Raw genomic sequence first — 57671 nt, 5'->3', positions numbered from 1 at the left:
CGTGCCCAAAAATAAGCCAACGTCACATAACCCGAGTACATCAGATAATCCACCGCAGCAGCACCCACCTCTTCACGGTCTTGCATCGCCTTTGCACCAATTTTCATGGTGAGTTCACCCCACTCTTTATTAAGCGCGATCAGTGGCTCAACGAATGGCTTCATAGCGTCATTGTCGGCATTTTCTTTACAAAACATGTGAATCAATTTGGTAAAGCCTTTAAGCGAATCACCTTGAGTCATCAATACTTTACGGCCTAGCAAATCAAGTGCTTGAATCTGTGTCGTGCCTTCATACAGCATTGAAATGCGCGCATCACGCACGTTTTGCTCCATACCCCATTCTGAAATAAAGCCATGCCCACCATATACCTGCACACCATGGTTAGCGGATTCAAATCCTACTTCAGTGAGGAAAGCTTTTGCGATTGGCGTTAAAAAAGCAAGCAATGCATCAGCTTCTGCTTTTTCTTTCGTATCGGCCAGTTTTGTTTTATCAACAAGCTGAGCACAGAAATAGATCAGCCCACGCCCGCCTTCGGCAAAAGCTTTTTGTGTCAGCAGCATATTACGTACCGCTGGGTGCACAATGATAGGATCTGCAGCACCTTCTGGATTCTTCTTACCCGTCAAAGAACGCATCTGCAAACGGTCTTTGGCATAAGGCAGTGAATTTTGAAAACCCCACTCAGCATGAGCTAAGCCCTGTAATGCAGTACCCAAGCGCGCAGTATTCATAAAGGTAAACATGCAGTTAAGGCCTTTATTCGCAGGTCCTATGAGATAACCAGTTGCTTCATCAAAATTCATGACACAAGTTGAATTACCATGAATACCCATCTTATGCTCTAGCGAACCACAAGCAACACCATTACGTGCGCCAACAGCATCACCGTCAGACATAAACTTAGGAACGATAAATAATGAGATACCTTTGGTGCCTGCAGGAGCATCAGGTAAACGAGCTAATACGATATGAATAATATTATCTGCCATGTCATGCTCACCGGCAGAGATAAAAATTTTGGTTCCCGATACTTTATAGCTACCATCCGCCTGCGGCTCTGCTTTAGTACGCAGCAAACCTAAATCTGTACCGCAGTGTGGTTCGGTTAAGCACATAGTACCTGTCCACTCACCGCTCACTAGCTTAGTAAGATAGGTTTCTTTCTGCTCATCAGTACCATGTTCCTGTAAGGTATTCATAGCACCGTGGCTTAAGCCAGGATACATACCCCATGACCAGTTCGCCGTTCCAACCATTTCGCTGATAACGGTACCGATCGATTCAGGCAACCCTTGCCCACCATGCGCTGGATCATGAGCCAGAGATGGCCAGCCACCCTCAACATATTGCTGGTAGGCTTCTCTAAAACCGGTAGGTGTTGTGACTTCACCATCATTAAACTGGCAGCCTTCTTGGTCACCTACTTGATTCAGCGGTGATAGAACACGCTCAGAAAATTTAGCGCCTTCTTCTATAATGGCACTAATCATATCCGGTGTAGCATCTTCACAACCGGGTAAACTCGCATAGTGCTTTTCAGATTCAAGCACCTCATTCATCACGAACTGTATTTCACGTATTGGTGCTTTATATTCTGGCATGTTCAATCCCTCTGTTCTTTTTTATGCGCCCGTATAACAAAGTGTAATAGGCAAGCATGAATGTCATGATTTAAGTAAGAATGGACGAAAACCCAGTACCCACCAATAACAAAAGGTGCCAACATCACTAACAAATAGTGTCAATACGCTCATATCCTGCATAAATACGCATATTGTGCACTGCAAAAATCTGACAAATTAATTCAGCACAAATCCTTTTAATATGACTGCCACCTTCCTAATTAGTTTAAAATAGCCTCATGAAGACACTATTAATTATTGGTTATGTTTGGCCGGAACCTCGCTCATCAGCAGCGGGGTATCACATGCTTTCATTTATTGAGATGTTTTTATCACATCAGTGGAAAATCATTTTTGCTAGCCCTGCGGCGTTAAGCGAGCATAGAGCAAACCTTATTTCATTAGGCGTAGAGGAAGTTGCCATCGAGCTTAACTCATCAAGTTTTGATGACTGGGTTAGTCAGCTACAGCCAGACATGGTGCTATTTGACCGTTTTATGATGGAAGAACAGTTCGGCTGGCGAGTCGAGCAATGCTGCCCAGATGCATTACGTATACTCGACACCGAAGACCTACATAGCCTACGCGAGACACGTCACCAGTGGATAAAGCAGCAACTACGTTCTGATAACCTAGATATTTCGCAGTTATCATCACCACGAGAGCTTTACCAAAGAATGGCTAAACAGGATCAGTGTAAGCGAGAAATTGCGGCTATTTACCGTTCTGACCTAACCATGATGGTGTCAGATTTTGAAATTAATTTACTCACACAGAGTTTTGGCGTACCCGACAACTTGCTTACCCACTGCCCCTTTATGCTACCAGCAGCTCAGACAAATACCCCCCTCTTTAGTGAGCGTCAGCACTTTATCAGTATTGGTAATTTTCGCCATGCACCTAATTGGGATGCCGTACTCTGGTTAAAGCAACAACTATGGCCGCTTATAAGGCAACGTTTACCTGATGCAGAACTACATATATACGGCGCTTATCCACCACCCAAAGCGACGGCACTGCATAATGAAAAAGAAGGCTTTTTGGTTAAAGGCTGGACTGAAGATGCACATCTAGTCATGCGTCAAGCCAAGGTGCTGTTAGCACCCTTGCGTTTTGGTGCAGGTATCAAAGGTAAACTGGTTGATGCCATGAGAAACGGTACGCCTTCTGTAACCACTACAATGGGCACAGAAGGGATGATTGATAGCAAGGAAACGTGGAGTGGCGAGCAAACAAATACTCCCGAAAAATTTGCACAAGCGGCCATCAACTTATACTCCAACGATGAGCATTGGCAGTTAGCACAAACGCGTGGTTACCAAATACTCACTGATCACTTTTGTCAGGCTAAGATCCAAAAAAATCTAATGTTGCGTGTAGAAGCGCTACTTGAAGCGGAGCAATTAGCCCAGCATAGGCTAGCTAACTTCACTGGCCAGATGCTGTTACACCATCAACATAAGAGTACTAAGTATATGGCGCAGTGGATTGAGGCTAAAAACCAGCTAGTGCCTGCCAGTGTGGAACCAACAGAGCCCGCTAGCTAGTCGTTTTTTTAATAAAGCATATAACTACAAAAAGCTAAGCAGTTATAAACTGACTAATTAACTGCTTCTGCTCTTGTGCAATAGTAAGCAACCCTTGGCTGCTCTCTGTTACATCTTGAGCACCTGAAGCAATCTCTGTAGCCGCTTCGTTGATGGTCACCAATGTACGGCTCACCTCTTCAACTGCATCATTTTGCTGGCCCGTGGCTTCGGTAATTTGCGTGCTCATTTCACGAATGTTGGCTATTGAACTATTCATGTCTTGCAGAGCAGTTTGCGAAGTACCCGCATGCAACACGCATTGCTGAGACTGTTCAACACTTTGATGCATCACCTGCACAACTTGCTGAGTACTCCGCTGCATGTTCACCACCATATTTTGGATCTCTTGGGTGGAATTTTGCGTCCGGCTGGCGAGACTTCGCACCTCATCAGCAACGACAGCAAAGCCACGCCCCTGATCTCCTGCTCTTGCGGCTTCGATAGCAGCATTAAGTGCTAATAGATTAGTCTGCTCAGCAATCTCTCCAATAGTGTCCAAAATACTGCCAATTTGTTGGCTGTATTTGTCAAGCTGATCACTCTGCTTCACTGCTTCTTTAATGTCGTAAGATTGCTGTTCAATACTGGCCAACGTCTGCTGTACACAGCGCTCTGCATCAGTACTCAAATGTTCACATTGCTGTACAGCCTCTAGGGTTGCACGAGCATGGTTGGCAACTTCTGTTACCGTAGACTCAAGCTGAGTCGCCGCTGACGATGTGCTTTCCAACTGTAAGCTTTGCCCCGCCATCGCCGTAGTTGTTTGATCGCTGATAACAGCGTTCTGCTCTGCAACACCGGTCAGTTTTTGTGAGGCGCTACCAATACGAGATAATAAACCGCACAAGCGCTCGACCACTTCATTTAATGCGCTACCCAACTGGCCAAATTCATCTCGATTATTATGATCAAAAGCAATTCGCATATCACCTTCAGCAACTGCTGACAGCTTTTTAAGCATTTCCTGTAATGGCCGAGAAATTGAGCGTACAACCAAACCACTAATCAAAATCGCGATAAGGGTTGCCCCCACTAGCAGAGCAATAATAGTACGCTGACTGAGTGAACTCGCTTCATCTGCTTCTATACGCTGAGTATCTGCACGCTCTAAGGTAAGGCGGCTAAACGTTTCAGCGGATTCACGCGCTTGCTTGAGGAGCATGTTAACTTCCTGTAGCTGCGTGGCTTGCTGAGTATTCACATGATCTAACTCTCGATACAGCTGCACCACACCTTTATCGCTATAAAGCTGTTCAACGACATCCTTAATCAGAATTTTAATCCGGCCAGCCTTAGGATCAGCCTTTGCCAAAGCTGCCAAACTTTTATTAAGTGCGCCTTCAGTTTGCTTAAGTGCAGTATCTAACGCTTTAAAGTCATTATTCTGTTTGAAGTTAATAATCTGAGATTTATGAGTATTAGCACTGCGCATAAATACACGCGCCTCAGAACCGCCGCTATTATTTTTGGACAGGTATTGTTGCCCCCAGGTATTTAAGGTATCCATTTGACGCTGAAAACGACTTTCTTTTTGGCGGGTACGTGTCAGTAGCGCTAAGCTCTCCTCATGCAGCTCCATCACTTTTAAAGCAGCCTTTGAAAAAGCTATTTCGGTTTTCTCCGTTTCATCAAACATTTCGAGCAACTCTGTATCATCAGCTAACAATGGTGCCAACACTGCATGTGCTTCAGTAAATAATACCATTTGATGCTCAAATGATTTTTCATAGCTTAGACGCAATGCTGGATCAGCATCATCATTTGTTAACGCTCTAAGCAAAGCAATGTTGGCTTCTTGTAAAGCAATTAGTTGATGGTAACTGCCGCTAGAAATAGGCAACGACACATCCGTTATTTTATGCATCCGAGCATTAATATCGGACGTTCCCCAGAGGCCTCCACCACCCACAATCATGATAAAGATAACGAGCAGAGCAAAACCAAAAGCAATCCGGTGCGTGACTTTCAAAAACATGGGAGATACCTGCAAGGGAAGAGCCGTGATCAGCTATTGATAGACATCCGGTCTTCAAATATTTTTATTATTACGTCTTTAAAAAGTAGTGTGCTTTTTTAAGCTTTTCAATAAATGACTCTATAAAATTTTTAGCTGGCCCTCACACACAGATTAATTGGCCTCATTCTAAACGAGAAGAGGGAGGCTAATAGCCTCCCTCTCGGTAAAATAAAAATACAATATTGAGCTACTTCAAAGCCTCACGTACTCCCTTTTCGTAATCCGAATGCACCTGTTCAAACAGAGCTAGCTGACGCTCTACTATCTCTTTCGGTACGCCCTGCATAGCTGCAGCTATATTACTAAAGAGGCGCTTTTTCTGCCCTTCATCAAACAAGTTAAACAGTGCACGAGGCTGGCTAAAATCATCATTGCCTTCGCGGTGGTCATAGCGATCCACCTCTCCACTAAGCTGAAGCAAAGGCTCTTTTACATCAGGCCTTGCAACGGCACCATCAAATGAATTTGGCTCGTAATACGCATCAACATTCCCCGTTTTTTGCCCCATAAAATTCATAGCACCATCTTTGTGATAATGATGTACTGGGCATTTCGGTGTATTTACGGGTAACCCTTCGTAATGTGTACCTATTCGGTAACGATGTGCATCTGCATAACTGAATAAGCGAGCCTGCAGCATCTTGTCAGGTGAAAAGCCGATCCCCGGAACTGCATTAGAAGGTGAGAATGCTGCCTGTTCGATCTCAGCAAAGTAGTTCTCTGGATTACGGTTGAGTTCCATAACACCTGCTTCAATTAATGGGTACTCTGCATGCGGCCACACCTTCGTTAGATCAAAAGGGTTGTAGCTGGTTTTATCCGCATCGGCTTCAGGCATAACTTGTACATACACAGTCCATTTAGGAAAGTCACCTTTATCAATAGAACCGTAAAGATCTTCTTGTGTAGATTCGCGTGTTTTACCTACCACAGCTTCTGCTTCTTCATTAGTCCAATGGCGATGTCCCTGCTGCGTTTTGAAGTGGAACTTCACCCAGAAACGCTCTCCCGCATCATTCCAGAACGAATACGTATGGGAGCCATAGCCATTGATATGGCGCACATCCGTGGGCAAGCCACGGTCACTCATCAAAATAGTTACCTGATGCAGCGATTCAGGGGAAAGTGACCAAAAATCCCACATCGCAGTAGGCGAGCGCATATTAGTTTTAGGGTGACGTTTTTGCGTATGAATAAAATCAGGAAACTTAAGCGGGTCGCGGATAAAGAACACCGGGGTGTTATTACCAACCATATCCCAGTTACCTTCATCGGTATAAAATTTAAGCGCAAAACCACGTACATCACGCTCAGCATCTGCTGCACCAGCTTCACCTGCAACCGTAGAAAAACGCGCTAGCATCCCGGTTTGCTTACCCACTTTTTCAAAGATTTTTGCGCGTGTGTAGCGAGAAATATCATGCGTGACAGTAAAGGTACCGAATGCACCCCAACCTTTTGCATGCACGACTCGCTCAGGTATACGTTCACGGTTTTGGTGAGCTAACTTTTCAATGAGTTGCCAGTCCTGCATTAATACAGGACCACGTGGGCCGGCGGTTTGACTGTTCTGATTATCAGCAACCGGACTACCTGCGGTTGTTGTATGGTAAGGGCACTTACTCATGACACACCTCTACTTGTTGTTGTGGGCTATTTGTTGCTCTAAGAACAATCTATCCCTTTAACAAGCAGTTTCTAAATTGAATGATTTAAGCGAGGTGATTAGGAAAAACTATAACGGCTATTTTTTGTCTTTGACTATCTGCTAAAAGGCACTACTTATGGATTGGCGGAGCCGCCAGCAATGCTTTCCAATATGTAAGGGCTGAGCTGGATTCATCCATTTCAATAAAGCGTGCTGGGTGCAAGACCTGATATAAACCCTCCACACTAGGAGTTTTTTGTAAAAACCACAGACCGAGCTTCCCTACCTCAAAATTATAGGTATCACTCACAACACCCGTACGCGGATATTGTCGAATAAATACTATATTAACGTGAGAAGAGCCTTTTAATACTTGCTGCACACGCAGGACCCCGACACTTAGCCGGAGGCTTTTGCTTTCTATCTGCAGCTCTGATGCTCCAATAAATTCAGCAAAAACTATCGCTACGGATGCGTTGCTTAAATCTTGTTCTGTCATTTGAGCCAATGAAGCATTACTCACTGCTGCTGTTAATAGACAGATTACCGCCCATACAGTAACAAAGGCAGCTTTAAGCACCAGAGGCGGCCCTGTATTGCTTTCTAACCACGACCAAGCCCAAAAGACCTATCACCAATAAGAAAATTGAAGCAGGTTCAGGAACCTCATTACCTGCGGCTGGAAGCCCGTAAAGATACTGAATCCCTGCAAAGTCATCTGCTTGGGGGCCAGAAAAAGCTTCCGTATAATAAGGGTTCATCAGTGAGTGAGGAACGTTAGTATGATCTAAGCCTAAGGCATGGCCTAGCTCATGAGTAAATACTTGGAAAATATCAAAACCTGGCGTGCCAACATTGGTCGTCCACAAGTCACCTGAATCAAAATGGATGTCCCCCGCTGAAGAGCTGCCCGGTTCAGGAAGATAACCATGCGCCAAAATACCACCGGCCCCATCAAAAGAGTGCCCTCCGAGACGTATATCTCCTGAAGCCCCTGACACATTAAACGCATCACCACTATCAGGTACTTGTATAAAGGTTAGGCCAGCGATGTCAGACCACGCATCGAAGGAGCGTGAAATTTCACTTTCAAAACCCAGCGGCATAAAATCAGCTAATGAAGTTACACTACACCCAATAGACTCATAGGTTCCATTGCAGCTAAGCCCTGTATCCATATAGCTCCAACTAATAATAGCACCCGTACCAAACGCAGGATCTCCCCACTTTTCTCCGCTAATAACATAAGCGTTTGAGAACATTGATATTGAACACAGCAATAAAAATAATATTCCCTTAAACATATACGTCCTTTTATTTTCATTCAGTTAAACAGATGGCCTGTAGCTTTGATATTGGCCCATTCACAGATAACACTATCGCCCGATTAAGAGGAAACTTGAGAGCATAAAACGAGGACGTAAATAGCGACTATTGACTTTGGCTTCTTATGTATTTTTCGGCAGATTGAATCTTGGCATCTATATCTCTATACAGGTCTTTGGGTGAGGCGTTTCTAGGATTTACAGCAACAGAAGGATTTATAGCAGGGTTTTGAGTAATGGGCTCTTGAACAGCAGGGCTTGGCCTACCTAACACCTCACCCAAATTAAAATCTTCCAACGAAGTCGCGTTTGGGTCCAATTTGGCAGCCGCTTCCCATCGTTTAACTTTTTCTTGCAGCAACAAGTTGGCTTTTACCAAACGGGCATTCTCCGCTTTAAGATCACTCTTTATATCTTTAACTTGTGAAATAGCCGAAGACAGCTCAATTTTTGCATTGGCAATTTCGATAGACACATTACTGGATGATTGCGCGATAAAAAGCAGGCCGAGTGTAGCTGCCACCATACAAAAACTTAACGCATGCCAGAAACTACGAGGAACACTTGCCATATCCATGTTTATCTCCCAAACAGCCCTAAGCACCAACCTACTTAGTGACAGCGTTTATGAATAAACACTACAAGACACATGCCAATAAATATTCTTTATTTATCAAATAGGCAAATGAAAAACTCATAGTTAGATGGGTTTAAATAGACCCATAAAATCAATTAGAATACTGAAGATTTTTATTATTTTTTTATGATTTCAATAATAGAAACATAAACTTATAAAAACAGGAATCAATCTTACATGCGGGTTATTTAACACCCATACAGAACGTCTATTCATTTACACAAATATTTCATAATGCCTTTCGACATTCTTTGATACCTTACCCCAGAGAGAACTTTTTACTCTTTCTTGGTGCATGTCAAATGCCGCGTTATCAATGAACTCTTCATAAACATCAAACCGGCAAGGGTTCTCTTTGGCTTGAGTTACCTCGAATACCAAACACCCGGGCTCTCTAAGAGTCAGGTTCTTATGATTAACAATCTCACTCTGTACCGCAGGTAAGTCTTTCGACGGGACGAGGATAAAACCTTTTAATACTATTTTTGGCACGAAAGCTCCAATAATCCTTCCAACTAATAATCCGAGGAATCCGCGCTTATAAATGCGCTCTTTTCAATCCATTATTGTGCGTTCTCGTTTTTAGTTAGGCAATGTTCGGACAATTGCTCAAACTGCTCGGATATCGTGGCCACATAAGACGATGAATTATCTGTTACGGATACTCTATCACCCACAACAACATCACAGTTAAACGGTACTAATAACACTTCACCCTTGGGTAAAGAACGGCCTAAACCATGCATCATAACTGGCGTTACAGAGGTGTTGGGCCGATCTTTAATGATGAAATACACACCTTTTTTCAGCGTGCTCATCTCTTCGGGTTTTCCTCGACTGCCCTCTGGGAACAAGATTAGAATATCGTCGTTATCTAACGCTTGGTGACACCCTTCAAATAAACTACCTCTGGCAGACTGTCCGCTTCTATCCATCGCTATAATGCCAATACATGCAAGTGACAACCATGCTAGAAAACCGCCACCTCCTAAAAAGTAATCAGCAGCAGCCACAGGCCGCACTTTATGAATCATAGAAAGCGGGTATAAGCTCATTAAGACTAGTGTGTCTAAGTGGCTATTATGGTTCGCGACAATAATAGCAGGCCCAGACATAGGCAATTTTTCTCGATTTCTTAAGTTGATCCCAAGCACAATCAACACAACTGGCTTAACAATCAGGCCAAAAAACAAAACTTTCATGACTCGATTCATAGTTAATAGCACATGTAATACAAAAAATGGAAAAACAACGGAGCAGTGTAGGTCAGGCTATCAAGTCGATCCAATATGCCGCCATGTCCTGGAATAAGATTACCACTATCTTTTATATCCAGATCACGTTTAACCGATGAAATCACGACATCTCCGATAAAACCACTGGCTCCGATCAAGGCTCCTGCCATTAGGCCTTGTACGTTACTTAAAGGAGTCAATAGTGGTGCCACAAGACCAGCACAGATCGTGATGGTAATGAGCCCACCAAGAAAGCCTTCCCATGTCTTATTCGGACTGACTTTAGGGATGATTTTATGCTTACCCAGCAGCTTGCCCCACACGTACTGGCACACATCATTAAACTGCGTCATAAACAGTATAAACAATACAGGTCCAACAAAGCCTGCCTCCTCATTTTGAACAGGAAGCATCAGTAAGAAAGCAAGGTGACTGATACTAAAAACGGCGAGCATTGTCGCCCAATGAATAATGCCGGCCGAGCGGATAAAACCTTTCGTATCTCCGGTAAGCACCATACGCATGGGTAGAAATAGAAAAACATAAACGGGAATAAAGATTATGAACATCCCGTACCAGCTAGAACTCACCCAGTAGTATTGAACAGGTATGGACAAATACGCCCAAAAAATCACCTTTCGGTCAGCTAAACGTGTCGGCACAATCGAGAGAAATTCTTTTAGCGCCAGAAAACTTAAAAAACCAAAAAAAACCACTGCCGCTGTTTTACTCACTGTCAGCACAACAAACAGTAACCCAATCATGATCCACCATGACTGAATTCGTTGTCGCAGCTCGGTGTAATCTGTTTCTGGATGCTTACTCTTTAAAAACAGCCGTATTACGGTAGCTAGCACAAGTAAACCGACGACTGCCGCCATCGTGTAGAATGAGTTTTGGGGAATATTAAAAAGCATTAAGAAAGTCACTTCCTTTGTAAAATGAGCATAATCGACATCCAGCCAAGTCTGTTTATTATAGATTAAATAATTACAAATAAGCTGTGTAGAACAGTGAAGCGAAGCGTTGCATACGCGGGGTTATTTAATAACCTGCACCAATAAGATACTTAGCAATAACATGCTTTGTACTGCGAAGCATGCAACTTGGCTTTTAAGTAACTTAAATGCCCCCTGACAGCGATCTAATAATGAACGAACATCTTCATTCGTTTTAATTAATCCTAAATGCAGCATTGCACTGTCTAAATCTCGAAGTTCAGACTCAATTTCACAGTTTTTTGGTTCCGCTGTAATCACCTTTGCTAATTGGGCAAAGAGCTCTGCATCCAAACTCACCCGGATGGCGTAATATTTTTGCATAATGCCGACGAGCACAATAATGAAAAAAGCGATCATCTGAAATTTATTGATTAATAAACTGCTCTGTAAGAACAGCATAACGACACTTAATAATGTAAAGCCAAATGAAGTTCTATCAATAACGACTCCACACTTTAATAAGCTAACTTGGAGTAATAAATTCATTTGCTGTTTCATCCGTTCCCCTTGTAATTAAAGCACTACGGGCTTTGCATGCTGGCACGCTTTTAAAAAGCACTGACAATCGTGCAGCAACACCATCTCACTCAACGCCTTCAAGTGGTATGGCTTAATAACCACTTGCGGGCGAGCATTTTCTATCATCAACTTCGCATGTTCAGGGCTTTTCGCCTGCGCACTCAGCAACAGCCACGCCATTAATGCCACGCTACTGCGAGAATAACCTAGTGCACAAAATACTAAGATAGGCTGACGATGAGCATTAACGAGGCCATCAATAGTTTTCGCCGCTTGCCAACACTGCTCAGGAGTCAACGGGGTTAGGTCAAGTACGGGCATATAACGATAATCACAACCATTAGGTACGATGACAGGCAGCTCGGCACACATATCCATCAATCCCGCATATTGCTTTGCCTCTCTAGCATCTGGGATACATCCAAGCCAAACACCATCAACTATCTCAGCAGCCGGTCTCTGCCCTTTTGTCCAAAACTTTTTATTAACCCAAGCGCCCAATAAATAGGGAGCAAAGAGGATAGTGGCAGTAATATTTAGACGCCCTGACGACTGCTTTTGAAATCCCTTCGCACCCATAAAAGCATAGTTAATAGCGACAAGCATTAAAGCGATACAAGGCCAAATCAACAATAGCGCTATACCGAGAAAGTATGCGGCACTGATACTAAGAATAATCCCTAAAATAATACTGGCCGATGCGTAATAACAGGCTAATATCCAACACCGTTGAAGGACTATGCGAGACAGAGGCTTTGCCTGCTGTTTTAAAGTGTTCGAGGGCTCCATTGGCCAGCACCACAAACAAAATAAGCCCGCTAAGACTCCTGCAGGTAGATCAATAAAGTGATGTTGCCATGTGGTTAATACCGACAACCCAATTAATGCAAACCAAGCATGCATAAACCAACGCCAAACGCCTCTTAGACGCGCGCCATAACAAGCCCAAAGCACGACTAATAGCGTGATATGTAAAGATGGTACTTGGTTAAATGGCTTATCAAAGCCCATTAAGACATCGAACATCGAGCCAAACAGGCCACCTAACTCGGGACGCTCAACACTAAAGCTTAAAGGCCAAATAAAAAAACATGTAATACAAACGACTTGAGCTGTGAGCAGGCGCTTACCTAATGTATCAACCTGCTTACGCTCTCTTGGTAGTAAAAAAGCTAAGCCGTAAAGTAAGTCGATGGACCAATAAGGGACGATGGTCCACGGCAACAGCGGAATAAAACGCTCCCAACTAAACACCACGCTACCAACATTAGATAAACTAGCAGCATAGTGATTAGCAAAGTTATAACTCAAAAAGAAGAGAGGCGCTAATAACGAAAGCCACGCCAAACTTCTTAGCCATAAAACAGACTTGCAAAATAAAAGAAGCGATTGAAACATACGACTTAGTCTGCTTTTTGCGCGATTGATACGCTAAAAATACCCATTTCATCAATGCGCTGCTCTAGCTTTTTAAATCCGGCAGCAGCAACTAGCTGGTCCATCTCAGCTTGACTACGGCGACGCATCACCCAAGCTTGGCCTTCACGGTGGCTAGTGAGTGCTCGCGCAATTAGCATTAACTGCGGATGCCAAGGTTGGCACGTATAAATTAAGTACCCTCCCTCTTCCATGCTTTGAGACAGCCCCGTTAATGAAGCTGAAACCATATCATTGCTACTAAACAACTCATATAACCCAGAAACAACGGCTAGATTTGGTTGAGGATTTAGTGCAGCTAAATCGGCTTTATCAAACGCATCACCTTTAATAAACTGCACTATGGAGTCCAAGTTTTTCTCTTTAATGAGGTTGTTACCGTCTCTCACGTTAATATCACTATAGTCACGTAATAACACAGACTTAGGTTTAACGTTGGCCTGTTCGATAGCTGATAAAATATAACGACCATGGCCTGCCGCTATATCAACCAACTTAACATCTCGACTTTGCGCTTGCAGCTTACCCATAGCGATTGATAGCAACTCTTCCAAATTCAGTCGTCGCTGACGAATACCCTTCCAACCGACTGAGTTCAAATAATTTTTATCTAAGAGCTCACCAAATTTATTAGTACCTGTTGGCTTATTACGATAGACATAATCCAGAGTACTCCCAGAATCAAACCCTGTATCAATACCCAATTTTATACCCGCAGAAAAACGACTGCTAAATACCAGTGATGCACGATAAAAAGACCAAAAGCGGGTTTGTAGAGAATTTTTAGGAAGCGGCGCAGCGAGTGATTCAGCTTCAGCACAAAAATAGCCGACCTTATCGGCATTAAGTAATTCTTTGGCGTAGTGCGGCTGTGAAAAGGAGCATTGAACAAAACGCTTAATGCGCATCAATGTATCCCCCCTCGTCAACTCTCCCAATGTATCATGATAGAAGCCCGGCAAAATATGCTGCTCTTTACACTCCGAGCCCAAGCGATCAAAGAATTTCTGCTGAGGGTTTCGACGCACAACCCAGTCGGAGCCTGATATCAATAACTGTGTTGGCACAGTGATAGTAGCGGCATCGGCGACCACTCTTTTCGCGGCATCATGCAGCCCAAGCAACATATCGACCGAAATCGCACGTGCTATTAAAGGGTCATTTTCAAATGATGCGATACGCTCTGGGTCATGAGTTAATAAGTTAGCTTTAACATAGCTATTAACAAAAAAATTGCCTTTTAGCTTCCTTAGTGCCCGTAGACCAGGAATAGCAAAGGGAACATATAACTTGATACTAAAAGCAGGCGACGCTAGTACTAAAGCTCGTATATTCGGCGCATAATCATGTACCCACGTTGATGCCAACACGGCACCGACACTTTGAGCCAATACAATAGTTTGCTCAACATCAACATTATGCTGCACAGCCAAATGATCAAAAAAAGTTTGAACATCGCGCACGCTAGTTCCAAAACTTGGGCTACTGCCCCTTATCCCTGGAGAATTCCCGTGTCCTCGTGCATCCCATGCAAAGAAATCACATTCATCAAGTTCCAACTCGTTCACTAGGTGCGCCATACGCGCACTATGCTCGTGACCTCGGTGAAACATAACAACACTTTTTTTAACACCCGATGCCGCTTTTTTAGCAGGCCAATAGCGATACTTCAATTCAACGCCATCATGCGTGGTAAAGCTCAATATAGATGCAAGTTCGGCCTCATCGACCACCGAACTAACAAGCCTATCTGTTGCTGTTAAATCTGACGTTCCTTGCAAAGATGATTCCACAAACTATCCTTATTTATTAGTGCTAGTAGCACGCTCAGTTAAACCGCATCGAACCCTATTAACGATAGTGACAAGCAGTAACAGTAACGTAATTAACAACGCGGCATTAACCAAAAACGGTGTGATAATATCGAATGCCCAAAGCATCGCGAGCAATCCAAATACAAATGCTCGATCACTTTTGCCCATAGGTCCGTCATAACGCCGAGAGGCGCCAACCATAAGCCCAAGTACACCTGTAAATTCACTCAATGCTGCAAGAAAGACAATCGCTAAAACCAAACCAGTTTCTACACCAAATAACAATGCAAAAGGCAGATAAAGAGCAGTATCAGCAACCACATCAGACAACTCATTGAGATAAGCACCAAGCGCAGACTGCTGCTTAAATTCACGCGCCAACATACCATCGATAGCATTAAAAGCCATACGCAAAAACATCCACACTGGCAGCAACAAAAACCACAGCGGGTGAATAGAGGGTATCGATAGCCCCACGCCCAACATAACCGAAATCACAACAGCGGCCACTGTCACTTGGTTCGCCGTGACTCCACGGGCATAAAGCCACTTAACGCTCGGCCGCAAACAGTTCTGGAAGCTGGATTTTAATTGATAAATAGACAAGGCATGCACCTCAAATCAGCAGATTATTTTAATAAAAGAAGAAAGCAGGTATCAATTATTAAGGTGTATTTTCTAAATGGCGCAGCTAGGTATCAATGCTATTAACTAGTTTTTAGCCATTTTATATTTAAAATACTGCCTAGTTTATAAACCAGGAATACCAATAGGGCCAGGTAGGTCAGGAACAAGTGAACACCCAGCAAGAAACGCTGCAAAAACAACCATTAATATACATTTAAAGCGCATAAATATTCCCTAGTTATTCTGTTTGAAAACACTGTAGTGCAAAAAACAAAAAAAGGCGGAGAGATAACCGCCTTTTTATAGGTATTTTAGCTTTTAAGTATTGTATCTGTATTTATTTATCTTGATAAAGATGCACATCGCGCTGAGGAAATGGGATGCTACAACCCGCGCCTTCTACCGCTGTTTTCAAGCGAGGTAGAATATCAAAATAGAAGTCCCTGTAATCGTCTGTTTTTACAAAAGCGCGCACCATAAAGTCAATGGAGCTATCACCAAGGTTAACCACAGCAACGACGTTCCCCTCGTTCTGTAACACGCGCTCATCTTGTTGAATTACAGCTTCCAAAGCCGCTTTAGCTTTGTAGATATCATCACTGTATGCCACACCAATGCTGGATTCAACAGCACGAATATCACTGGCCGTATGGTTAATCAAATTCCCATTGGCTAAAGGGCCATTAGGAATAACCACAATACGTTTATCGAAGGTTTCTAGTGTCGTTACAAAGATACCGATGTCTTTAACAAACCCTTGCAGCGATTGGGCTTCTAGATAGTCGCCAACTTTGAAGGGGGCGAAAAATCAGTATCATGACGCCGCCTGCAAAGTTAGACAAACTCCCTTGTAACGCCAAACCAACAGCTAATCCTGCCGCCCCTAAAATAGCAACAAAGGAAGTTGTTTCAATACCTACCATTGAGGCAACACTGATAACCAATAACACTTTAAGAACAATGTTAATGCCACTGGCTAAGAAACTACCCAATGTTTGGTCTGGCAGTTTGTTAAACATAGAGGCTTGTAAAAATCGCGTAAAACGAGTGATAACCCAAAGACCGATGAGCAAAACAGCCAAAGCCATCAAAAACTGTGTGCCGTACACCAGCACCAACTCTTTGGCCTGTTCAATATAGGATTCTAATTGTTCCATGATAAGCGCCGCTCATTTGATTTTTTAGGTGCGCTATTATGACCTCTAGAGATGAAGAGTAGGTGAATACTTTCACCTACTTATCTATTATCCCGGCTGCTTATGCATCAAGCAGGAAGGCTATAGAGTACTTGATATTGCAGGTAGGTTAAAATCCTCAGATAGTCCCTCACGTAGCACCAACACATCACAGCTAAGCCTATCGAGGATGCGTTCTGCCGTATTCCCCAGTAGAGCGCCTTTGATGCCATCTCGACCATGTGTACCAATCACTACCAGCGCAGCGTGTTGCTCTTCTGCCACATTGGGAATCCAGTATTCCGGTGGCCCTTCTCCGATATGGTAATTACTGGCCGTAATTTTCATACTATCTAACAACACATGCGCTGCACGGCTGGTTTTTTCAGCTAACATATCCGCTGATTGGCTTTCTGCGTCGGCGCCCAACATTGGCGGCGCATATGAAACAACGACCTGTAAGTCTGCTTTAGCTTCTTGGCTTATCACACCCGCCATCATCAACACACTTTGGTTTAGCTGCAAACAGCTTTTTTTACGCGAGTGTGGATCAACAGCAGCCATGATTTTGCCACCTTCCCACAAGCTATCACGTTTCACCAATAACACCGGGCATGGAGCCTGACGTAATAACTGCCAATCAAGCGGTGCTAATAAGCCTTTATGTGAGATGTCGCAACTTTTTATGAGCAATGAAAAGTGATCACTTTTCCAACGCGCCAGCACATCTTTCAAGAAGCTCTTTTCCTTGTGGTAATGCTGTTTAATTTGCATACCATCCACGCTGAGTAACGCCATAAAGCGCATAATGGCGTGATCCGGCAATGGGGTAATCAACCACAAAACTTCTAACTCGCAACCCATTCGGTCTGCGATTAACACTCCACGTTTAAAAGCTTTTTCAGCAGTATCACTGGCATCTAATGCCACCAGCACCTTTTTAGTAAACATGCGTGTTTTCCTCAGTTTTAGCGGCGTTATGCTTGTGTAGTAAACACGCCAGCGCCGGCAGTAGTATGAGTGCACCTAGCATATTCCAGAGGAACATGAAGGTAAGCAGCACGCCCATATCGGCCTGAAATTTAATGGGTGAAAAGAGCCACAGCACCACGCCAATGGCGAGTGTAAGTCCGGTAAAGGCCACTGACGACCCCGTAGTTTTTAATGTTGCCAAATAGGCTTCGGGTAACGCCTTGCCCTGTAATAGATAGCTATTTAAGCGAGAGTATATATAGATGCCATAATCCACTCCGATGCCCACACCTAAAGCGATGACTGGCAAGGTTGCTACTTTCACACCAATACCTAGATACGCCATTAACGCTTGGCATAGCACAGAAGTGAGTGCCAGTGGTGCAATAATACAGATCACGGTTTTTATCGAACGAAATGTTAGTAAGCATAGAATACTGACTACTCCATAAACCCACGCTAGCATCTCGTATTGCGCAGTGCCGATTACATCATTTGTAGCGGCTTCAAAACCGCTGTTCCCGGCAGCCATTTCAAACTTAAGATCATCACTATTATGCTGTTTTGCAAACCCTTCGATGGCAGTTGAAACTCTCTCAAGGGTGGCTGCTTTATGATCATCCAAGAAAATAATGACGGGCAGTAATGAACAACTACCGTTCATAAACCCTGAAGGAACATAAGCCAATGAAGCGTTAATCACATACTGGTTGCGGCTAACGCTACGCCATTTGAGATTACCTTCGTTTAACCCAGCAGTCACACGCTTAGATACATTTACCAGCGACACACTGTTTTGGATACCCGGCACGTTAGTTAAGAACTGTTGAAAATCATCCACCACCGCCAGTGTTGCATAGCTAGTACACTGATCTGTCTGTGTTGTCGCCATCACCACAAAAATATCGCTTGAGGTGGAATAATGATCCGTTACAAAAGCATTATCGAGGTTATAGCGTGAGTCAGCGCGCAGCTCTGGCGCACCCTTATCCAAATCACCAATTTTGAGGTTTTGGCTACCATAAAGACCAACACCTAAAGCACACAAAGCAAAGACAACAGCGATCACAGCCCCACGAGGTTTAGCAAACACGATAAACAGCTGCCAGTGTGAACTTTCTTTATTTTGACTCGCATGCATCTTAGCTATGGCTTTCTTGCCCACACCCACATACGACATCAAGAGCGGCAATAATAATAAGTTAGTCAGAACAATTACCGCTACACCGACTGATGCAGCCACGGCCAAATCTTGAATAACCTGGATATCAATCACCATAAGGGTGACAAAGCCTAAGCCATCCGATAAAAGTGCTGTTAAGCCTGGAATATAAATAGCACGAAAAGCACGCCGCGCCGCTAACCAAGGATCAGCACCTTCTGACTGCTCTAATCGAATCGTGTTCACCACCTGTACGCCATGACTCACACCAATCGCAAACACTAGAAAAGGCACCAACATTGAGTATGGATCCAACCCATAACCCAATGTTTTTAATAAACCCATCTGCCAAACCACAGCGACTAATGAGCAGCCTATTGGAATGAGTGTGCCGGTAATGCTGCCAGAGTAGAGATAGAGCAACACTAGCGTGATACCAATAGCGATAGCGAAGAAGAGTGCGACCGACTTAGACCCATCAATCAAGTCACCAACGATTTTTGCAAACCCTGTAATGCGGATCTGAATATCTGTGGTTTCATACTTATCGCGGATTAACTCCTCTACCTTGCTCGAAAAAGCTTGATAGTTAAGCTTTTCACCGGTAGATGGATCTTTATCGAACAGCGGCATCTGAATAATGGCGGACTTAAAGTCATTCGCAACAAGAATACCAACCTGTCCTGAACGTAACACATTAGTACGCAGCTGTTCTAAACTAGCAGCACTGCCATCGTATTCAGGAGAGATGACCGGTCCTCCCTCAAAACCTTCTTCGGTAACTTCGGTCCAACGGACATTGGGGGTCCAGATAGATTTAAGTGCCGAGCGGTCCACACCCGGAATAAAGAACGCTTCATCGGTGACTTGCTTCAGAGTGTCTTGAAATTCTCTGGTAAAAATATCACCTTCTTTGGCTTGCACAACAACACGCAGACTATTACCTAGACCTGAAAGATCACTGCGGTATTTTAAGTAGTTTTCAACATAAGGATGGCTCGTAGGAATCATCTTTACAAAGCTAGCATCAGGCCGAATCTGTACCGCCTGAAAGCCGAGCCAGAGCGTGAGTAACACAAAAGCTAGCAACACTGGCATGCGTTTGTGAAAAAGAACTCGCTCAATCAGTTGCTCTGAGAGTTTAATGGGGCCTAACAGAGCAGAAGTAAGCTTTGATGTCGGTTTTGATGTTTGCCCTGATGTGGATGATGAATCACTCATAACTAGCCTCCAACGCCTTGTCAGATACACGCTTTATTCCTTTTTCGCCCACCAGCACCCAACCGTCATCAACACGCACAACAGAACTCCAAGCACGACGATCATGTTGTTCAAAAAATTTGAAGCTGCCTTGTAAATCATCATTAGTAGACGCATGTAATACCAATCCACCAAGCCCTACTAACATCAGTTCATTGCCATAGACAGCGGCACTGGTTAATGAAGAGGAGGTGTGTAACTCAACCTGTTGCCAAGAATCCCCTGTGTTGTCACTTGCAAATAGATGTCCACGTAAACCCAGCGCCAACAGCTGCGATTGCCCTTGTTGCTCAAAACTTGATAAGCCAAAAAATGAACCTTCATAAGGAGAACCAAGCGCTACCCAACTGTCACCAAGATCATTAGAACGAAACAGTAAACCGGCTTCTCCTCCAATAATTAAGACAGGACGTCCAACTTGCTGCACTAGTGAAAGCGCATTTAAGTGAAAACGATCCGGATTAGGTAAACGATGAGATAGTACCGACCAGTGCTCACCTCCATCTTCTGTTTTTAAAAATGAACCGTACGAGCCTAATAAAAACCCTTGCTGGTTATTAATAAAGAAAACATCTAACAGCGGCTGGGTTGGTCCCTCCTCCTCTGCTAGCACCGCATCCTCTAAATAAAACTCCAATTCATCCACGAGTAAGTCTTGCGCTTGCGGGTCGCCGCCAGCATCTACCAAGGCTTGATACGTTTTAAGCTGCAATTGGTTCAACTGCCGGCCATCGAGCTGCTTAACCCAGGTTTCTCCTGCATCTTTTGTATGTATCAATACGCCATCGTGACCAACAGCCCAACCATGTTGCGCATCGGAAAAAAATACAGCCGTTAATAACACACTGACCGGCGATTGCACTTGGCGCCATTGTTTGCCCTGATCCTCAGAAATCAGTACTCGCCCTTGGTCGCCCACTGCAATAAGACGCTCGCCCGCTTTGGTAACATCGAGTAACAAGCCATCACTCGCCCTATAAGAGATGGGGCTGGGAGTATCAATTCGATCAACCATCGCAAAGCTGAATGGTGTCACAACGATCAACAACAAAAATAGATACCGGCAAGCTCGCTGACCGGTTTTTTTAGCACTGAGCATATAGCCCCCACTTCTTATGATTATTTGGGGAGTAAACAGGAACAGCATCATATCATCCTAGAAAATATTCATACTTATCGACGCTGAGGTCCCTAAACCAGATATCAGCATCGTTTGTTAGTCTCTTTTGCTCAATGGCAGAAGTTATCAATATAGATGACATTATCGATCAGGGGTGTTTTTTGGCAAGCTTGTTTCCTATAGTAAACATTGATTTTTTATCTATTTTATAGTTTATTCATCCTGTCTAACAAAATAACTATAGGGTCCAGGCATCGACATATCGAGCCAAAGGACGGAGAGGGTATATTTCCCATGAAGAAATTTACACGTACGCTGCTATCTGTAGGTACTGCAATTTGCTTATACGGCGCAGTAGCACAGGCTGACACTATCAAAATCGGCCTAGCAGGCCCTGCAACAGGTCCTGTTGCTCAATACGGTGACATGCAAAAAATTGGCGTACTCGCTGCAATCGAGCAGATCAACAAAGCAGGCGGCATTAATGGTATGCAGCTTGAAGGCGTAATTTATGATGATGCATGCGATCCTAAACAAGCCGTCGCTGTTGCTAACAAAATCGTTAACGATGGTATCCAGCACGTTGTAGGTCACCTTTGCTCTTCTTCTACTGAGCCCGCTGCTGATATTTACGAAGAAGAAGGTGTTCTGATGATCACTGCCGCTTCTACCTCTCCTTCTATAACGGAAAAAGGTCATCAAATGATCTTCCGTACTATTGGTTTGGATAGCATGCAGGGCCCATTTGCTGGCCAGTATGTGATTAACAGCGTTAAGCCAAAAAACATGGCTATTATCCATGATAAGCAGCAGTACGGTGAAGGCCTTGCAACGGCAGTAAAAAAAGAAGTTGAAGCCGCAGGCATCAAACCCGTTATGTTTGAAGGTGTAACGCCAGGCGACAAAGATTTCTCTGCTCTCATCGCTAAATTGAAAAAGAACAAAGTAGACTTTGTTTACTACGGTGGCTACCACCCAGAGCTAGGTCTAATTTTGCGTCAATCTAAAGAAAAAGGCTTGGCTGCAAGATTTATGGGCCCTGAAGGTGTAGGTAACCCTGATATCTCTAAAATTGCCGGTGCAGCATCTGAAGGTCTGTTAGTGACACTACCACAGAGCTTTGATAAAGATCCTGCCAACCAAGCATTGGTTCAAGCCATTGTTGATAAAGGCGAAGATCCAACAGGTCCATTCGTATTCCCTGCTTATTCTGCGGTTGAAGTTATGACAGCAGCAATGACAGCAACTGGGTCTACTGATACAGAAAAACTAGCTGATTTCATCCGTAGCAACACGTTCAAAACAACGACAGGTGAATTGGCATTCAATGAGAAAGGCGACTTAGCTCAATTCTCATTTGTCGTTTACGACTGGCATGCAGACGGTACTAAAACACCAGCGAAGTAATGCTAATAACAATAATAGAATCAACACAGTATTTGCCACTGAGTTGATTAAAAATAAACACCCTTATTCCGTGATCCGGGATTAAGGGTGTTTCATTATACGGTTCCCGCATATGTCAGAAACTATTCTCTATTTGATTCAGCAGCTCATTAACGGGCTGACTATCGGGTCGACCTATGCCCTGATCGCTATTGGCTATACCATGGTCTACGGCATCATCGGCATGATTAATTTCGCTCACGGCGAAGTTTATATGATCGGCTCTTACATTACCTTTATCGTGATTGCCGGCCTATTAGGCATGGGCATGGTCAGCCTTCCGCTTATCCTGTTTATCGCCTTAGTAATTTCTGTGCTGATCGCCAGCACCTATGGCTGGACAATTGAGCGCGTTGCTTATCGCCCGTTGCGTGGCACAAACCGTTTAATTCCGCTGATTTCAGCGATTGGTATGTCTATCTTCCTGCAAAACTATGTTGTTTTGTCGCAAGGTTCACGTGATATCGCACTACCACCGATGATTTCCGGTAGTTGGACCTTTGGTGACCCAAACTTATTTGAAGTGTCTTTTTCATATATGCAGCTCTTCATCTGGGTAGCGACCTTTATCACTATGCTGGGATTAACCCTGTTTATCTCTCGCTCCCGTATGGGACGTGCTTGTCGTGCTTGTTCAGAAGATATTGGCATGACTAACTTACTCGGTGTAGACACTAACCGCGTTATCGCTATGACATTTATTATTGGTGCAGCGCTAGCCGCCATTGCCGGTTTACTTTTAAGTCTATATTACGGCGTGGTAAATCCATTTATTGGCTTTATGGCAGGTTTAAAAGCGTTTACAGCAGCTGTTTTAGGCGGTATCGGTTCAATACCCGGCGCAGTACTCGGTGGTCTGATATTGGGTGTCACAGAAGCTCTCACCGCTGCATACTTCCCTTCTGAATACAAAGATGTGGTTGCCTTTGGCTTATTAATACTGATCCTACTGTTCCGTCCTAGCGGCTTGTTAGGCAAACCGGAAGTGGAGAAAGTCTAATGGGTAAACTCTACAACGCAATTTTTTCTGCTGGTATCGCCTTTGTACTGGCATGTCTAATGATTGGTGTAAAACTCAACACCGATGGTACAACGCTTAAAGTAACAGGCGCGACTTCTGAACAGTGGGCGTGGATCATTGGCGGTATTGCACTGGTCTTTTTCTCACAGCTATTTGCAGACCAGATAGATTCTGCTTTTAGTAAAATTCCTAAGCCAAAGGTCGCTCACTTCATACCTGAAGGCGACAAAATGACGCAACTTAAGCCTTGGTTATTGGCTGGTCTGTTTGTCTGCATGGTCGTCTGGCCTTTCATGGTATCACGCGGCTCTGTTGATTTGGCCACACTAGCACTGATCTACATCATGCTCGGTCTTGGCCTGAACATTGTTGTTGGTTTAGCGGGGCTTTTGGATCTTGGTTATGTTGCCTTTTATGCTGTGGGTGCATACACCTATGCATTGTTATCGCAATATTTCGATATGTCTTTCTGGGTTTGCTTACCGATTTCGGCCGGTATGGCGGCCTTATTCGGCTTTATTCTTGGATTTCCGGTATTACGCTTACGCGGCGATTACCTTGCGATTGTAACTTTAGGCTTTGGTGAGATTATTCGCATCTTACTGAATAACTGGACAGCAGTAACAGGTGGCCCAAATGGTATTTCAGGTATCGCTAAGCCTGCGCTGTTCGGCTTAGAATTTACGCGTAGATCCAAAGATGGCAGCCCGCTCTTTCATGATTTTTTTGGTATCGACTACTCCAGCTCATATAAGGTTATTTTCCTTTATTTGATCGCCGTAGTATTAGTGGCCTTTGTTATCTTTGTTATCAACCGTCTAATGCGTATGCCCATTGGACGCGCATGGGAAGCGCTACGTGAAGACGAAATCGCTTGCCGCTCTCTTGGTCTTAACCGCACAGCCATTAAACTATCCGCCTTTACTATAGGCGCATCGACTGCGGGCTTTGCAGGTTCATTCTTTGCAGCACGACAGGGCTTTATCAGCCCAGAGTCCTTCACCTTTATCGAGTCAGCTATTATCTTAGCGATTGTGGTTCTCGGTGGTATGGGGTCGCAGGTTGGAGTCATTTTGGCAGCTATCGTTATGACGATCCTCCCTGAGTTGGCGCGTGAGTTCTCTGAATACCGCATGCTGTTATTCGGACTAACCATGGTTCTGATGATGCGCTGGCGCCCACAAGGTCTAGTACCCATGAAACGCCCTGTTCTGGAGTTGAAATAATGAGTCAGTTATTACTCGACGTTAACGGGCTGACCATGCAGTTTGGCGGACTGGTAGCGGTAAACAAAGTTAATTTAACCGTAAAAAACCGCCAAATTGTTTCCGTCATTGGACCCAATGGTGCTGGTAAAACAACCGTTTTTAACTGTTTGTCGGGTTTTTATATCCCAACAGCAGGCAGCGTTATGTTCAAAGGCAAAGAGATTGCTGGCATGAAAGATTTCCAAATCTCTCGCCAGGGCTTAGTACGTACTTTTCAGCACGTACGTCTATTCTCGAACATGACCGTGATTGAAAACATGTTGGTAGCACAGCATCGCCATTTAAATACGGGGCTATTGTCCGGATTATTTAAAACACCGTCTTATCGCCGACTAGAGCAAGAAGCGATGGATCGAGCGATCTTCTGGCTAAAAGAAGTTGACCTTCTCGACTCAGCTAATCGTGAGTCGGGGAACCTATCTTACGGCCAACAACGACGCTTAGAAATTGCGCGCTGCATGGTAACTCAGCCAGAGCTGTTGATGCTGGATGAACCAGCGGCGGGCCTTAACCCGAACGAAACCAAGGAACTTGATGAGCTGATTATCAAGTTACGAGATGAACATGAAATATCTATCCTGTTGATCGAGCACGATATGGGCTTAGTGATGGGTATTTCTGATCACATTTATGTGATTGCACAGGGAACACCTTTGGCCGACGGCAATGCCGACGATATCAAAAACAATCCTGATGTTATCAAAGCTTACCTTGGGGAATCGTAAGATGCTGAAACTGGAAAATGTAAATACCCATTACGGCAAGATCCAAGCACTACACGACATATCCATTGATGTTCATACCGGTGAAATTGTCACGCTTATCGGCGCGAATGGGGCAGGAAAAACCACGCTAATGATGACTATCTGTGGTGATCCTCGCGCTTCATCTGGGAAGATATTCTTTGATGGCGAGGAAATATCATCTGTAAACACCCCTGAGATCATGCGCAAAGGATTAGCCGTGGTTCCTGAAGGGCGGCGCGTTTTCTCTCGCCTGACGGTGCAAGAAAACTTGCATATGGGTGCTTACTTTCGCAGCAATGCGGAGTACGAAGAAAGTCTTGCACACGTACTTGAGCTGTTTCCGCGATTAGAAGAGCGTATCAGCCAACGTGCCGGCACAATGTCAGGTGGCGAACAACAGATGCTAGCTATTGGCCGTGCCATGATGAGCCGTCCTCGGATGATCTTATTAGATGAACCATCATTGGGGCTCGCTCCTATTATCATTCAGCAAATTTTCTCAATTATTGAGAAACTGCGTGATGAAGGCGTCACCATCTTTTTAGTAGAACAAAACGCTAATCAAGCGTTACGTATTGCTGATCGAGGTTACGTGATGGAAAACGGCCGTGTTGTTCTCAGCGATAGCGGTGATGCATTGTTAACTAACCCAGAAGTGCGCAAAGCATACCTAGGCGGCTAATCACCTAACTGTATACCAAAAGCCATTCGCTATTGACGTAGCGAGTGGCTTTTTTGCTCCTCGCACCTGCTCAAAAAACTTTCCTAAGAATTTCCCTAATGACTCACCTGCATATCACTAATCCTTGTCTATACTGATTTCTATAATATTTTGTAAGTTAACGCAGGAATACTGGTATGTCTCAATTTCGATTAGTCACCCGCAGCGACTTTGACGGTCTAGTGTGTGCAATTTTACTTAAACACCTCGACCTAATTAACGATATTACGTTTGTTCATCCTAAAGACATGCAGGATGGCACGATCAGCATTTCTGATAACGACATCACGACAAACTTACCTTATGTCGCTGCAGCTCACTTAGTTTTTGATCACCATCTATCAGAGACGCTGCGCAATCAAGGCGATCGACCTAACCATATTATCGACCCAGAAGCCCCTTCTGCTGCACGTGTTGTATGGAAGCATTACGGTGGAGAAGCAGCCTTTCCTAAAGAATGGAAAAGCATGATGTCTGCGGTAGATAAAGGAGACTCAGCGCAATACAACCAAGAGGAAGCACTAAACCCCAAACGCTGGGAATTGCTCAACTTCATTATGGATGCTCGCACGGGTCTCGGTCGCTTTCACGACTTCCGCATCTCTAATTACAATTTAATGATGGATCTAATTGATTACGGCAAAGACCATTCAATCGACGATCTTTTAGCACTCCCTGATGTTAAAGAGCGTGTCGATCTCTACTTTGAGCAAGAGAAAAAATTCAAGGACCAAATCACGCGCTGCGCTACAGTCCACGGCAACTTAGTCGTTCTGGACTTACGTAACGAAGAAGTCATCTACGCCGGTAATCGTTTTGTCATTTATGCTATGTTTCCACAATGCAACATTTCAATCCATGTACTGTGGGGTCTTAAACAACAGAACACGGTATTTGCAACAGGAAAGTCTATCTTTGACCGTTCATCCAAAACCAATGTTGGCGAGTTAATGCTGACCTATAACGGTGGCGGACACCAAGCAGCAGGAACCTGCCAAGTAGATAATGACAAAGCAACAGACACATTGCACAAGCTCACTGCTCAAATTAACGCTGACGGATAAACAGGATTATTAAATGGACTTCTACGATTGCCTTCGCTTACTGGCTGCTAAAGATGGTTCCGATCTTTACCTATCAACGGGAGCACCGCCTTGTGGAAAGTTTCAGGGGGTTTTAAAACCACTGAGCAAAACCCCTTTTCAGCCTGGAGAGATCGAAAAAATCGCCTTACAAGTGATGGACGCAGAGCAAAAAATTGCCTTCCAGCACGATTTAGAGATGAACCTAGCCATCTCTGTTGAGAAGTCAGGCCGCTTTCGTCTTAATATTTTTAAACAACGTAATGATGTTGCTATCGTTGCTCGAAATATCAAGACGGATATTCCCCGCATGGAAGACCTCGGTCTACCAGATGTACTTAAAGATGTCATTATGGCCAAACGTGGTCTGGTGCTATTTGTAGGCGGAACAGGTTCTGGTAAATCGACATCACTCGCGGCTCTTATTGACCACCGAAACAGCAATAGTGGTGGACACATCATCACCATTGAAGACCCCATCGAGTTCGTACATCACCATAAAAAGTCGATCGTTAATCAGCGTGAAGTCGGTGTAGATACACGTAGTTTCCACAACGCACTGATTAACACGCTTCGCCAAGCTCCCGATGTTATTCTAATTGGAGAGGTGCGCGACAAAGAAACAATGGAACACTGCTTAGCTTTTGCTGAAACGGGCCATCTCGCAATTTCTACGCTGCACGCCAATAATGCCAACCAAGCATTTGACCGTATTATCAACTTTTTCCCAGAAGAAAAGCGCCACCAGCTCCTCACTGACCTTTCACTGAACGTACGCGCCATTGTTTCGCAGCGTCTAGTGCATACAATTGATGGAAAACGAGCGGCGGCCATAGAGATTCTCCTCGGAACCTCAACAATTAAAGAGTTGATATTTAAAGGCGATATCGATGGCATTAAAGAGATTATGGCAAAGTCCGAAGCCTTAGGTATGCAAACCTTCGATTCAGCCCTTTTCAAGCTCGCCAGAGAAGGAAAAATTAGCGAGGAAGAAGCTATAAAAAATGCTGATTCAGCTAATAACCTGCGCTTAAAATTTAAGTTAAGTGAAGAGGGTAATAACAGCAGCAGTGGTGGATTAAACTTCAGTCTCGAAGAAGATAAAGTTGAAGAAGACGAGACGGAAGAAATTGACGATCACAAAGGCCAAACAGTGTTCTAATTTATCCTGTAAACTCCACCATCTATTATTAGCTTTTAACCACGCAGGCTTTAGGACTCTTATTACTTAATATGAACGACATCATTGATGAACTTCGTGAATTAAACGAAGACCGCTTCAACTCAGTTCGCCTCCCAACGGAAGATGAGCTGGTTGAGTTGGAAGAGGAAATTTTAATCTCTATTCCTGCAGACCTAAAAGAGTTTCTGCTAGAGGCTAGCGATGTTGTAGTTGGCTCCCTATCCCCTGTCACTGCGACTGAACCACATTCACATACGCACCTGCCAGAGCTAACGGCAACAGCATGGTCTTTAGGTTTGCCGAGAGAGCTAATCCCATTTTGCGAAGCGAATGGCGGTTATTACTTTATCGAACAAGATGGCTCTATCGGCTTCTGGTCAGCAGAGGAAGAGGTAAATGAAGAGCAGTGGGATAACCTGTGGGACTGGGTTAGTGATATTTGGATGAGTGACGCAGAATAGCTCCCTGTGACAGTTCACTTCATAATTAAGGGCTATTAATAGCCCTTTCTTCATACATTCAATCTATCTGCTGTACTCAACAACGCCTCTTAATAAGCCTCTATGCCATTCTTTAACAATAAGCGGGGCATGACATCATCTAAACTTGTAATATCGCTCTCACGTAACTCTAGAAGTGTTAATCCATATTTTGAATACGCCTGCAGCTTTTGTTGCTTAATTTTTTGATACTCTGGGTCACTCTCATGCTCCCATAACTCAACATATATCTTTCCAGCGGGTATATAAAAAGTACTGTAGACATCTTCTTCAATCGGCAAACGGCGTTCATAAGCATGCGCGATGTCCGCTAGATACAGCCAATTGTCGATCAGCACTTCGGCTTTTGAGCGAAGCTGATGACCATCTACCGCTCGAAAGTTGGCAGGAAATTTCTTCCTAAAAACGGAGACCTCTTCGCTCGTGTATTCATTTAGCCCCAAAGCCTGGCCAAGATCTCCTTTAAGCGCTTTCAGGGAACGCTGAAAAGCAAGGTTATGAATAAAAGCGAGCGGCCAGAGTACATAAGGAATTCCGGTTTTTTGGCTCTCTTTTTGTACTCCCCCTAATGCCTTTCCTTGCCCCGTTAACTGCCAGCCTTTGTGATGACGATCCACCCAACCTAACTCAGAAAACAACGCGTTAACTTGCCGTGCTGATAATGCAACTTTTTGCCCTATATTAGCCGCGCTATGAAGGTCATCTTTATCATAGGCAACCACTGCGGCTTCGCCCTCAATTTTTAACTGAGGTGGCCAAACAATATAAGATCCAAACTTATCACTTTGCTTTACTTCTCCCCCCCGCTCTCTGCCACTGGTCGTTAACTCCCAGTTTTTTTCTAAACGCACAATCCATCCAGCATTTTCTAATTGCGCAAATAGCGCTTTACTCGACATGGAACGCAGTTTTGATAACGCTGTGGTTGATATTTTATCCATGGAGCATGTCCTGAGAAGCAATTAATAAGCAACGTGGTTTAAAGTCAGTACTTGTTTTTCATGGTACATATGAGTACAAATTTATAAGCCTAATGCAAACAAAATATTTATAGATAAAAAAGGATGCAGCATTGACCACTCCAAAAGTTCAGCAACCTGAGCAACATATCTGTCTTGATGAGTTACTGAGCGGGCAAACCAGCAAGCAGCATCCCTTTGAGCTACTTTCAAGCCTCTGCGAAGGAGCCATTGCTGTAGATGCATCTTGTCGTATTATCTGGATGAGCCCTAAATATCGACAACTCATTAACATAGCTGAAAACAAAACACTTATCGGTACGCCTATTGAAGAGTTGCTGCCTAACACACAGCTACCCCGTGTATTAAAAAGCGGCAAACCCACCTTTGTCGACCTCATGCAAATTAACAATCGCTGGTGCGTGGTAACACGCATGCCATTAAAAGATAACAACGGCACTGTGATGGGTGCTATTGGTTTTATTTTTTATACTGATCTAGAAAGCCTCAGACCATTATTTGATAAATTTGCTCGCCTTAAACGCCAGCTCGAACAGCAAAAATTGATTCGCCCCTCTCGCTACGCACTGGATGATTTAATTGGCCAATCAGCCATCATTCAACAATTAAAAAGACAAGCACGCAGAGCTGCATTGTTAGATACCACTGTGCTTCTACTTGGCGAAACGGGAACAGGTAAAGAGCTGCTCGCCCAAGGTATTCATCATGCTTCCCAGCGAAACGGAGGCCCATTTGTTGGCATCAATATGGCAGCTTTACCAGAGTCACTCGTTGAGGCCGAATTGTTTGGAGCAGCTCCCGGAGCCTATACAGGTATCGATAAAAACGGACGAAAAGGAAAAATACAGTTAGCAAATAGCGGTACTCTGTTTTTAGATGAGATTGCCGAAATGCCTCTTACCATGCAAGCTAAGCTTCTTAGGGTCTTACAAGAGCGAGAAGTAGAAGCACTGGGATCAAACCGTTTAGAGCAAGTCGATGTTCGCATTATTGCGGCGACGTCAGGCAACCTTAAAAAACTAGTTGATGAAGGTAAGTTTCGTGCCGATCTTTATTATCGACTGAATGTATTACCCATACGCTTAGCGCCGCTTCGGGAGCGCAAAGACGATATCCCATTACTGTGTATTCATATGCTAAAAAATATTCAACAGCAAGCACAGATTCCTGCACTCGCATTAACAGATACTGCGCGACAATGGCTGCTTGAATACAGCTGGCCTGGAAATGTCCGGGAGCTCCACAACCGTTTAGAGCGCGGCTGTGTAATGGCAGAAGGTACTGCTATTGAACCCGCAGACTTAGGTGCATTTGATGATCTTCCCTGTGTTGATACCAACCCTTTGCCGATAAATCTTCATGAAACACGGCTAAGGCTAGAGCAAGACGCACTGAGAGAAGCACTTCAGCAAACAGGGGGCAATAAAAGTAGCGCCGCCAAACTATTAGGGATTTCTAGAGCCACCTTATATGAGCGCTTAAAAAAGTGTAAAGACGAATAGACACACTACATACAAACCATACACTAGTGTCTACACAGCAATACACTACATAATAAGCACGATTGACCAAAAACACACAAGCATATGATTTTATTGATAAAAAAATGACTGGCTCGTCTTTTGCTATAACCAGTGAACAATAAAAAACAATTTACAGGTAATGGTATGCCCAATCGTCTTATTTCAGCTCAAGAAGCCGCGTTACTCATTGCAGATAATGACACTATCGCAACCGCTGGCTTTATCGGTATAGGGTTTGCAGAGACACTCGCAAAAGCTATTGAGAAGCGCTTCTTAGCGACCGGTCACCCTAGCAGTCTTAATCTAGTGTATGCAGCAGGGCAAGGTGACGCAAAAAACCGCGGGCTGAATCGATTTGGCCATGAAGGCATGCTAAAGCGCGTCATTGGAGGGCACTGGGGCTTAGCTCCGCGCCTCGGGAAACTGGCTATTGATAATAAAATTGAAGCATATAATCTGCCTCAAGGCGTTATCTGTCATCTCTTTCGTGATATCGCAGCTGGTAAACCTGGCACATTAACGCACGTGGGATTACATACGTTTGTCGACCCAGAGCAGGGTGGCGGAAAAATCAACAAGCGTACTCAAGAAGACCTTGTGGAACGCATAGAAATAGCCGGCTCCCCTTTTCTTTTATACAAGACATTTCCCATTAATGTAGCCTTGCTTCGCGGTACAACTGTTGATAGAAACGGTAATATTTCAATGGAGAAAGAAGCGCTACCATTAGAAGCACTGGCTATCGCTCAAGCGGTTAAAAGCAGCGGCGGCACGGTTATTGTGCAAGTCGAACGTACTACTGAACTACACCAAGTAACACCAGACCGTGTTCGTATTCCTGGTATTTTAGTAGACCATGTAGTGCTGTCAGAAGCGCAGGACCATCCGCAAACATTTGCTGAGCAATACAACCCTGCTTATTGCGGCGAGATTCGTACCGGCAACTCACTGCAATCTGTTCCTCTGTCCGCACGTAAGGTCATTGGTCGGCGCGCTTTAATGGAGCTACGCAAAGGCTCGGTCGTTAACTTAGGTATTGGCATACCAGAAATCATCTCACACATTGCTGCAGAAGAAGGCAGGCTTAAAGAGTTCACATTGACAGTTGAAGCTGGCGGCATTGGAGGATCTCCCGCCAGCGGCTTAAGCTTTGGAGCTATTGCCAATGCAGATGCTATTATTGATCAACCCGCTCAATTCGATTTTTACGACGGCGGAGGTCTGGACCAAGCCTTCCTTGGTTTAGCACAAGCAAGCCCACAAGGCCATATTAACGTCAGCCGGTTTGGCGAGCGACTTGCCGGGTGCGGAGGCTTTATTAACATCACGCAAAACACCCGCGATGTTTACTTCCTCGGCACATTTACGTCAGGCCCTCAAACAATCGAAGTAAGCAACAATCAATTGACGATTATTGAGAACGGCCCTATTAAGAAATTTCTCGCCGCCGTAGAACAGATCACCTTTAACGGGCAATACGCCTTAGAAAAACAACAAAATGTTATGTTCATCACCGAAAGAGCGGTCTTCAAACTCACGGATAGCGGCTTAAAACTGCTAGAAATTGCGCCTGGCGTGAACTTAAAAACCGATATTCTCGATCATATGGGGTTCATACCCATTATCGATGATGATTATGTGCTAATGGATCCTCGTTTATTTAACGACGGCCCCATGAACTTACAGCGTGTAGGAAGCATGCCGATGCCACATATGCGCTCAGTGTGGAAACGAATGCTGGAAAACACCTCACAAGATCATGAGTTTTCACAGTAATCTAAACAGTAATAACTGAGCTTAGAAAGATTATCACTGGTTTTTATACACTCTAACATCTTAAAAGATGCCACCAACCGTGTTATTTTGCGCTAATAGCTGCTTTCAGGCCGGAGTCCTAATATGCGCACGCTCACTCTTATCAGACATGCTAAATCAAGCTGGAAAAATCCAGATCTTGAAGATTTCAACCGCCCTCTTAACAAACGCGGCAAACGTGATTTGCCCGCCATGGCCGAACGCCTAAAAGCGGCAAACCTGACACCTGACAAATGTTTATCGAGCGGCGCTACGCGTGCATACCTGACGGCTAAAGCCACCAGCAAACAACTCACTAATCGACCACTCATCGAGGTTGTTCCTGAGCTATACGACTCATGTATGGAAACATTGCTCGATACATTACAGCGCCATTCCGACAAGGACCGTCACATTATGCTGTTTGGTCATAATCCCGGATTACAGCGTTTAGGGGAATATCTGAGTGCAGAACGGCTCAACAACCTTCCCACCTGTGGTGTTATGCATATTCAACTAGGCATCACCTGCTGGTCTGAACTCACAGAGTCATGCGGAACACTTCTCTGGTTCGATTACCCAAAGCTTCACCAGTAGGACAACATAGCCTACCCAGCAACAGTACTTGCGCTGATAAATAGTTGTCTGAGTAATAACACTGTTCTACAACACTGTACTGCATAGCACTTAAATCACGACAGCAGTATTATCTTGCCTTCATTTACTTATAGGAGCTTTACGTGGCGCTTTACCTAGATACATTGGCTTTTACAGCCAACATTGTGGCGCCCATCTTTTTTATCGTATTTATGGGCGTTATATTAAAACGCACATCCGTTATTAATGAGGCATTTGTCAGCACCGGATCAAAACTGGTGTTTATGATTACGTTACCAACCCTGGTTTTTATGAGTATCGCCAGAACTGACTTTCAGGCAGTTTTTAATCCCACACAACTCAGTTATGTAGCCGCCGGAACATTGGTTACATTTATCGCTATCTGGTTGCTAGCGAAACAATGGATTCATAAACCCGAAGACCTTGGCGTTTTTATTCAAGGGGCCTTTCGCAGTAACTATGGGATTATAGGATTAGCGGTAAGCTTCAACTTATTTGGCCAAACAGGTCTTGCCCAAGCATCATTACTGCTTGCTTTGGTCATTCCTCTATATAACGTACTATCGATCATTGTCCTATCACTACCCATGAAAAGCAGTAACGCCCTATCACTGAGCGGCGTGATCATAGAGATATTAAAAAATCCCTTAATTATTGCGGTATTACTCGCTTTGCCTTTTTCCTATTTCGGATTCTCGTTGCCCGAAGTGGTTGATCGCACCGGCCGTTACTTTGCTAATCTTACATTGCCCTTAGCGTTGCTCACTATTGGTGCCACATTAAATTTAAAGAGCCTAAAACACACGTCCTTCCAAGCATTCTGGGCTACTGCCACTAAATTGCTGATTCTGCCAATTATTCTCACTCTAGGAGCTTGGCAAGCGGGTTTCACAGATCAAGACTTGGTATTAATGTTTGTGCTTTTTGGCTGCCCGACTGCGGCAGCAAGCTTTGTCATGGCGAAAGCAATGGGAGGCAATGCACAGCTGGCCGCTAATATTATCTTAACGACGACTATCGGTTCAGTATTCACGCTAAGCAGTGGCATCTATCTAATGAAAATTTTAGAGGTTATCTAAGCATGCTAACGCTATTCAAAAAACAAAAAGTATCCAAGCTATTTAAGGTAATTGAAACAGGTGATTTAGCAACTCTTGCTAAACGACTACAAAACATCGATTCGACTGTACTAAATGACCAAACAGACCAACAGCTTAGTGCTATTGAAACTGCCATTCTTGCACAGCAACCCAAAGCCCTTGTCATGCTTATTGAGGCCGGAGCTAATATTGAGCAGCGCTCGTCAACAGATGAGCCCTACTTGTTGGTTGCCCTTAAACAGGTGCAAAGCTTAACGCTCATCAATGCATTGTTACAATCAGGCGCGAGTACCGAATATAAAGCCCAAGATGAAAACACACATTTAATAGCTGCCTGCTTTAAGCACTGCTCTGTCACAGAACTAATGCTTCACCTGAGTCGTTTTAACGAATATGGAATTGATCTCAACCAAGAGGACTCACAAGGACTCAATGCGTTGAGTTATGCATTAGAGACTCAAAACAAAGAGCTGCTTAATTTTTTGATAGCTTCCGGTGTTCAAACACCGGAGCAATGGCCCCAATCATTACCCGAAGAGTTAAAGCAGCATGTAAAACGCGCTGTCGATGACCTGCGTATCAGACAGATGTTTTTAAACCAATAGACACTTAAGCACGCGCTGTGAAGTGCCAATCAGTCTCATCCATCTGGTTGCGCACCGACACCTTAATAGACTCGTCTATAGCGTCATCATTCAACTCATAGAGGCCACAGAGCCCTAACGCTTTTCGGATATCAACCTGCAAACCTAAATACTCCATCACTACACGGGCACAACTGGGCTTTCTTACACCATTGGCAGGCACACCAATTCTTAAACCATTTAAGCGGCTAATACGGTTCTTATAGCTTGGAGTCAACACAGTCTCGGTAACTTCATTCGTCGCTAACGCTTCATAATCAATCATGAAGATTCGATCAGTTAGAAATAAAGCCATCCCTATATATTTACTATGAAATGCTGCTTCAGTAGGGCTTTCTTTTAGTCTCTCTGTGCGTTGGTAATAATAACCTTCGTCGCGTTTTTCAATACAGATCAAATTTCGAAGCACCTTACCAGGGCACGCCATCGACATGTAGTACTCAAAATAATACCCCACATATTTTTCCATCTGCGCCGAACTTGCATGACTCAAGGCTTGCAGATGACTATCTTCGACTCTAGGTAAACTAGAGGGAGCAATGACTTTCGGGCGCACTTGAATAAGGCGCTCGAACTGAGCTACAGGAAGCAGTAATTCATACTCCTCTACACCAAAAAAATCACAGAGCTTTCGCATAGTTTTTGGCGAGGGCTTATAACGACCACTTAGATACCGATTGAACTGTGTGCGATTAAGGTTCAGGCGACGGCACACATCAGCAATAGAATCGTAATAACTGCAGAGTAATTTCAGATTACTGGACAGATCCTGATACATATACACAGCCTTTACTTTAGATATTTCAATTATAGTGGTGCTATATGATGCATTTCAAGCAACATTCTGCATCAAAAACTGCATCAATGCCCAATAGATAGGTGCAACTTAAGTATGATTGAATGGTAATCAACCTATTTAATAAAGAGCTAGTCGCCCAATGAACAATCGAAAAGAACATGATTTATTAGGCGATGAAACGCTCCCAGATAGTGCTTGGTACGGTATTCAGACATTACGCGCCTTACGCAACTTCAATACCTCTGGTGTACCTATTCACCACTTTCAAGATCTCATCAATACATTAACAATGGTGAAACAAGCATCAGCTGAAGCAAACCATGAACTGGGATTACTCAGCAGCAAAAAAACCAATGCTATTCGCCAAGCCTGCATACGTATTCGTGAAGGAGAATTACACAACCAATTCGTTGTAGATTTAATTCAGGGAGGCGCTGGCACATCTACCAACATGAACGCCAATGAGGTTATTGCTAACTTGGCTCTCTCTATCATGGGTCACGAAAAAGGTGAGTATCAATACCTACACCCCAACAATGACGTTAACAAATCACAGACAACCAATGACGCTTATGCCACAGCAACACGACTATCAATCGTATTAAGCACACAGACACTCACACACGCGCTATCTTCTATTAAAAGCAGCTTGGACAAGAAAGCAGAAGAGTTCGCTCGCATTCCTCTTGCAAAAGGCGCTCACTTACAAGATACCGCTACAAAAATGCTAGGCAGCGAGTTTGTAGACTTTGCAGACTCCCTGAAAGAAGAGATCGTAAATATACAAAGCGCCTGCACACAACTATGCGCGACAAACCTTGATAGCACATCGCAAGATCAAGCAAATCGTGCCCATCCTGATTATACGAAATCAACAATAAAACACCTGAAACGCATATCAGCGCTACCTATCACATCAGATAAAGAATCACCTGGTGACGATTCCGACATGGGAGCATTTGTGAAGATCTCTGCTATTCAAAGAAAACTAGCGATAAAGCTCTCCAAAATTTGCAGTGAAATATGCATGCTTTCTAACGATCCACGGACTAATTTTAATGAGATTAACCTCCCTGTTGCACAAGCAGGTTCCTCGCTTGCACCAGGTGTCGCTAGCCCTGTTATTCCTGAGGCTGTTAGCCAAACTGCTTTTCAAGTCATTGGGCATGATGTCACCGTGTGCATGGCCGCAGAGGCAGGCTCTCAACAGCTAAACGCCATGGAACCGGTCATTATCTATAACATCCTCAACTCCATGAAAATGCTTAGCTCTGCTATCTACATGCTAAACCATCGCTGTATTCGCGGCATTACGGCCAACAACCCACCGATCCAACTTAATATACCAAACAGCCACATGCTCGCAGCACTAATGCCAGATCTTAGTTATGGAACTCATCCCCTAAATCATCTAAGCTCTGCTGCCGCAAATACTAGCCCATTGAAGACGGCTGTATGAACACCCCCAATTGAGGCCGCTACATGAACAAGTCCCGCGTTCTAATAATTTATACTGGCGGTACCATTGGTATGTGGCCTTCTGCATCTGGCTACGTACCACAAGGTGGTTTCAATGAACTGTTAGAGCAACGGCTCAATAAAGTATCTATCTCGGCTCTGCAGCCTTTTGATATTATCGAACTCGACAAGCTCATTGATAGCTCAAATATTGTGCCTGCCGATTGGGCTACGTTAGCAGAGCTGATTACACTGCATTATGATAAATATGATGGTTTCGTTATTCTTCACGGCACCGACACCATGGCCTACACCGCCTCAGCGCTCTCTTTTATGCTTTGCGGTTTAAGTAAACCTGTCGTTTTAACCGGTTCGCAAATTCCTTTAGCTCAACCCAGAACCGATGCCACTAATAATTTACTGAATGCTATTGAGTTCGCCCGCGAACCCAACAACCAAGAAGTCTGCATCTGTTTCGATGGTCAATTATTGAGAGGCAATCGCGCCAAAAAAGTGCATACCTCATCGCTACGCGCTTTTGCATCGCCCAACTACAGTCCTCTAGGACTGTCAGGCATCCAAATTAAACTGCTTGATAACAGCGCTAAAAGCATAGGTCAGACTAAAAACACGCAACACAATACGTCACAATTTAAAACGCCAGACTGCGGCACGGAACAGGTTGCGCAACTGCACCTTTATCCAGGCATCAATGATGCTCAGCTGACATCAATACTAGATAATCCTGATATAAAAGGCGTTATTATGCTGAGCTACGGAGCGGGGAACCCACCGGATAATAATCAATGTTTGATGTCTTTGTTGGAAATGGCAAACAATCGCGGGGTAGTCATCGTCAACCTGACTCTTTGCCACTCCGGGCAAGTAATACAAGGGTCTTATGCAACGGGCGCTCGTCTTAATCAACTAGGCGTGATTCCCGGTGCTGACATGACGGTTGAAGCAGCTTATACCAAGTTACTATTTTTATTAGCCACTGAAACAGATATTGAACGTATTAAAGACCTGTTGTCGTCTCCTCTATGCGGTGAGATGACACTGTAAGAGAAGCATTAAGCCCAAGAAAAGCTTACGAGACTTTTGATATACCAAAACTTGGGATGTCAATCGCAGGGCAACGATCCATAATCACATCGAGTCCTGCGGCTTCAGCCCGATCAGCAGCGGGCTGATTAATCACACCAAGCTGCATCCATACAGCTTTTGCACCGATACTAATAGCATCATCTACTACGCTCGCTGCGGCTTCTGAATTACGAAAAACATCCACCAAGTCGACAGTTTCAGAGATATCCTGCAGCGAAGCCAAAATAGTTTGACCATGCAGCTGCTGCCCAGCTTTAACAGGATTAACAGGAATAACCTGATAGCCTTGGTTTAGCAAAAAAGCCATCACCCGGTAACTAGCACGCTCGGGTTTTAGGCTCGCACCAACCAATGCAATGACTCGGCTGCTCTTAAGAACACGTTTTACCTTTTCGATTTCACTCATGCTCTCATCTCCTTATTTGCGCAAATAGGGCACGCCGGGTCTTGCTTCAACTTAAGGGAGCGCCACTCCATATGCTTTGCATCCAACAATAGTAATCGACCCGTTAAAGTCGTGCCAATATTAGCCAGCACCTTAAGTGCTTCTAACGCCTGCATTGAGCCAATAATACCCACCAATGGAGACAGCACGCCAGATTCAGAGCACGTTAGCGTTTCATCATCTCCTTCGGTATATAAACATTGATAACAAGGGCTCCCGTCCACTCCTGGCTGGAAGACCGCAATTTGGCCTTCCATACGAATAGCCGCACCAGAAACTAACGGTTTTTTATGCTCAACACACGCTTGGTTTACAGCAAAACGTGTTGAAAAGTTATCGGTACAATCCAGCACCAAATCAACTTGAGCAACAAGCGCTTGTAATGCATAGGCACCTAAACGCTCAGCACGCGTTACGATATTAATATCAGGATTAATCTCTCGTAGCATCTGTGCGGCGGAATCTACTTTTTTCATACCGATACGGGCCGTAGTATGAACAACTTGGCGTTGAAGATTAGAAAGATCAACCTGATCGTCATCCACTAAGACCAGCTCACCAATACCCGCAGCAGCCAGATAAAGCGACACAGGACTGCCTAATCCGCCTAAGCCAATAATTAGCACTTTAGAGGTTAACCAGCGTTCCTGACCGTCAATGTCCACATCAGGTAACATAATTTGGCGGCTGTAACGTAGTAACTGATCATCGCTTAGCATTATTATTTTCTCCAGCACCTTATTTTATCTAACAACCCAATAGCCTGTCATACCGTTCAGCCTATTCTCCAACAGCCTAGCGTAACGCGATCGTTACCCGCGTAATCCTGATAAGTATTTACCTGCTGATAACCACACTCAGTAAATAGCTGCCTCACAGCAGACCCTTGCTGATAGCCGTGTTCAAACAGTAGCCACCCATCAGTCACAAGATAGTCAGTGGCAGCACTAATAATATGCTGAATATCCGATAAACCATCACCATCAGCTACCAATGCACTACGCGGTTCAAAACGCACATCACCTTGGTCAAGGTGCTCATCTCTTGAGTCTATGTATGGAGGGTTACTAACAATCATGTCAAAAAGCCCAGAGAGCGGTTCAAGCCAACTACCTTGAACAAAGCTCACCTGAGTTAGACCTAATCTCTTCTGGTTACGTTGCGCTAGCGCAACCGCCGCCTCAATGCGATCGCACCCCCACACTTCCCACGCAGGTCGCTCACTTGCCAGAGCGAGAGCAATAGCGCCAGTTCCCGCTCCTAGGTCGGCCACTCTACATGATCGATCAAGAAACGGCACATTAGCAAAAAGAGAGAGTGCAGTTTCAACCAATACTTCTGTATCGGCGCGAGGAATAAGGGTATCTGTCGAGACTTCAAGATCTAACGTCCAAAAAGCCTGGGTACCCAAAATATAGGCGATGGGTTCACCTTTAGAGCGGCGCCCCATCAATGTAAGAAACTGCTGCTGCTGGCTAACTAAAAGCGGCTTATCTGGCCAAGTCATCAAATAGCTAGTGCGCTTATCTAATACATGGCATAACAGCAATTCAGTATCCAACCGAGACGAATCGCTGACCTCTTCTAACTGCTTAGAGCACAATAGCGCCTCAGCAATTCGCATAGTCACTCCGCTACTCAGATAACGCCCCTAACAACTCAGCTTGATATTCATGCATCAACGGGTTGATCACTTCTTCCAGCTTGCCTTCCATGATCTCATCAAGCTTATACAGCGTTAGATTGATGCGATGATCAGTAATCCGGCCCTGTGGATAATTATAAGTACGAATACGCTCTGAACGATCACCACTACCGACTAAACTCTTACGTGTCGTGGCCTGCTCAGCTTCGTGCTTTTCTTTCTCTGCAGACTGTAAACGCGACGCCAACAAAGCCATCGCTTTGGCACGGTTCTTATGCTGTGAGCGCTCTTCCTGACACTCAACAACGAGACCGCTAGGAATATGAGTAATACGGATAGCGGAGTCTGTCTTGTTGACATGCTGTCCACCTGCACCAGAAGCACGGTAAGTATCAACTCGCAAATCAGCTTTATTAATTTCAACTTGAGCCACTTCATCCAACTCAGGCATAACAGCCACTGTGCATGCCGAAGTATGAATACGACCTTGAGACTCAGTTTCAGGCACTCGTTGAACACGATGCGCACCCGATTCAAATTTCATTCGTGAGAAAACATCTTGCCCTACAATACGGGCGATTAGCTCTTTATAACCACCATGTTCGCCTTCATTGGCACTAATAACCTCTATACGCCAACCTTGTGCTTCAGCAAATTTAGAATACATTCTAAAAAGATTGCCCGAGAAGATAGCCGCTTCATCACCACCAGTACCTGCACGCACTTCCAAGAAAACGTTACTGCCGTCATGGGGGTCTTTAGGTAATAGGTGAATCTGTAGCTCATCCTCTAGGGTCGCAATACGTGCCTGAGCATCTGACCACTCTTCTTTGGCCATCTCACGCATATCAGGATCAGTATCTTCCATCATCAGCTGCGCTTCTGCCACATCACTCTCTGCTTGCTGGTATGCACTATAAGCCTGCACCACAGGCTCTAGCTCTGAATATTCTTTAGAGAAATCGCGAAACTTGTTCTGATTAGAGATAACACCGGCATCACTTAATAGTGCAGCCAATTCCTCAAAGCGATCTGCTAGCTTATCCAGCTTGGTTTGAATAGACTCTTTCATATATTAGTTTTCGTCCGAATCAGATAACTGGAAAAGCGTTTGAGCGGCAGTCACAACGTCAGACTGCCCTTCCGCACTCGCTTTTCTTAGCTGAATTGTTGGGTGATGAAGCACTTTATTAGTCAGGCGACGAGCCATCTGAGCGAGTACTTCTTCGGGATCATTACCTTTTTTCAATTGCTTCAAAGCAACTTCAACTTCTGCGTCGCGCAAAGACTCATAGCGCCCGCGTAACTGAGTTACCGTATCGACTGCATCGAGCGAACGCAACTGGCGCATAAACTCATGAGCACCGACATCGATAATAGCCTCAGCCTCTTTCGCTGCACTTTCACGACTACGTTGATTTTCTTCAATCACTTCACGCAAATCATCGACTGTGTAAAGATACACGTCATCTAGATCAGCGACTTGTGGCTCAATATCTCGCGGCACTGCAATATCAACCATGAAGATAGGTCGATGTTTGCGTTTTTTTAGTGCATTTTCGACCGCACCTTTACCTAGAATAGGTAACTGGCTAGCAGTAGATGAAATAATAATATCGGCATCGGCTAAAACGTCAGGAATATCGCCAAGCATCACAGCTTTACCGTTAAAGGCCTCAGCAACACTTAAAGCACGGCTCACCGTACGGTTCGCAACCGTAATATTACTAACACCGGCGTTTACCAGATGCTGAGCCACTAGCTCGATGGTCTCACCCGCACCAATTAACAACGCCCGACTGTCTTTAAGGTCAGAAAAAATATGCTGTGCAAGATTAACTGCCGCATAAGCGACGGATACTGGGTTTTCGCCTATAGCCGTATCAGTACGAACTTTTTTGGCTACCGAAAAGGTTTGCTGAAACAAACGCCCCAGTTCAGCCCCCACTAACCCTTGGTCCTGCGATAATGAATAGGCTGATTTAAGCTGCCCCAAAATTTGCGGCTCACCTAACACCAAAGAATCCAAGCCACTGGCAACCCGCATCATATGCTTAGCCGCAGACTCATCCCAGTAGGTATAGGCACACGCTTCAAGCTCACTCAACTCAAGGCCATGGTATTCACCTAACCACTCCAATACCGCACGTGTTCCCGGCAACTCAGTTGAACAATACAATTCTGTTCGGTTACAGGTAGAGAGAATGGCAATTTCTTTCAGCTGTGCAAAGCCGTGGGCCTGCCGCAAAGCATCCGCCAATTTATCAGGACTGAATGCCACTCGTTCTCTGACGGAGACAGACGCCGTTTTATGATTAATGCCTAAAGCAAGAAGAGACATGGATCGATTAACTACACCAGACTATCAATAAGCGCGCAATGATACACCGATTTAGCCTAAAACATGAAATTCCCCGTGCGTGAAAGTGCACTAAATGGAACCTATTTACAGAGTATTACACTAATCAGGATATGCTTTGGCGATGACAAGGCGTATCAAACTCTACTATAGTGACAATAGTCAGTAGTACATCAACCTTGGATCGATTATATATTGTGCTAAAAAAAATACTCTGTTTGTTGGTTATCAGTACAGGAATACTGAGCGGGTGCAGTTTAACGCAGCAGCCGAACGACACAGTAGCGCCAACGCCTGCTTGGGAAAGTACTTATAAGCAAGGTGAGTTAAATGGAGAATCGTTATACGACCTTCTGATTGCTGAACTTGCGGGTCATCAACAACGATATGATGTTTCTCTTGAGAAATACCTGAAACAGGCAGAGTTAACTGGCGATCCTGGCATTATCAGACGCGCCGCTCGCATTGCACAGTTCACGAAGGACGCTAGTTCGCTCGAAAAAGCTGCCAGAATATGGGTCAAACACGAACCCGACAGCCAAGAACCACAAACATTACTGGTTGGTTTACTCATTCAACAAGGAAAGTTCTCAAAGGCGCTGCCTTTCATTGAGACAGCGTTAACGACTAACAGCCACCAAATACTAGCGCTACTCAATAGCCATGCAGCCAAAATGCCACTTAAAGAAGCGCAGGCATATTTAAACATCATCAACAAACAGACAAAACGCACACCAAAAAATTCAGAGCTATGGCTATCACGTGGAATGTTCGAACGACGTGTGTCTGACAATGACAGTGCACTATATAGCTTTAATAAAGCCATCAAACTGAACCCTAAAAGTGAAGCAAGCATTATTCAAAAAGCAGACTTGCTGAAAGATAGTGGAAAATACTCACAAGCACTCAATGTCATTTCAGCGGGTCTTAAAGAGGATCCAGAAAACAAGCAACTCACTATTCTCAAGATTCAAACGCTTTACAAAGATAACCAGCCCAACACTGCTATTAAAGAAAGTAATCAACTTATCTCCAACTTTGGTGCAGATAACCAACTTCATCTATATCTCGCTTTATTAGCACTAGATTTCAACCGCCTTGACGACAGTAAAGCTATATTACAAACCTTATACTCACGTACTCGAGATACATCTTTACATTTCTACTTAGGCTTAATAGAAGAGCAGTTAGACAACCCTGAGCTCGCTATACAGCACTATTTGCAAGTAAATCGCGGCAATAACGTATTACAAGCATACACACGCACACTTGCACTGTTGGCCAGCGACACAAAAGAGCCCCGTGTTACTGACATCATTACCAAAGCGACGGCAAACCATGCAGAATTAGCACCTGATTTGATCAATGTATACGCTGATTGGCTGAGAAGTTTCAAATTCGAGAAGCAAGCAATTACAAGCTTAGATAGGGGGATTTCAACCTACCCGGATCATATTCCTCTGCGTTACTCGCGTGCCATGATGCGCCCCCCTGAAGAGTTTCCTCAATCAGAAGCAGACTTTAGGTTTATTCTAAATAAAGACCCGAACAATGCGATGGCATTGAACGCCCTCGGTTATACCTTGTCACTTTACACCGAGCGTTATCAAGAAGCTTACCAACTGCTTACCAAGGCTATCAGCCTAAAGCCGAATGACCCCGCCGTGATGGATTCAATCGGCTGGGTATTATTCAAGCTGAACCGCTACGATGAGGCGCTGACCTTCTTAACAAAAGCCTATAAAGTATATCCAGACCCAGAAGTAGGCAGCCATCTTATTGCGGTTCTGGTAGCTCAGAACAAAAAGCAGCAAGCTCAAGAGCTGTTTGCCGAGCTTTCGAGTAAGTTCCCAGAAAACCCTCATATTATGAATGCCCAGAAAACATTGAACGGACAGCTATGAAAAAGATATTTTTACTGATAAGCCTCTCATTAATAATGACAGGTTGTAGCCTTATACCTAAAACTCAAGCCCCAGAATCTAAATCCACTCTTAGTTGGGAAGAACATCAGGCAATTATCAACCAAATATCTCATTGGAATACGTCAGGAAAAATAGGCATTCGCACCCCTGATGACTCACAATCAGCGTCCCTATCTTGGAATCAAAACCAACAAGCATACAATATTAGCTTAAAAGGCCCACTCGGCCAGGGTGGCGCTACTATTAGCGGCGACCAATACTCTTCAACACTAGAGATTCCTGGTGAGCAGCCATTAGCTGCCGGATCTCCTGAAGAGTTACTCAGCCTACGTCTTGGCTGGGAAATCCCCGTTCAAGATGCGCAATATTGGATCAAAGGTATCCCCTCACCTAGCAGCACCTACGACCTAACACTGACTGACAATCGCTTAGCAAAACTAACCCAGCAAGGTTGGAATATTGAATACCAGAGTTACGTTGACGGTAATAAAGCTAGCCTACCTAGAAAACTAACAATGAGCCGCGAAGAGCTAAAGCTGACACTGATCCTAAGGAACTGGCGAATTATTGATTAAAAAGAGCACAATTTTCGTTTTTACTTGACCATTCTGGCTGTTTTTAAGAGAATAGCGCCCTCTTTTTGAGGGTAATTACCTCCATAGATGATACTGGGGTATAGCCAAGCGGTAAGGCAGCGGGTTTTGATCCCGTCATGCGCAGGTTCAAATCCTGCTACCCCAGCCAATAATCTATGGTGAGTACTCACTCAACATGAATTCCAATGAAGAACAGTCCGAAAAGGTGCACACCATGTCTGAAATGATGGTTTTCACTGGCAATGCAAACCCTGAGCTAGCGCTCAAAGTTGTCGATCGTCTCGATATTCCTATGGGTAAAGCTCACGTTGCTCGTTTTAGCGATGGTGAAGTCAGTGTAGAAATCCAGGAAAACGTCCGCGGTAGAGATGTTTTTATTATTCAATCCACTTGCGCACCGACCAACGACAACCTCATGGAATTGATTGTCTTGGCTGATGCACTACGTCGCGCATCAGCAGCAAGAATTACAGCTGTAGTACCATATTTTGGTTACGCTCGACAGGATCGTCGCCCGCGTTCAGCTCGTGTAGCTATCACAGCTAAAGTTGTTGCCGATATGATGACAACTATTGGAGTAGACCGCGTTCTTACAGTAGATCTTCATGCTGACCAGATTCAGGGATTCTTCTCTGTTCCTGTTGATAACGTTTACGGCTCTCCAGTACTACTAGATGACATTATTGATCAGCAGTACGAAAATCCAATGGTCGTCTCTCCAGACGTCGGTGGTGTAGTGCGTGCTCGTGCCGTTGCTAAGCAACTGGATTGTGATCTTGCTATCATCGATAAACGCCGTGAACGCGCTAATGAATCTCAGGTCATGAACATCATTGGTGATGTAGAAAATCGTACCTGTATTCTTGTTGATGACATGTGCGATACAGCAGGCACCTTATGTAAAGCTGCACAAGCACTAAAAGAAAACGGTGCTGCTCGTGTTATTGCGTACGCTACTCACGCAGTATTATCAGGCCCCGCTATTAACAACATTACAAATTCAATGCTAGATGAATTGGTGGTTACTGACACGATTCCTCTAACAAAAGATGCACAACAGTGCAGCAAAATTCGTCAACTAACGCTAGCGCCCTTGTTGGCAGAAGCAGTACGACGCGTTTGCAACGAAGAATCTATCAGCGCTATGTTCCGCTAATCGCGAACACTGCCTGTAAGAAAAAAGCCCGCTACCGGGTACACGAAGTCCTGAAAAGGACTAAATCAATCACTTTAGGGCCTTGGTCGCGCGGTTCTAAAGGTAGTTATTTATAGGTATAAAAATGTCTAATTTTGTAGTTGAAGCTGTATCTCGTGAAGATCAGGGGAAAGGTGCGAGCCGCCGCCTGCGTCACGAAGGCCTGGTACCAGGTGTTGTATACGGCAGCGAAACACCTGTTTCGATCTCAATGATCAACAAAGATCTGATCAAGCAACTTTCTGATGAAACTTTCTTCTCTTCAATTCTGACTTTGAAAATTGACGGAAAAGAAGAAAAAGTAATCATTAAAGATTTGCAGCGTCACCCAGCTAAATTATTGATCATGCACGCTGATTTTCAGCGCGTTGTTAGCGATCAGAAAATCAAAATTACTGTTCCTCTGCAGTTCGCTAATTTTGAAAAATCTGCTGCATCTAAAGCTGCTGCAAAATTTGCTGCTGAAAGCAACGTTGTAGAAGTTTTATGCCTACCTGCCAACCTGCCAGAAGCATTGACTGTTGACCTAACAAGCGTTGAGATCGGTCAAACGCTTCATTTGTCAGACATCACAATGCCTGAAGGCGTTGAGGTTGCTGCATTGCGTCGCGGTGGAGACCATAACCAGGGTATCGGTTACATCTATTCTCCACGTGGTGCTAAATAATACATTTAGCCTTAGGACACCAGCTCTGGCATGAAAGACACGATCCAGCTCATTGTTGGCTTGGGTAATCCAGGCAGCCAATACGCTAAAACCCGTCATAATGCCGGTGCCGAGTTTGTCGAGCAGCTTGCTGCCCGACAGCTCACTTCCCTGCAAGCCGAAAAGAAATTTTACGGCTTGTATGGGAAAACTATTCTGAACAATCAGACAATACACCTACTGATACCGACCACCTACATGAATCTCAGTGGGCAGTCTGTTTCAGCGCTTGCCAATTTTTACAAAATTCCTCCAGAAAACATTCTTGTTGCTCACGACGAACTCGACTTACCTCCCGGCATCGCACGCTTTAAAAAAGGCGGCGGGCACGGCGGCCACAATGGTTTAAGAGATATCATCAGCAAGCAGGGGAATAACAAAAACTTTTACAGATTACGTCTTGGCATCGGACATCCCGGCCATGCAAATGCAGTGGCTGACTTTGTATTAAACAAAGCCCCCATCAGTGATCGTGATAGCACTCAAGCTGCGATCGAAGAAGCTATCCACTATCTTCCTGAAGCCACTTGTGGCGAATGGGCGAAAGCCATGAATAAACTCCACAGCTTTAAAGGCTAACGAAAGGTAATAACACTATGGGTTTTAAATGCGGAATCGTTGGCCTGCCTAACGTAGGCAAATCAACACTTTTCAACGCGCTCACAAAAGCAGGCATTGACGCGGCTAACTTTCCTTTCTGCACTATCGAGCCAAATTCAGGTGTTGTTCCAATGCCCGACACCCGCTTAGACAATCTTGCAGCAATCGTCAATCCAGAGCGCGTTTTACCAACAACGATGGAATTTGTTGATATTGCCGGGCTCGTTGCTGGCGCATCAAAAGGCGAAGGCCTCGGCAATAAGTTTCTTGCCAACATTCGCGAAACAGATGCTATTGCCCACGTTGTTCGCTGCTTTGATAATGACAACGTTATACATGTTGCCAACAAAATAGACCCTATTGCTGATATTGAAATCATCAATATGGAGTTAGCACTGGCTGATTTGGATTCTGTTGAGAAGCAGCTATTCAAAGTCCAGAAACAAGCTAAGGGTGGCGACAAAGACGCCATCAAAGCTAAAGAGCTGCTTGAACGCTTAAAGCCTCACTTAGAAGAAGGCCTTTCTGCTCGTGCACTAAGCTTTAGCCCAGAAGAGCTAAAAATCATTTCAACCTTCCACCTACTCAGCATCAAACCTATGATGTATATCGCCAATGTAGATGAAGACGGTTTTGAAGATAATCCACATTTAGATAGCGTTATTGAATTTGCTACCGCCGAAGGCGCTCAGGTTGTTGCTATCTGCAACAAGCTGGAAGCAGAAATAGCAGAGCTAGATGACGATGAAAAGAACGAATTTTTGCAAGATCTGGGTATGGACGAAGCAGGGCTAGACCGCTTAATTCGCGCAGGGTACGATCTTTTAGGCCTACAGACCTATTTCACCGCAGGCGTCAAAGAAGTACGTGCCTGGACCGTCTCAATAGGCGCTACAGCACCACAAGGAGCCGGGGTCATACACACAGACTTTGAGAAAGGCTTTATCCGTGCAGAAGTCATTAGCTACGAACACTTCATCGAGTTTAACGGTGAACAGGGTGCTAAAGATGCGGGGAAATGGCGTCTTGAAGGGAAAGATTACGTATTGAAGGATGGCGACGTCATTCATTACCGCTTCAACGTATAAAACAGCAACTGACTCACCTGATAAAAAGCCGACTTTATGTCGGCTTTTTCATATAAATCAACGCCATTTCAACTTTTCCAACTTTTTTTCATAATACGTGTTGACAGGTTTTTAAAAAAATAGAATAATGCGCGCCTCGAATGACTACGGCGATGTAGCTCAGTTGGTTAGAGCAACGCATTCATAATGCGTGGGTCGCAGGTTCAAATCCCGCCATCGCCACCATTCGAAGAGAAATAGGGGTATAGCCAAGCGGTAAGGCAACGGGTTTTGATCCCGTCATGCGCAGGTTCAAATCCTGCTACCCCTACCATTTCTCTATTGGATCATCTGATTCATACTCTCTACTACAGGGGTATCGCCAAGCGGTAAGGCACTGGATTCTGATTCCAGCATGCGTAGGTTCAAATCCTTCTACCCCTGCCATTTTCTCTTCTCTTTTCCTGACAGCTCTCTTTAAACAAGCTAAACTTTAATCGATAGTCTATTGCTTTAGATGGATGCTGAATTAAAGGAAGATTGGAATGAAAGAAGCGGTCACCACTTCAGACGCATTATTACAGCGCCTATCTGACCAACGCCGTCAAAGACTACGTAAAAATGTTCAGCTTCTTTTCTTGGGCCTTAAACCTGAAGAAACAGACCCAATTATATCCCTACTGCGTGGCGCACGACTTGCACCTAGAGGCAGACAGCTCAACACTGAAGCTGAATTCCTAGAAGCTCTTAGCGAACGCTCCTGGGACTTGATTATATGTACGTCTGAACGCGAAGACTTTGCCATCAAACACGCAATGCATCACCTTAAACGCTTTGATAAAGACATCCCTGTTATACAGCTCGTTTCCCATGCTGACAGCCAACTGTCACTACAAGGCCTAAAAGCCAACATGCAAGCAGTGGTTCCACTTGAAGAAAAAGAACTACTGCTAATCACCATCAGAAGAGAGCTTGAACACTTAGAGCACCGTCGACGCATGCGACAAGCCGAAGCACAATTAAACGAAGCCGAGAAGCGCGGTAAGATGCTGGTAGAGCGCTCGACACTTGCCATCGCTTACTTTGATGCTGAACGCCTTCTTTTAGCAAACAATGCCTTTGCTTTACTATTTGGTTATGACAACCCAGAAAAACTCGAAGGCAAACCTATCGAGCAATTTGTCGTACCACAAGACAGTAACGAACTACATGAACAAGTTCGCTATTTTGCTGAAGAAAACCTAAAAGAGCTAATATTCCAGCTCACAGGCCGAAGGGCTGATGATTCGAACTTTAATGCTCACATAGAACTTCAAGAAACACGCATGAACAGCAAAGCGTGCATCCAAGTAACCATTCGTGCAGAAAATCTTCAAAAAAGTAAGAAGTCATTTAGTGAACACGACCCTATCACTGGCCTGTATAACACGGACTTCTTCCAACGCCGCCTTGACGAGACTATTCAAGCCGCATTACCAGGTGGTCATGATTGCCATCTTTTTTATATCAACATTAACAACTACAAAAATATTCGTGCGGACTATGGTAGCGACTGCTGTGACCACATTGCCCGAGACCTTGCCGACCTACTCAAAACACAAATAAACCCAGTCCATATCAAAGGCAGACTCTCAGATGCAGGCTTTAGTGTTATTTTCCAAGACCCAAGTCCTGACAAAGCAGCGGCCGCAGCTGAGAAACTATGTGCAGCTATCACAGAACATAGATCAAACATTAATAACGCTGAAGTAGCGATAACATGCTCTATAGGCGTTACCACCATTACAGATGCCTCACCTAGCACCAGCGAACAGATTCAGCGTGCACAGTCTGCCGCCAAAAGTATCAGCTTAAATATTGAGAATGACGTAATGTTCTATATAGCGGATACTAATCCTTGCGAACAAGATGCAAGCAAAGCAATCAACGCCCTAAAAAGCGCTATTGAAAAACAGCAATTCAAACTACTTTATCAACCCATAGTGCCACTCTCTTACAACAGCCAATTAAGCCATTATGAAGCACTACTCAGACTGCTTGATAAAAACAATAACGAAATATCACCTTCACTATTTTTAGAAGCAGTAGAAATAGCGGAATTAAGCACCACGATGGATCGCTGGGTTATTCAAGAGTGTATTCGTCATTTACGTGAAGAGCTCGACAGCGGCAATAAGCACCGTTTATTCATCAGTGTAACCAAACGCACCTGGGGAGATCCAGACATCCTCCTGTGGCTCTCAGAGCAGCTCAGAGAGTATAGAATCCCTGCCGATCTTCTAGTATTCCAAATTAGCGAAAGCGACTGCTCCAGCCATTTAACGGGCGCACAAGCATTTGTTGAAGGCTTAAAGAAACTTCATTGTCTAATATGCATCAAACACTTTGGCTGCTCCAGCAACGCCAACCAAGTCCTTCGTCAGATAAATGCGGAGTACGTTAAAATTGATGGCTCCTTTGTACAAGAACTCGCATCAGCGCCCGCACTAGACGATACGTTTGAAGAGATGATTGAAGCCTTAAAGTCACAGGGAAAAATAACCATTGCACCACTGATCGAAGACCCTAAAGTCATGAGCCGCTTATGGAAATCAGGTGTGGGGCTTATTCAGGGGTACTACTTACAACCACCCAGAGAAAAAATGGATTACGATTTTTTTGAGGGCTAATAAAAAATGCCAGTACTGGTAACAGCACTGGCATTTTTCTACTTCAATCTACAAGGAAGCTCAGAGTAATCAGCCTGCAATGAATCTCGGTCTCTAAATCCTATCAAGTATAAAATACCATCAAGTCCTAGCGTTGAGATTGCCTGCTTCGCACTCTGGCGCACCAACGGCTTAGCCCTAAAAGCGATACCTAGCCCCGCAATTGACAACATAGGCAAATCATTAGCGCCATCACCAACAGCAATGGTCTGCTCCAAACGCACACCTTCACGCTCGGCAATTTCTCTTAATAGCTCAGCCTTACGGTTACCATTAACGATTTCACCGACCACATCTCCTGTAACAACTCCGCCTTTAATGTCTAACTTGTTAGCATAAACATAATCAAAACCAAGCTGTTGCTGCAGCTTCTCAGCAAAATAGGTAAACCCACCAGACAGTATTGCCGTTTTGAAGCCCAACGCTTTCAAGCTTGAAACCAGCTCTTCAGCACCCTCAGTCATAGGCAAACGCTGTGCAACCGACTCAAGCACACTGGCATCTAGCCCTTTCAGCAACGCAACACGGCGACGGAAGCTTTCATTGAAGTCGAGCTCTCCTCGCATGGCCGCTTCAGTGATCTCAATAACCTGATCACCTACGCCGGCCTCTTTAGCTAACTCATCGATTACTTCGGCTTCAATCAGCGTTGAGTCCATATCGAACACAACCAATCGACGATTACGACGGAAAATATTATCTTCCTGAAAGGCGATATCAACATCTAGGTCACTAGCCGTGCGTAGAAACTCTTCTTGTAACAGCGATAAATCACTAGATGCACCACGCACAGAGAATTCAACGCAAGCCTTAGCTTTCTCTTGTGACTCACTACCCAGCGACAAACGACCTGATAAACGCGTAATTTTATCAATATTAAGACCGTGCTGAGAGGCTACTTCGGTCACCGTAGCAATGTGCGTCGCCGTTATTTTACGCGCTAATAGCGTAATGATATGACGCGACTTGCCTTGGCCTGCAACCCACTGTTCGTACTCTTCTTCGCCTATAGGCTGAAAACGAACCTTCATATCCATTTCATGCGTTTTAAATAACAAGTCACGCAAAATAGGCGATGATTCCGATACCTGCGGCACCTCAATAAGAATACCCAAAGACAAGGTATTATGAATTACGGCCTGCCCTATATCTAGAATATTGACCTGAAAACCAGCCAAAATAGATGTTATAGTCGAGGTCACACCCGGCTTATCTTCACCGGATATCGTGAGTAAAATAATCTCTTTCATCAAACTTCCAATCTAGGTAAACAATATTACTGTAAAGAGTGTTGCTGCAAAAATGCTGCTACAAACAGTGGCAATATTATACAAAGAGCATTCGCTCTGAATCACTTACTACCGCTGGATGACTTAGCCGCCGAAGCCTTCTTAGGTTTTTTAGCACGACGTTTTTGAGCTTTTTTACTTTTGCCTTCTCCACCTTTAGATACAGCCGCTAGCTCTCGCTCAGCCGCAGACATATGCGCCTTTTTATGCGCCGACCCTTGATGCTTCGGCTTAGCTTTACTTTTCGGCTTACCTCGGCCATTTGCTGCTTTAGGCTTAGCACGATCTCCTGCAGCCCCTATTTTGCCTTCTGCCAATAGCTGACGCTGACTGACTTTAGCTTTAACTACTTGGCCACTCTCTAGTGATTTCACTAATTCAAAATCAATTTTACGGTCATCTAAATCGACTCGCGCAACCTGAACTCGCAAACGATCACCTAATTTAAAGACCTTACGAGTGCGCTCCCCGACTAAGCGCTGCTTCGCCGCATCAAAGTGATAATAATCACTTGGCAAACCAGTAATATGTACCAAGCCTTCGATATAAACAGATTCCAATTCTATAAACAAACCAAAACCTGTGACTGCAGAGACAACACCGTCGTACTCATGACCAACCTGGTCTTGCATAAACTCACATTTGAGCCACGCAACCACATCACGCGTAGCATCATCAGCACGTCGCTCCGACATTGAGCAATGCTCACCAAGCTGTACAACCTGCTCAGTGGTGTAGGCATACCTGAACTCAGGATTCTGCACAAAATCATCAGGACGACGAACGGTGCGCGCCTGAGAGTCAGAATGAATCATGGCACGAATAGCACGATGCACCAACAGGTCAGGGTAACGCCTAATAGGCGATGTGAAATGCGTATAAGCAGGGTAAGCCAAACCAAAGTGGCCATTGTTCTCAGGCGTATAGACCGCTTGTGCCATTGAACGCAACATCATTGTCTGTATCACATGTCGATCAGGACGCTCTTCTATCCAACCAGCCAACTGCTGATAATCCTTTGGATCTGGCTCATCACCGCCACCCAACTCAAGCCCAAGCTCACCCAAATAAGATCTAAGGCTCTCTAAGCGACCGACTTTAGGCCCTTCATGAACACGATACAGCGTAGGCATATCAGTGCTGCTTAAAAAACGTGCTGTAGCAACATTCGCACACAACATACATTCTTCAATCAACTTATGCGCATCATTACGCACAATAGGCACAATCTGTTCAATCTTGCGATCTTCACCAAAAATCATACGGCTTTCGGTGGTTTCAAAATCAATAGCTCCCCTCTTCCCGCGTGCAGTTCTTAATGCAAAATACAGTGCATATAAATGCTCAAGATGAGGCACAACATGTGAGTACTCACTACGCAGAGCAACACCATCATCAGAGGTAGGCTCCATCAACATAGCCCCCACTTTTGTGTAGGTTAGCCTTGCCTGTGAGTTGATAACTGACTCATAGAAGCGGTAACCCGATAGCACGCCAGCAGCACTAATAGTCATTTCACAAACCATCGCCAAACGATCTGCATTAGGGTTCAACGAACACAAGCCATTCGACAACAGCTCTGGCAGCATAGGAACAACAAACTCAGGAAAATACACCGAATTACCACGCTTATGTGCTTCTTGGTCAAGCGCTGTACCAGGGCGCACATACCAAGAGACATCGGCGATAGCCACCCATAAGCGCCAGCCACCGCTGGCTTTCTCCTCTGCATAAACCGCATCATCAAAGTCTCTGGCATCTTCACCATCAATAGTAACAAAAGGGAGATGACGCAAATCAACGCGATTCTGCTTTGCAGACTCTTCAACTTCTGGTGTTAAATCGCCAATTTCTTGATGAATGGCATCAGGCCACTCATTGGGAATATCGTAGTTATGAATAGCAACCTGAATTTCCATTCCGGCTGCCATATGATCGCCCAACACCTCGATAACACGACCTTGAGGCATATTACGCTTGCCTGGTTGCTGAGTAATCTCAACCACCACCAGCTGATCATCTTCATAAGAAAGACCGCCTTCTGGGTCTGCGATTACCATAACCTGCTGCGTAATACGTTGGTTTTCAGGGTGTATATGCCCAAACCCTGCAGCGCCTTTAAAACGCCCTACAAGCTTATGCGTACAGTGTTCTAATACTTCTATTACTTTACCTTCGCGCCGACCTTTCTGATCAACACCAATCTCTTGCACAACAACACGGTCGCCATCAAAAACCTGACGCATTTGACGTGGGCTAATGAATAAATCATTACCGCCCTCATCAGGTTTAACGAAGCCAAAACCATCACGATGACCGATAACTCTACCTGGCAACAGGTCCATTTTTTTAATCAGACCAAATTCGTTTTTACGGTTGCTCATTAGCTGGCCGTCACGGCACATTGCTTTAAGACGCCGAGAAACTGCTTCGATAGGATCTTCGCCAGATATCTTTAATTCAGCACACAGTCTGCCATGACTAATGGGAGCTCCCCAGCTATGCAGAAAATCAAGAATATACTCACGGCTAGGTACCGGGTTCTGATACTTCTCAGCTTCACGCTGAGCTTCTGGATCGTTCTGGGTCCACTCTTTACTCATGACTTTCCATCCAATAGATCAACTATTTTTTAATAGTATGCGGTATAAACAAACAGGCCGGCAAGATGCCGGCCTGTGTTTCACTAATTTAAGGAAGCTCGTCTACCGCTTCCTGATCATCTTTAGGCGGGGGTATCAAATCTTCCTTACAAATCCCCATCATGATCAGAGCATTTGCTGCCACATAGATAGAAGAGTAAGTACCTACAGTAACACCGACTAACAACGCAATGGCAAAGCCGTGAATCATCTCACCGCCAAACACTGCCAACGCTACCAACACTAGTAAAGTAGTCACCGAAGTAATCAAGGTACGACTCAAGGTCTGACTCAATGAAATATTCATTATTTCCATCGAGCTTTCTTTACGCAGCTTACGAAAGTTCTCACGAATCCTGTCCGCCACTACAATTGTATCGTTCAACGAGTAACCGATAACAGCCAACACAGCGGCCAGTACCGTTAAATCGAATTCAATCTGAAAGAGGGAAAAGAACCCAACAACGATCAATACATCGTGCCCTAAAGCAACGACAGCACCTACCGAGAACTTGAACTGAAAACGAAAAGCTACGTACAGCATGATCATAAAGAGTGCCAGCAGCATTCCCAGGCCGCCCTGCTCACGCAGCTCTTCACCAACCTGCGCACCCACAAACTCATTACGGCGTAATTCGATATTTTGGTCATCACCCTGCTGTAAAGCAGCCAATACCTTATCGCCCAGCTTAGGATCATGATCTGATCCCAAACGAATAAGAATATCGGTTGGTGCACCAAAGGTTTGTACAACAGCACCATCAAAACCCGCACCTTCTAGCTGGCTGCGGATATCATTTAGGTTAGCTTCTTTCTCATAACCTAATTCGACGAGGCTACCACCGGTAAAGTCTAGCCCTAAGTTCAACCCACGCGTTGCTAAAGAGCCAATGGATACCAGCAATAACAACAATGAAAATATAGTTGCCAACTTCCGTAAACCCATGAAGTTGTAAACTTTAATATGTCCTGACATCTTCATGTACCTCAGATCGACAGCGATTTAAGCTGGCGGTTGCCATAGGTTAAGTTCACTAACGCACGTGTTACCAAAATAGCGGTAAACATCGACGTCACAATACCAACTGACAATGTAATTGCGAAACCTTTCACAGGCCCTGTTCCCATTGAGAACAAGATTACAGCAGCGATCAATGTCGTAATGTTGGCATCAAATATTGTCGTAAAGGCTCGATCAAAACCAGCGCTGATAGCAGATTGCGGAGGAAGACCATTTTTCAACTCCTCCTTTATACGCGCAAAGATGAGCACGTTGGCGTCAACCGCCATACCTACCGTTAACACGATACCGGCAATACCTGGCAATGTTAGCGTCGC

52 protein-coding genes, 4 tRNA genes and 1 pseudogene (2 of these 57 cut by a window edge) are annotated in these 57671 nt (G+C 44.5%); 27 read left to right on the top strand and 30 right to left on the bottom strand.

Annotated features, from left to right (window positions below):
* Positions 1-1607 carry the 5' portion of an acyl-CoA dehydrogenase C-terminal domain-containing protein gene (locus tag G511_RS0110870; RefSeq protein WP_028469636.1) on the bottom strand. The gene continues 187 nt to the left of window position 1, outside the view, so only the first 1607 of its 1794 coding nucleotides appear in the window; the start codon lies at positions 1605-1607; its stop codon lies beyond the left edge, outside the window.
* A gap of 326 nt (positions 1608-1933) precedes the next feature.
* Between G511_RS0110870 and G511_RS22620 the strand changes: the two genes are divergently transcribed.
* Complete coding sequence (locus G511_RS22620) at positions 1934-3175, top strand: glycosyltransferase family 4 protein (RefSeq protein ID WP_425411397.1); 1242 nt, start codon at positions 1934-1936, stop codon at positions 3173-3175.
* A gap of 34 nt (positions 3176-3209) precedes the next feature.
* On the opposite strand, the gene G511_RS0110860 is transcribed toward G511_RS22620, so the two are convergent.
* The 18 genes and pseudogenes from G511_RS0110860 to G511_RS22595 form a co-directional block, all read right to left on the bottom strand.
* The gene (locus G511_RS0110860) at positions 3210-5192 is read right to left on the bottom strand and encodes a methyl-accepting chemotaxis protein (RefSeq protein WP_028469635.1); all 1983 of its coding nucleotides are present in this window, start codon (positions 5190-5192) and stop codon (positions 3210-3212) included.
* A gap of 229 nt (positions 5193-5421) precedes the next feature.
* On the bottom strand, positions 5422-6861 hold the full coding sequence (locus G511_RS0110855; protein ID WP_028469634.1) for a catalase: 1440 nt from the start codon (positions 6859-6861) through the stop codon (positions 5422-5424).
* Between the two features lie 151 nt (positions 6862-7012).
* Positions 7013-7462 (bottom strand): hypothetical protein, encoded by a 450-nt coding sequence (locus G511_RS0110850; RefSeq protein WP_028469633.1) that lies wholly within the window; start codon positions 7460-7462, stop codon positions 7013-7015.
* Complete coding sequence (locus G511_RS23855) at positions 7455-8186, bottom strand: matrixin family metalloprotease (RefSeq protein ID WP_084629082.1); 732 nt, start codon at positions 8184-8186, stop codon at positions 7455-7457. Before G511_RS23855 ends, G511_RS0110850 begins: the two co-directional genes overlap by 8 nt.
* Before the next feature lie 127 nt (positions 8187-8313).
* Positions 8314-8784, bottom strand: coding sequence for a hypothetical protein (locus G511_RS0110840; protein WP_028469632.1), 471 nt, complete (start codon positions 8782-8784; stop codon positions 8314-8316).
* A 276-nt stretch (positions 8785-9060) separates the two neighbouring features.
* On the bottom strand, positions 9061-9336 hold the full coding sequence (locus G511_RS0110835; protein WP_028469631.1) for a putative quinol monooxygenase: 276 nt from the start codon (positions 9334-9336) through the stop codon (positions 9061-9063).
* A gap of 71 nt (positions 9337-9407) precedes the next feature.
* Complete coding sequence (locus G511_RS0110830; protein WP_245573949.1) at positions 9408-10046, bottom strand: lysophospholipid acyltransferase family protein; 639 nt, start codon at positions 10044-10046, stop codon at positions 9408-9410.
* Positions 10047-10060: 14 nt separating this feature from the next.
* Complete coding sequence (locus G511_RS0110825; protein WP_036551872.1) at positions 10061-10996, bottom strand: phosphatidate cytidylyltransferase; 936 nt, start codon at positions 10994-10996, stop codon at positions 10061-10063.
* A 123-nt stretch (positions 10997-11119) separates the two neighbouring features.
* Positions 11120-11578: a hypothetical protein gene (locus G511_RS0110820; RefSeq protein WP_028469628.1), complete on the bottom strand. Its 459-nt coding sequence runs from the start codon at positions 11576-11578 to the stop codon at positions 11120-11122.
* A 15-nt stretch (positions 11579-11593) separates the two neighbouring features.
* Entirely contained in the window at positions 11594-12997 is a 1404-nt protein-coding gene (locus G511_RS0110815; RefSeq protein WP_051221891.1) for a phosphatase PAP2/dual specificity phosphatase family protein, read from the bottom strand.
* A gap of 5 nt (positions 12998-13002) precedes the next feature.
* Positions 13003-14829: a bifunctional alpha/beta hydrolase/class I SAM-dependent methyltransferase gene (locus G511_RS0110810; protein WP_211224896.1), complete on the bottom strand. Its 1827-nt coding sequence runs from the start codon at positions 14827-14829 to the stop codon at positions 13003-13005.
* Positions 14830-14838: 9 nt separating this feature from the next.
* A complete protein-coding gene (locus G511_RS0110805; protein WP_028469625.1) occupies positions 14839-15456 on the bottom strand; it encodes a CDP-alcohol phosphatidyltransferase family protein in 618 nt (205 codons plus the stop codon).
* A gap of 358 nt (positions 15457-15814) precedes the next feature.
* Positions 15815-16174, bottom strand: a complete 360-nt coding sequence (locus G511_RS24635) for a mechanosensitive ion channel family protein (protein ID WP_342664794.1) — start codon at positions 16172-16174, stop codon at positions 15815-15817.
* 9 nt (positions 16175-16183) lie between these two features.
* Positions 16184-16240: pseudogene (locus tag G511_RS24945) on the bottom strand (hypothetical protein); the annotation flags it as partial.
* Positions 16224-16634, bottom strand: coding sequence for a mechanosensitive ion channel family protein (locus G511_RS24835; protein WP_211224895.1), 411 nt, complete (start codon positions 16632-16634; stop codon positions 16224-16226). The gene G511_RS24835 and the pseudogene G511_RS24945, both read right to left, overlap by 17 nt.
* A gap of 120 nt (positions 16635-16754) precedes the next feature.
* On the bottom strand, positions 16755-17603 hold the full coding sequence (locus G511_RS23850) for a universal stress protein (RefSeq protein WP_051221890.1): 849 nt from the start codon (positions 17601-17603) through the stop codon (positions 16755-16757).
* Entirely contained in the window at positions 17593-20007 is a 2415-nt protein-coding gene (locus tag G511_RS22600; RefSeq protein ID WP_084629081.1) for an efflux RND transporter permease subunit, read from the bottom strand. Before G511_RS22600 ends, G511_RS23850 begins: the two co-directional genes overlap by 11 nt.
* Positions 20000-21145 (bottom strand): WD40/YVTN/BNR-like repeat-containing protein, encoded by a 1146-nt coding sequence (locus G511_RS22595; protein WP_051221888.1) that lies wholly within the window; start codon positions 21143-21145, stop codon positions 20000-20002. The genes G511_RS22600 and G511_RS22595 overlap by 8 nt, the downstream gene beginning before the upstream one ends.
* A gap of 315 nt (positions 21146-21460) precedes the next feature.
* Here G511_RS22595 and G511_RS0110775 point away from each other — a divergent pair, with 315 nt between their 5' ends.
* The 8 genes from G511_RS0110775 to G511_RS0110740 all read left to right on the top strand — a co-directional run bounded on the left by G511_RS0110775 (position 21461) and on the right by G511_RS0110740 (position 29094).
* Positions 21461-22573 carry a branched-chain amino acid ABC transporter substrate-binding protein gene (locus G511_RS0110775; RefSeq protein WP_028469624.1) on the top strand — a complete coding sequence of 371 codons (1113 nt, stop codon included), beginning with the start codon at positions 21461-21463 and terminating at the stop codon, positions 22571-22573.
* A gap of 112 nt (positions 22574-22685) precedes the next feature.
* Positions 22686-23612 carry a high-affinity branched-chain amino acid ABC transporter permease LivH gene (livH, locus tag G511_RS0110770; protein WP_028469623.1) on the top strand — a complete coding sequence of 309 codons (927 nt, stop codon included), beginning with the start codon at positions 22686-22688 and terminating at the stop codon, positions 23610-23612.
* Entirely contained in the window at positions 23612-24859 is a 1248-nt protein-coding gene (locus tag G511_RS0110765; protein ID WP_028469622.1) for a high-affinity branched-chain amino acid ABC transporter permease LivM, read from the top strand. Before livH ends, G511_RS0110765 begins: the two co-directional genes overlap by 1 nt.
* Positions 24859-25626 (top strand): high-affinity branched-chain amino acid ABC transporter ATP-binding protein LivG, encoded by a 768-nt coding sequence (livG, locus tag G511_RS0110760; protein ID WP_028469621.1) that lies wholly within the window; start codon positions 24859-24861, stop codon positions 25624-25626. Before G511_RS0110765 ends, livG begins: the two co-directional genes overlap by 1 nt.
* Before the next feature lies 1 nt (position 25627).
* The gene (locus G511_RS0110755; RefSeq protein ID WP_028469620.1) at positions 25628-26329 is read left to right on the top strand and encodes an ABC transporter ATP-binding protein; all 702 of its coding nucleotides are present in this window, start codon (positions 25628-25630) and stop codon (positions 26327-26329) included.
* A 176-nt stretch (positions 26330-26505) separates the two neighbouring features.
* A complete protein-coding gene (locus tag G511_RS0110750; protein WP_028469619.1) occupies positions 26506-27432 on the top strand; it encodes an exopolyphosphatase in 927 nt (308 codons plus the stop codon).
* A 13-nt stretch (positions 27433-27445) separates the two neighbouring features.
* Positions 27446-28612, top strand: a complete 1167-nt coding sequence (locus G511_RS0110745) for a PilT/PilU family type 4a pilus ATPase (protein WP_028469618.1) — start codon at positions 27446-27448, stop codon at positions 28610-28612.
* A gap of 71 nt (positions 28613-28683) precedes the next feature.
* A complete protein-coding gene (locus tag G511_RS0110740; RefSeq protein WP_028469617.1) occupies positions 28684-29094 on the top strand; it encodes an SMI1/KNR4 family protein in 411 nt (136 codons plus the stop codon).
* 89 nt (positions 29095-29183) lie between these two features.
* Here G511_RS0110740 and G511_RS0110735 read toward each other — a convergent pair whose 3' ends face one another.
* Complete coding sequence (locus G511_RS0110735) at positions 29184-30074, bottom strand: hypothetical protein (protein ID WP_028469616.1); 891 nt, start codon at positions 30072-30074, stop codon at positions 29184-29186.
* Positions 30075-30205: 131 nt separating this feature from the next.
* Here G511_RS0110735 and G511_RS22590 point away from each other — a divergent pair, with 131 nt between their 5' ends.
* The 5 genes from G511_RS22590 to G511_RS0110710 all read left to right on the top strand — a co-directional run bounded on the left by G511_RS22590 (position 30206) and on the right by G511_RS0110710 (position 35753).
* Positions 30206-31615: a sigma-54 interaction domain-containing protein gene (locus tag G511_RS22590; RefSeq protein ID WP_245573940.1), complete on the top strand. Its 1410-nt coding sequence runs from the start codon at positions 30206-30208 to the stop codon at positions 31613-31615.
* Between the two features lie 165 nt (positions 31616-31780).
* Complete coding sequence (locus G511_RS0110725) at positions 31781-33412, top strand: acyl CoA:acetate/3-ketoacid CoA transferase (RefSeq protein ID WP_028469615.1); 1632 nt, start codon at positions 31781-31783, stop codon at positions 33410-33412.
* A gap of 123 nt (positions 33413-33535) precedes the next feature.
* A complete protein-coding gene (locus G511_RS0110720; protein WP_028469614.1) occupies positions 33536-34027 on the top strand; it encodes a SixA phosphatase family protein in 492 nt (163 codons plus the stop codon).
* A gap of 143 nt (positions 34028-34170) precedes the next feature.
* Positions 34171-35127, top strand: a complete 957-nt coding sequence (locus G511_RS0110715) for an AEC family transporter (protein WP_028469613.1) — start codon at positions 34171-34173, stop codon at positions 35125-35127.
* A 2-nt stretch (positions 35128-35129) separates the two neighbouring features.
* On the top strand, positions 35130-35753 hold the full coding sequence (locus tag G511_RS0110710; RefSeq protein WP_028469612.1) for an ankyrin repeat domain-containing protein: 624 nt from the start codon (positions 35130-35132) through the stop codon (positions 35751-35753).
* Positions 35754-35757: 4 nt separating this feature from the next.
* On the opposite strand, the gene G511_RS0110705 is transcribed toward G511_RS0110710, so the two are convergent.
* Complete coding sequence (locus tag G511_RS0110705; protein WP_028469611.1) at positions 35758-36570, bottom strand: helix-turn-helix domain-containing protein; 813 nt, start codon at positions 36568-36570, stop codon at positions 35758-35760.
* Positions 36571-36730: 160 nt separating this feature from the next.
* Between G511_RS0110705 and G511_RS22585 the strand changes: the two genes are divergently transcribed.
* Positions 36731-38050: a lyase family protein gene (locus G511_RS22585; protein WP_051221885.1), complete on the top strand. Its 1320-nt coding sequence runs from the start codon at positions 36731-36733 to the stop codon at positions 38048-38050.
* 23 nt (positions 38051-38073) lie between these two features.
* Entirely contained in the window at positions 38074-39114 is a 1041-nt protein-coding gene (locus G511_RS0110695; protein WP_028469610.1) for a type I asparaginase, read from the top strand.
* A 25-nt stretch (positions 39115-39139) separates the two neighbouring features.
* Here G511_RS0110695 and G511_RS0110690 read toward each other — a convergent pair whose 3' ends face one another.
* Genes G511_RS0110690 through hemA form a run of 5 tightly spaced genes read right to left on the bottom strand, consistent with a single transcriptional unit; the run spans position 39140 to position 43587 of the window.
* Positions 39140-39562 (bottom strand): CoA-binding protein, encoded by a 423-nt coding sequence (locus G511_RS0110690; protein ID WP_028469609.1) that lies wholly within the window; start codon positions 39560-39562, stop codon positions 39140-39142.
* The gene (locus G511_RS0110685) at positions 39559-40320 is read right to left on the bottom strand and encodes a HesA/MoeB/ThiF family protein (protein ID WP_028469608.1); all 762 of its coding nucleotides are present in this window, start codon (positions 40318-40320) and stop codon (positions 39559-39561) included. The genes G511_RS0110690 and G511_RS0110685 overlap by 4 nt, the downstream gene beginning before the upstream one ends.
* Before the next feature lie 56 nt (positions 40321-40376).
* On the bottom strand, positions 40377-41225 hold the full coding sequence (gene prmC / locus G511_RS0110680; RefSeq protein ID WP_028469607.1) for a peptide chain release factor N(5)-glutamine methyltransferase: 849 nt from the start codon (positions 41223-41225) through the stop codon (positions 40377-40379).
* A 10-nt stretch (positions 41226-41235) separates the two neighbouring features.
* Entirely contained in the window at positions 41236-42318 is a 1083-nt protein-coding gene (gene prfA, locus G511_RS0110675; RefSeq protein ID WP_028469606.1) for a peptide chain release factor 1, read from the bottom strand.
* Between the two features lie 3 nt (positions 42319-42321).
* The gene (gene hemA / locus G511_RS0110670) at positions 42322-43587 is read right to left on the bottom strand and encodes a glutamyl-tRNA reductase (protein WP_028469605.1); all 1266 of its coding nucleotides are present in this window, start codon (positions 43585-43587) and stop codon (positions 42322-42324) included.
* A gap of 215 nt (positions 43588-43802) precedes the next feature.
* Here hemA and G511_RS0110665 point away from each other — a divergent pair, with 215 nt between their 5' ends.
* The 11 genes from G511_RS0110665 (at position 43803) to G511_RS0110615 (ending at position 52363) form a co-directional block, all read left to right on the top strand.
* Positions 43803-45509, top strand: a complete 1707-nt coding sequence (locus G511_RS0110665; protein WP_051221883.1) for a tetratricopeptide repeat protein — start codon at positions 43803-43805, stop codon at positions 45507-45509.
* Entirely contained in the window at positions 45506-46105 is a 600-nt protein-coding gene (gene lolB, locus G511_RS0110660) for a lipoprotein insertase outer membrane protein LolB (RefSeq protein WP_028469603.1), read from the top strand. The genes G511_RS0110665 and lolB overlap by 4 nt, the downstream gene beginning before the upstream one ends.
* Before the next feature lie 94 nt (positions 46106-46199).
* A tRNA-Gln gene (locus G511_RS0110655) sits at positions 46200-46274 on the top strand.
* A 66-nt stretch (positions 46275-46340) separates the two neighbouring features.
* On the top strand, positions 46341-47282 hold the full coding sequence (locus G511_RS0110650) for a ribose-phosphate pyrophosphokinase (protein WP_028469602.1): 942 nt from the start codon (positions 46341-46343) through the stop codon (positions 47280-47282).
* 124 nt (positions 47283-47406) lie between these two features.
* Positions 47407-47988: a 50S ribosomal protein L25/general stress protein Ctc gene (locus G511_RS0110645; RefSeq protein WP_028469601.1), complete on the top strand. Its 582-nt coding sequence runs from the start codon at positions 47407-47409 to the stop codon at positions 47986-47988.
* Positions 47989-48018: 30 nt separating this feature from the next.
* Positions 48019-48606, top strand: coding sequence for an aminoacyl-tRNA hydrolase (gene pth / locus G511_RS0110640; RefSeq protein WP_028469600.1), 588 nt, complete (start codon positions 48019-48021; stop codon positions 48604-48606).
* Positions 48607-48623: 17 nt separating this feature from the next.
* A complete protein-coding gene (ychF, locus tag G511_RS0110635; RefSeq protein WP_028469599.1) occupies positions 48624-49715 on the top strand; it encodes a redox-regulated ATPase YchF in 1092 nt (363 codons plus the stop codon).
* Positions 49716-49863: 148 nt separating this feature from the next.
* Positions 49864-49940: transfer RNA gene (locus tag G511_RS0110630), tRNA-Met, on the top strand.
* A gap of 13 nt (positions 49941-49953) precedes the next feature.
* Positions 49954-50028 (top strand) — tRNA-Gln (locus tag G511_RS0110625).
* Positions 50029-50066: 38 nt separating this feature from the next.
* Positions 50067-50141 (top strand) — tRNA-Gln (locus G511_RS0110620).
* Positions 50142-50239: 98 nt separating this feature from the next.
* The gene (locus tag G511_RS0110615) at positions 50240-52363 is read left to right on the top strand and encodes an EAL domain-containing protein (RefSeq protein WP_028469598.1); all 2124 of its coding nucleotides are present in this window, start codon (positions 50240-50242) and stop codon (positions 52361-52363) included.
* Positions 52364-52401: 38 nt separating this feature from the next.
* Here G511_RS0110615 and serB read toward each other — a convergent pair whose 3' ends face one another.
* From serB to secD, 4 genes are all read right to left on the bottom strand, one after another.
* The gene (serB, locus tag G511_RS22580) at positions 52402-53652 is read right to left on the bottom strand and encodes a phosphoserine phosphatase SerB (protein WP_051221882.1); all 1251 of its coding nucleotides are present in this window, start codon (positions 53650-53652) and stop codon (positions 52402-52404) included.
* A 101-nt stretch (positions 53653-53753) separates the two neighbouring features.
* Entirely contained in the window at positions 53754-56294 is a 2541-nt protein-coding gene (rnr, locus tag G511_RS22575) for a ribonuclease R (RefSeq protein WP_036551870.1), read from the bottom strand.
* Positions 56295-56382: 88 nt separating this feature from the next.
* Positions 56383-57309, bottom strand: a complete 927-nt coding sequence (gene secF / locus G511_RS0110600) for a protein translocase subunit SecF (protein WP_028469597.1) — start codon at positions 57307-57309, stop codon at positions 56383-56385.
* Between the two features lie 11 nt (positions 57310-57320).
* Positions 57321-57671, bottom strand: the 3' portion of a protein-coding gene (secD, locus tag G511_RS0110595) for a protein translocase subunit SecD (protein WP_028469596.1). It continues 1503 nt past the right edge of the window; only the last 351 of its 1854 coding nucleotides appear in the window; the start codon falls outside the window, past its right edge — the gene reads right to left on this strand; it ends in the stop codon at positions 57321-57323.

Source organism: Neptunomonas japonica DSM 18939 (assembly GCF_000422765.1).
Taxonomy (GTDB): Bacteria; Pseudomonadota; Gammaproteobacteria; order Pseudomonadales; family Balneatricaceae; genus Neptunomonas; species Neptunomonas japonica.
This window is presented reverse-complemented; position numbering and strand designations above follow the sequence as displayed.

Excerpts from the sequence above, each read along its gene's own strand:
- G511_RS22620 (WP_425411397.1), top strand. The coding sequence starts at position 1,934 with ATGCTTTCATTTATTGAGATGTTTTTATCACATCAGTGGAAAATCATT.
- G511_RS0110860 (WP_028469635.1), bottom strand. The coding sequence starts at position 5,192 with ATGTTTTTGAAAGTCACGCACCGGATTGCTTTTGGTTTTGCTCTGCTC.
- G511_RS0110855 (WP_028469634.1), bottom strand. The coding sequence starts at position 6,861 with ATGAGTAAGTGCCCTTACCATACAACAACCGCAGGTAGTCCGGTTGCT.
- G511_RS23855 (WP_084629082.1), bottom strand. The coding sequence starts at position 8,186 with ATGTTTAAGGGAATATTATTTTTATTGCTGTGTTCAATATCAATGTTC.
- G511_RS0110840 (WP_028469632.1), bottom strand. The coding sequence starts at position 8,784 with ATGGATATGGCAAGTGTTCCTCGTAGTTTCTGGCATGCGTTAAGTTTT.
- G511_RS0110830 (WP_245573949.1), bottom strand. The coding sequence starts at position 10,046 with ATGAAAGTTTTGTTTTTTGGCCTGATTGTTAAGCCAGTTGTGTTGATT.
- G511_RS0110825 (WP_036551872.1), bottom strand. The coding sequence starts at position 10,996 with ATGCTTTTTAATATTCCCCAAAACTCATTCTACACGATGGCGGCAGTC.
- G511_RS0110820 (WP_028469628.1), bottom strand. The coding sequence starts at position 11,578 with ATGAAACAGCAAATGAATTTATTACTCCAAGTTAGCTTATTAAAGTGT.
- G511_RS0110815 (WP_051221891.1), bottom strand. The coding sequence starts at position 12,997 with ATGTTTCAATCGCTTCTTTTATTTTGCAAGTCTGTTTTATGGCTAAGA.
- G511_RS24835 (WP_211224895.1), bottom strand. The coding sequence starts at position 16,634 with ATGGAACAATTAGAATCCTATATTGAACAGGCCAAAGAGTTGGTGCTG.
- G511_RS23850 (WP_051221890.1), bottom strand. The coding sequence starts at position 17,603 with ATGTTTACTAAAAAGGTGCTGGTGGCATTAGATGCCAGTGATACTGCT.
- G511_RS22600 (WP_084629081.1), bottom strand. The coding sequence starts at position 20,007 with ATGAGTGATTCATCATCCACATCAGGGCAAACATCAAAACCGACATCA.
- G511_RS22595 (WP_051221888.1), bottom strand. The coding sequence starts at position 21,145 with ATGCTCAGTGCTAAAAAAACCGGTCAGCGAGCTTGCCGGTATCTATTT.
- G511_RS0110775 (WP_028469624.1), top strand. The coding sequence starts at position 21,461 with ATGAAGAAATTTACACGTACGCTGCTATCTGTAGGTACTGCAATTTGC.
- livH (WP_028469623.1), top strand. The coding sequence starts at position 22,686 with ATGTCAGAAACTATTCTCTATTTGATTCAGCAGCTCATTAACGGGCTG.
- G511_RS0110765 (WP_028469622.1), top strand. The coding sequence starts at position 23,612 with ATGGGTAAACTCTACAACGCAATTTTTTCTGCTGGTATCGCCTTTGTA.
- livG (WP_028469621.1), top strand. The coding sequence starts at position 24,859 with ATGAGTCAGTTATTACTCGACGTTAACGGGCTGACCATGCAGTTTGGC.
- G511_RS0110755 (WP_028469620.1), top strand. The coding sequence starts at position 25,628 with ATGCTGAAACTGGAAAATGTAAATACCCATTACGGCAAGATCCAAGCA.
- G511_RS0110750 (WP_028469619.1), top strand. The coding sequence starts at position 26,506 with ATGTCTCAATTTCGATTAGTCACCCGCAGCGACTTTGACGGTCTAGTG.
- G511_RS0110745 (WP_028469618.1), top strand. The coding sequence starts at position 27,446 with ATGGACTTCTACGATTGCCTTCGCTTACTGGCTGCTAAAGATGGTTCC.
- G511_RS0110740 (WP_028469617.1), top strand. The coding sequence starts at position 28,684 with ATGAACGACATCATTGATGAACTTCGTGAATTAAACGAAGACCGCTTC.
- G511_RS0110735 (WP_028469616.1), bottom strand. The coding sequence starts at position 30,074 with ATGGATAAAATATCAACCACAGCGTTATCAAAACTGCGTTCCATGTCG.
- G511_RS0110725 (WP_028469615.1), top strand. The coding sequence starts at position 31,781 with ATGCCCAATCGTCTTATTTCAGCTCAAGAAGCCGCGTTACTCATTGCA.
- G511_RS0110720 (WP_028469614.1), top strand. The coding sequence starts at position 33,536 with ATGCGCACGCTCACTCTTATCAGACATGCTAAATCAAGCTGGAAAAAT.
- G511_RS0110710 (WP_028469612.1), top strand. The coding sequence starts at position 35,130 with ATGCTAACGCTATTCAAAAAACAAAAAGTATCCAAGCTATTTAAGGTA.
- G511_RS0110705 (WP_028469611.1), bottom strand. The coding sequence starts at position 36,570 with ATGTATCAGGATCTGTCCAGTAATCTGAAATTACTCTGCAGTTATTAC.
- G511_RS22585 (WP_051221885.1), top strand. The coding sequence starts at position 36,731 with ATGAACAATCGAAAAGAACATGATTTATTAGGCGATGAAACGCTCCCA.
- G511_RS0110695 (WP_028469610.1), top strand. The coding sequence starts at position 38,074 with ATGAACAAGTCCCGCGTTCTAATAATTTATACTGGCGGTACCATTGGT.
- G511_RS0110690 (WP_028469609.1), bottom strand. The coding sequence starts at position 39,562 with ATGAGTGAAATCGAAAAGGTAAAACGTGTTCTTAAGAGCAGCCGAGTC.
- G511_RS0110685 (WP_028469608.1), bottom strand. The coding sequence starts at position 40,320 with ATGCTAAGCGATGATCAGTTACTACGTTACAGCCGCCAAATTATGTTA.
- prmC (WP_028469607.1), bottom strand. The coding sequence starts at position 41,225 with ATGCGAATTGCTGAGGCGCTATTGTGCTCTAAGCAGTTAGAAGAGGTC.
- prfA (WP_028469606.1), bottom strand. The coding sequence starts at position 42,318 with ATGAAAGAGTCTATTCAAACCAAGCTGGATAAGCTAGCAGATCGCTTT.
- hemA (WP_028469605.1), bottom strand. The coding sequence starts at position 43,587 with ATGTCTCTTCTTGCTTTAGGCATTAATCATAAAACGGCGTCTGTCTCC.
- lolB (WP_028469603.1), top strand. The coding sequence starts at position 45,506 with ATGAAAAAGATATTTTTACTGATAAGCCTCTCATTAATAATGACAGGT.
- G511_RS0110650 (WP_028469602.1), top strand. The coding sequence starts at position 46,341 with ATGTCTGAAATGATGGTTTTCACTGGCAATGCAAACCCTGAGCTAGCG.
- G511_RS0110645 (WP_028469601.1), top strand. The coding sequence starts at position 47,407 with ATGTCTAATTTTGTAGTTGAAGCTGTATCTCGTGAAGATCAGGGGAAA.
- pth (WP_028469600.1), top strand. The coding sequence starts at position 48,019 with ATGAAAGACACGATCCAGCTCATTGTTGGCTTGGGTAATCCAGGCAGC.
- ychF (WP_028469599.1), top strand. The coding sequence starts at position 48,624 with ATGGGTTTTAAATGCGGAATCGTTGGCCTGCCTAACGTAGGCAAATCA.
- G511_RS0110615 (WP_028469598.1), top strand. The coding sequence starts at position 50,240 with ATGAAAGAAGCGGTCACCACTTCAGACGCATTATTACAGCGCCTATCT.
- serB (WP_051221882.1), bottom strand. The coding sequence starts at position 53,652 with ATGAAAGAGATTATTTTACTCACGATATCCGGTGAAGATAAGCCGGGT.
- rnr (WP_036551870.1), bottom strand. The coding sequence starts at position 56,294 with ATGAGTAAAGAGTGGACCCAGAACGATCCAGAAGCTCAGCGTGAAGCT.
- secF (WP_028469597.1), bottom strand. The coding sequence starts at position 57,309 with ATGTCAGGACATATTAAAGTTTACAACTTCATGGGTTTACGGAAGTTG.